The 55959-nt window shown below is 64.7% G+C and carries 56 protein-coding genes and 2 riboswitches (1 of these 58 only partly in view); of the genes, 35 read left to right on the top strand and 21 right to left on the bottom strand.

What is annotated here, in order from left to right:
• Window positions 1-105 precede the first annotated feature (105 nt).
• Complete coding sequence (locus G455_RS0100005; protein ID WP_028091785.1) at window positions 106-1053, bottom strand: GlxA family transcriptional regulator; 948 nt, start codon at window positions 1051-1053, stop codon at window positions 106-108.
• Window positions 1054-1173: 120 nt separating this feature from the next.
• Here G455_RS0100005 and G455_RS0100010 point away from each other — a divergent pair, with 120 nt between their 5' ends.
• The 16 genes from G455_RS0100010 to G455_RS0100085 all read left to right on the top strand — a co-directional run bounded on the left by G455_RS0100010 (window position 1174) and on the right by G455_RS0100085 (window position 17455).
• Window positions 1174-2424, top strand: coding sequence for a sarcosine oxidase subunit beta family protein (locus tag G455_RS0100010; RefSeq protein WP_028091786.1), 1251 nt, complete (start codon window positions 1174-1176; stop codon window positions 2422-2424).
• Window positions 2425-2433: 9 nt separating this feature from the next.
• Window positions 2434-2715: a sarcosine oxidase subunit delta gene (locus tag G455_RS0100015; protein WP_028091787.1), complete on the top strand. Its 282-nt coding sequence runs from the start codon at window positions 2434-2436 to the stop codon at window positions 2713-2715.
• The gene (locus G455_RS0100020; protein WP_028091788.1) at window positions 2712-5657 is read left to right on the top strand and encodes a sarcosine oxidase subunit alpha family protein; all 2946 of its coding nucleotides are present in this window, start codon (window positions 2712-2714) and stop codon (window positions 5655-5657) included. The genes G455_RS0100015 and G455_RS0100020 overlap by 4 nt, the downstream gene beginning before the upstream one ends.
• Window positions 5650-6207 carry a sarcosine oxidase subunit gamma gene (locus G455_RS0100025; RefSeq protein ID WP_028091789.1) on the top strand — a complete coding sequence of 186 codons (558 nt, stop codon included), beginning with the start codon at window positions 5650-5652 and terminating at the stop codon, window positions 6205-6207. Before G455_RS0100020 ends, G455_RS0100025 begins: the two co-directional genes overlap by 8 nt.
• Before the next feature lie 19 nt (window positions 6208-6226).
• Window positions 6227-7129, top strand: a complete 903-nt coding sequence (gene folD / locus G455_RS0100030; RefSeq protein ID WP_028091790.1) for a bifunctional methylenetetrahydrofolate dehydrogenase/methenyltetrahydrofolate cyclohydrolase FolD — start codon at window positions 6227-6229, stop codon at window positions 7127-7129.
• 75 nt (window positions 7130-7204) lie between these two features.
• Window positions 7205-8089, top strand: coding sequence for a formyltetrahydrofolate deformylase (gene purU, locus G455_RS0100035; RefSeq protein ID WP_028091791.1), 885 nt, complete (start codon window positions 7205-7207; stop codon window positions 8087-8089).
• A 202-nt stretch (window positions 8090-8291) separates the two neighbouring features.
• Window positions 8292-8954 (top strand): FadR/GntR family transcriptional regulator, encoded by a 663-nt coding sequence (locus G455_RS0100040; RefSeq protein ID WP_240474622.1) that lies wholly within the window; start codon window positions 8292-8294, stop codon window positions 8952-8954.
• Between the two features lie 394 nt (window positions 8955-9348).
• The gene (locus tag G455_RS0100045) at window positions 9349-10728 is read left to right on the top strand and encodes an ammonium transporter (protein WP_028091793.1); all 1380 of its coding nucleotides are present in this window, start codon (window positions 9349-9351) and stop codon (window positions 10726-10728) included.
• A 25-nt stretch (window positions 10729-10753) separates the two neighbouring features.
• Window positions 10754-10927 carry a hypothetical protein gene (locus G455_RS26295; protein WP_154664303.1) on the top strand — a complete coding sequence of 58 codons (174 nt, stop codon included), beginning with the start codon at window positions 10754-10756 and terminating at the stop codon, window positions 10925-10927.
• Window positions 10928-11011: 84 nt separating this feature from the next.
• Window positions 11012-12145 carry an aminomethyltransferase family protein gene (locus tag G455_RS0100055; protein ID WP_028091794.1) on the top strand — a complete coding sequence of 378 codons (1134 nt, stop codon included), beginning with the start codon at window positions 11012-11014 and terminating at the stop codon, window positions 12143-12145.
• 89 nt (window positions 12146-12234) lie between these two features.
• Complete coding sequence (locus G455_RS0100060; RefSeq protein ID WP_028091795.1) at window positions 12235-12837, top strand: dimethylamine monooxygenase subunit DmmA family protein; 603 nt, start codon at window positions 12235-12237, stop codon at window positions 12835-12837.
• Window positions 12834-13790, top strand: coding sequence for a PDR/VanB family oxidoreductase (locus G455_RS0100065; RefSeq protein ID WP_028091796.1), 957 nt, complete (start codon window positions 12834-12836; stop codon window positions 13788-13790). Before G455_RS0100060 ends, G455_RS0100065 begins: the two co-directional genes overlap by 4 nt.
• 12 nt (window positions 13791-13802) lie before the next feature.
• On the top strand, window positions 13803-14846 hold the full coding sequence (locus G455_RS0100070; protein WP_028091797.1) for a heme-dependent oxidative N-demethylase family protein: 1044 nt from the start codon (window positions 13803-13805) through the stop codon (window positions 14844-14846).
• A 3-nt stretch (window positions 14847-14849) separates the two neighbouring features.
• Window positions 14850-15179, top strand: a complete 330-nt coding sequence (locus G455_RS0100075; RefSeq protein ID WP_028091798.1) for a DMT family transporter — start codon at window positions 14850-14852, stop codon at window positions 15177-15179.
• 565 nt (window positions 15180-15744) lie between these two features.
• On the top strand, window positions 15745-16731 hold the full coding sequence (locus tag G455_RS0100080; protein ID WP_268246034.1) for a GSCFA domain-containing protein: 987 nt from the start codon (window positions 15745-15747) through the stop codon (window positions 16729-16731).
• A 25-nt stretch (window positions 16732-16756) separates the two neighbouring features.
• Complete coding sequence (locus G455_RS0100085; RefSeq protein WP_154664304.1) at window positions 16757-17455, top strand: hypothetical protein; 699 nt, start codon at window positions 16757-16759, stop codon at window positions 17453-17455.
• Window positions 17456-17511: 56 nt separating this feature from the next.
• Here the strand turns inward: G455_RS0100085 and G455_RS0100090 are convergent, their stop codons facing one another.
• Window positions 17512-18321: an IclR family transcriptional regulator gene (locus G455_RS0100090; RefSeq protein WP_028091801.1), complete on the bottom strand. Its 810-nt coding sequence runs from the start codon at window positions 18319-18321 to the stop codon at window positions 17512-17514.
• Between the two features lie 191 nt (window positions 18322-18512).
• Between G455_RS0100090 and G455_RS0100095 the strand changes: the two genes are divergently transcribed.
• The 7 genes from G455_RS0100095 (at window position 18513) to G455_RS0100125 (ending at window position 26898) form a co-directional block, all read left to right on the top strand.
• On the top strand, window positions 18513-20012 hold the full coding sequence (locus G455_RS0100095; RefSeq protein WP_205620449.1) for an ABC transporter substrate-binding protein: 1500 nt from the start codon (window positions 18513-18515) through the stop codon (window positions 20010-20012).
• Between the two features lie 105 nt (window positions 20013-20117).
• The gene (locus G455_RS0100100) at window positions 20118-21035 is read left to right on the top strand and encodes an ABC transporter permease (RefSeq protein ID WP_028091803.1); all 918 of its coding nucleotides are present in this window, start codon (window positions 20118-20120) and stop codon (window positions 21033-21035) included.
• A gap of 1 nt (window position 21036) precedes the next feature.
• On the top strand, window positions 21037-21936 hold the full coding sequence (locus G455_RS0100105) for an ABC transporter permease (RefSeq protein WP_028091804.1): 900 nt from the start codon (window positions 21037-21039) through the stop codon (window positions 21934-21936).
• A 4-nt stretch (window positions 21937-21940) separates the two neighbouring features.
• A complete protein-coding gene (locus tag G455_RS0100110; RefSeq protein WP_028091805.1) occupies window positions 21941-22942 on the top strand; it encodes an ABC transporter ATP-binding protein in 1002 nt (333 codons plus the stop codon).
• Window positions 22939-23919, top strand: coding sequence for an ABC transporter ATP-binding protein (locus tag G455_RS0100115; RefSeq protein ID WP_028091806.1), 981 nt, complete (start codon window positions 22939-22941; stop codon window positions 23917-23919). The genes G455_RS0100110 and G455_RS0100115 overlap by 4 nt, the downstream gene beginning before the upstream one ends.
• Before the next feature lie 4 nt (window positions 23920-23923).
• Entirely contained in the window at window positions 23924-25510 is a 1587-nt protein-coding gene (locus G455_RS0100120) for a gamma-glutamyltransferase (RefSeq protein WP_028091807.1), read from the top strand.
• On the top strand, window positions 25507-26898 hold the full coding sequence (locus G455_RS0100125; RefSeq protein WP_028091808.1) for a M20 family metallopeptidase: 1392 nt from the start codon (window positions 25507-25509) through the stop codon (window positions 26896-26898). The genes G455_RS0100120 and G455_RS0100125 overlap by 4 nt, the downstream gene beginning before the upstream one ends.
• A gap of 122 nt (window positions 26899-27020) precedes the next feature.
• On the opposite strand, the gene pdxY is transcribed toward G455_RS0100125, so the two are convergent.
• The 9 genes from pdxY to G455_RS26850 form a co-directional block, all read right to left on the bottom strand.
• Window positions 27021-27869 carry a pyridoxal kinase gene (gene pdxY, locus G455_RS0100130; RefSeq protein ID WP_028091809.1) on the bottom strand — a complete coding sequence of 283 codons (849 nt, stop codon included), beginning with the start codon at window positions 27867-27869 and terminating at the stop codon, window positions 27021-27023.
• A gap of 427 nt (window positions 27870-28296) precedes the next feature.
• Complete coding sequence (locus G455_RS0100135) at window positions 28297-29196, bottom strand: LysR substrate-binding domain-containing protein (RefSeq protein ID WP_035365863.1); 900 nt, start codon at window positions 29194-29196, stop codon at window positions 28297-28299.
• A 131-nt stretch (window positions 29197-29327) separates the two neighbouring features.
• Window positions 29328-29927, bottom strand: a complete 600-nt coding sequence (locus G455_RS22965) for a C40 family peptidase (protein ID WP_051312070.1) — start codon at window positions 29925-29927, stop codon at window positions 29328-29330.
• 289 nt (window positions 29928-30216) lie between these two features.
• Window positions 30217-31152, bottom strand: a complete 936-nt coding sequence (locus G455_RS0100145) for a serine hydrolase (protein ID WP_028091811.1) — start codon at window positions 31150-31152, stop codon at window positions 30217-30219.
• A 23-nt stretch (window positions 31153-31175) separates the two neighbouring features.
• Window positions 31176-32147, bottom strand: a complete 972-nt coding sequence (locus tag G455_RS0100150) for an ABC transporter ATP-binding protein (RefSeq protein WP_028091812.1) — start codon at window positions 32145-32147, stop codon at window positions 31176-31178.
• Window positions 32134-33129, bottom strand: a complete 996-nt coding sequence (locus G455_RS0100155) for an ABC transporter ATP-binding protein (protein ID WP_028091813.1) — start codon at window positions 33127-33129, stop codon at window positions 32134-32136. The genes G455_RS0100150 and G455_RS0100155 overlap by 14 nt, the downstream gene beginning before the upstream one ends.
• Window positions 33130-33132: 3 nt before the next feature.
• On the bottom strand, window positions 33133-33954 hold the full coding sequence (locus tag G455_RS0100160; RefSeq protein WP_028091814.1) for an ABC transporter permease: 822 nt from the start codon (window positions 33952-33954) through the stop codon (window positions 33133-33135).
• Window positions 33955-33958: 4 nt separating this feature from the next.
• Window positions 33959-34894 (bottom strand): ABC transporter permease, encoded by a 936-nt coding sequence (locus G455_RS0100165; RefSeq protein ID WP_028091815.1) that lies wholly within the window; start codon window positions 34892-34894, stop codon window positions 33959-33961.
• A gap of 64 nt (window positions 34895-34958) precedes the next feature.
• Window positions 34959-36476 carry an ABC transporter substrate-binding protein gene (locus tag G455_RS26850; RefSeq protein WP_028091816.1) on the bottom strand — a complete coding sequence of 506 codons (1518 nt, stop codon included), beginning with the start codon at window positions 36474-36476 and terminating at the stop codon, window positions 34959-34961.
• Between the two features lie 119 nt (window positions 36477-36595).
• Here G455_RS26850 and G455_RS0100175 point away from each other — a divergent pair, with 119 nt between their 5' ends.
• The 11 genes from G455_RS0100175 to G455_RS0100225 all read left to right on the top strand — a co-directional run bounded on the left by G455_RS0100175 (window position 36596) and on the right by G455_RS0100225 (window position 47287).
• Entirely contained in the window at window positions 36596-37468 is an 873-nt protein-coding gene (locus G455_RS0100175) for a LysR family transcriptional regulator (protein WP_028091817.1), read from the top strand.
• Window positions 37469-37671: 203 nt separating this feature from the next.
• Window positions 37672-38046, top strand: a complete 375-nt coding sequence (locus tag G455_RS0100180) for a hypothetical protein (RefSeq protein ID WP_035365864.1) — start codon at window positions 37672-37674, stop codon at window positions 38044-38046.
• Window positions 38047-38254: 208 nt separating this feature from the next.
• Window positions 38255-39550 carry an extracellular solute-binding protein gene (locus G455_RS0100185; RefSeq protein WP_028091819.1) on the top strand — a complete coding sequence of 432 codons (1296 nt, stop codon included), beginning with the start codon at window positions 38255-38257 and terminating at the stop codon, window positions 39548-39550.
• Between the two features lie 107 nt (window positions 39551-39657).
• Window positions 39658-40632, top strand: a complete 975-nt coding sequence (locus tag G455_RS0100190; protein WP_028091820.1) for an ABC transporter permease subunit — start codon at window positions 39658-39660, stop codon at window positions 40630-40632.
• 4 nt (window positions 40633-40636) lie between these two features.
• A complete protein-coding gene (gene ugpE, locus G455_RS0100195) occupies window positions 40637-41479 on the top strand; it encodes a sn-glycerol-3-phosphate ABC transporter permease UgpE (protein ID WP_028091821.1) in 843 nt (280 codons plus the stop codon).
• Window position 41480: 1 nt separating this feature from the next.
• Window positions 41481-42551: a sn-glycerol-3-phosphate import ATP-binding protein UgpC gene (locus G455_RS0100200; RefSeq protein WP_028091822.1), complete on the top strand. Its 1071-nt coding sequence runs from the start codon at window positions 41481-41483 to the stop codon at window positions 42549-42551.
• Entirely contained in the window at window positions 42548-43525 is a 978-nt protein-coding gene (locus G455_RS0100205) for an endonuclease/exonuclease/phosphatase family protein (protein WP_028091823.1), read from the top strand. Before G455_RS0100200 ends, G455_RS0100205 begins: the two co-directional genes overlap by 4 nt.
• A 119-nt stretch (window positions 43526-43644) precedes the next feature.
• Window positions 43645-43852, top strand: a riboswitch (cobalamin riboswitch).
• Between the two features lie 171 nt (window positions 43853-44023).
• Window positions 44024-45034 (top strand): ABC transporter substrate-binding protein, encoded by a 1011-nt coding sequence (locus tag G455_RS0100210; protein ID WP_028091824.1) that lies wholly within the window; start codon window positions 44024-44026, stop codon window positions 45032-45034.
• Window positions 45035-45114: 80 nt separating this feature from the next.
• A complete protein-coding gene (locus tag G455_RS0100215; RefSeq protein ID WP_051312071.1) occupies window positions 45115-46086 on the top strand; it encodes a FecCD family ABC transporter permease in 972 nt (323 codons plus the stop codon).
• Window positions 46083-46853: an ABC transporter ATP-binding protein gene (locus G455_RS0100220; protein WP_028091826.1), complete on the top strand. Its 771-nt coding sequence runs from the start codon at window positions 46083-46085 to the stop codon at window positions 46851-46853. Before G455_RS0100215 ends, G455_RS0100220 begins: the two co-directional genes overlap by 4 nt.
• Window positions 46853-47287 (top strand): pseudoazurin, encoded by a 435-nt coding sequence (locus G455_RS0100225; protein ID WP_028091827.1) that lies wholly within the window; start codon window positions 46853-46855, stop codon window positions 47285-47287. The genes G455_RS0100220 and G455_RS0100225 overlap by 1 nt, the downstream gene beginning before the upstream one ends.
• Before the next feature lie 25 nt (window positions 47288-47312).
• On the opposite strand, the gene cobF is transcribed toward G455_RS0100225, so the two are convergent.
• From cobF to G455_RS0100260, 7 genes are all read right to left on the bottom strand, one after another.
• A complete protein-coding gene (gene cobF, locus G455_RS0100230) occupies window positions 47313-48077 on the bottom strand; it encodes a precorrin-6A synthase (deacetylating) (RefSeq protein WP_028091828.1) in 765 nt (254 codons plus the stop codon).
• Window positions 48078-48139: 62 nt separating this feature from the next.
• Window positions 48140-48817 (bottom strand): energy-coupling factor ABC transporter permease, encoded by a 678-nt coding sequence (locus tag G455_RS0100235; RefSeq protein WP_028091829.1) that lies wholly within the window; start codon window positions 48815-48817, stop codon window positions 48140-48142.
• Between the two features lie 79 nt (window positions 48818-48896).
• Window positions 48897-49116: riboswitch (cobalamin riboswitch) on the bottom strand.
• A 17-nt stretch (window positions 49117-49133) separates the two neighbouring features.
• A complete protein-coding gene (cobA, locus tag G455_RS0100240; protein WP_028091830.1) occupies window positions 49134-49853 on the bottom strand; it encodes a uroporphyrinogen-III C-methyltransferase in 720 nt (239 codons plus the stop codon).
• Window positions 49850-51181 (bottom strand): cobyrinate a,c-diamide synthase, encoded by a 1332-nt coding sequence (locus G455_RS0100245; RefSeq protein ID WP_035365867.1) that lies wholly within the window; start codon window positions 51179-51181, stop codon window positions 49850-49852. The genes cobA and G455_RS0100245 overlap by 4 nt, the downstream gene beginning before the upstream one ends.
• Complete coding sequence (cobM, locus tag G455_RS0100250; protein ID WP_028091832.1) at window positions 51178-51963, bottom strand: precorrin-4 C(11)-methyltransferase; 786 nt, start codon at window positions 51961-51963, stop codon at window positions 51178-51180. The genes G455_RS0100245 and cobM overlap by 4 nt, the downstream gene beginning before the upstream one ends.
• Complete coding sequence (locus G455_RS0100255; RefSeq protein ID WP_028091833.1) at window positions 51960-52322, bottom strand: cobalamin biosynthesis protein; 363 nt, start codon at window positions 52320-52322, stop codon at window positions 51960-51962. The genes cobM and G455_RS0100255 overlap by 4 nt, the downstream gene beginning before the upstream one ends.
• A complete protein-coding gene (locus tag G455_RS0100260) occupies window positions 52319-53506 on the bottom strand; it encodes a bifunctional cobalt-precorrin-7 (C(5))-methyltransferase/cobalt-precorrin-6B (C(15))-methyltransferase (RefSeq protein WP_028091834.1) in 1188 nt (395 codons plus the stop codon). The genes G455_RS0100255 and G455_RS0100260 overlap by 4 nt, the downstream gene beginning before the upstream one ends.
• Between G455_RS0100260 and G455_RS0100265 the strand changes: the two genes are divergently transcribed.
• Window positions 53505-54254, top strand: coding sequence for a cobalt-precorrin-6A reductase (locus tag G455_RS0100265; protein ID WP_028091835.1), 750 nt, complete (start codon window positions 53505-53507; stop codon window positions 54252-54254). The two genes, G455_RS0100260 and G455_RS0100265, sit on opposite strands and share 2 nt — an antisense overlap.
• Here the strand turns inward: G455_RS0100265 and cobJ are convergent.
• The 3 genes in view from cobJ to G455_RS0100280 are tightly spaced (at most 2 nt apart) and all read right to left on the bottom strand, a layout consistent with a single transcriptional unit that may run on beyond the window.
• Window positions 54230-54967, bottom strand: coding sequence for a precorrin-3B C(17)-methyltransferase (gene cobJ, locus G455_RS0100270; protein ID WP_028091836.1), 738 nt, complete (start codon window positions 54965-54967; stop codon window positions 54230-54232). The genes G455_RS0100265 and cobJ overlap by 25 nt on opposite strands.
• Window positions 54964-55680, bottom strand: a complete 717-nt coding sequence (locus G455_RS0100275; RefSeq protein WP_028091837.1) for a precorrin-2 C(20)-methyltransferase — start codon at window positions 55678-55680, stop codon at window positions 54964-54966. The genes cobJ and G455_RS0100275 overlap by 4 nt, the downstream gene beginning before the upstream one ends.
• A gap of 2 nt (window positions 55681-55682) precedes the next feature.
• On the bottom strand, window positions 55683-55959 hold the 3' end of the coding sequence (locus tag G455_RS0100280) for a precorrin-8X methylmutase (protein WP_028091838.1). The gene runs 353 nt beyond the window's last position; 277 of the gene's 630 nt are visible here — the last part of the coding sequence; the start codon falls outside the window, past its right edge; its stop codon occupies window positions 55683-55685.

A 55959-nucleotide genomic window follows, 5' to 3' on the forward strand; every position in this document is an offset into this window, starting at 1 on the left:
GTCTCCCACTTCTCTAAATGGGAAAAGGACAACACACTCGATATATGACCCACAACACCCAAAACGCCTACCGCTGATCCCTGGCGGTGCTACGCAAGGCCCGGCTTATGCCGGGCCTTCGGGTTTTCGCAGGACCGAGGGGGCCGTGCCGAAGAGCTTGCGGAAGGCGTCGGAGAAATGCGCCTGCGAGGAAAATCCGGTCATCTGCGCAATTTCGGCCAGGGGGATACGCGTCGAGGAAATCAGATTTTTCCCGGTTTCCAGACGGATACGGCGATATTCTTCCATCACGGATCGTCCGGTGGCGGCGCGGAACTGACGCTGAAGCTGTCGCGTCGAGAGGCCGGAGAGCGCGGCGAGCTGATCCTGCCCCAGCGGGTCGGCGATATGGCTTTGCATCAATTCCAGCGCGGCTTCGACCGGGGCGGCCAGCACGCCATAGCGCCCGGTGAGCGAACTGCGTTGCGGCGCGTCGGCGCCGCGCACCTCGGTCTGGATGAACCAGTCCGAAATCCTCTGGGCGAAGCCGGTGCCGTGATCGCGGGCGATGATTGCATGCATCATGTCGAGCGGCGCAGAGCCCCCGGCGCAGGTATAGCGGTCGCGGTCGATCACGAACAACCGCCGTTCGAGCAGCCAGTCGCCGGGCAGGGTTTCGAAATCACCGTAATGATGCCAGTGAACGGTGAAACGCCGGTTTTCCAGCAGCCCCGCCTTGGCCAGGATCACCGCCCCGCCGGAGATGCCGCCAAGCGCCACGCCACTGCGATCGGCCTGTTGCAGCCAGGCAAAGAGGGCGGGGTCGTCGATCTGTGCGGGATCGCCGCCCGCCACCACGAAAATCAGGTCGAACCGCGGGAAAATCTCATGAAACGGGCGGGTGTCGAAGCGGCCCCCGACCGAGGATTTCGCCTGTGTTCCGGAGTTGGAAAGCAGCGTCACGTCATAGCGCTGCGTCGGGGAAAACAGATTCGCCGCGCGCAGGGGTTCGAGCGCCGAGGCGGTCGACAGAAGGGCGAATCCATCAAGCAGAAGGAAGGCGATTCTCTTCATTTGGCCGATCCGTTGGAAAATTGAAAATGGTGTCTCGTTTTCGAAAATATATGACTTGATTGTGGAGGAGCAAGAGAGCGTTCAGTGTTAGAAGGGCAGGGGCACGAAGGAGTGTACTGCATGAAATTCTCTGGGTTCAAAGTCGTGAAAGAGGCCCTGACTGGGCACAAGGGCTGGGCGCCTCTGTGGCGCAATCCGGCGCCGAAGGCCGAATATGACATCGTCATCGTGGGCGGTGGCGGGCATGGGCTGGCGACGGCGTTCTATCTGGCGAAGACCTTCGGAGAGCTGAAGGTCGCGGTGGTGGAAAAGGGCTGGATCGGCTCGGGCAATGCGGGACGGAACACGACGATCATCCGCTCCAACTATCTGCTGCCGGGCAACCAGCCGTTCTATGAGCTGTCGATGAAGCTTTGGGAGAACCTGGAGCAGGAAACCAATTTCAACTCGATGGTCAGCCAGCGCGGGATCATCAACCTGATCCATACTGACGGCCAGCGCGATGCCTATCGCCGGCGCGGCAATGCGATGATGATTTCCGGGGCGGGGGCGCGGCTGCTGTCGCGCGACGAAGTCAAGCAGATGCTGCCGTTCCTGAATTTCGACAACGCGCGCTTTCCGATCAAGGGCGGGCTGATGCAGCCGCGGGCCGGCACCGCGCGTCATGATGGCGTGGTCTGGGGCTATGCCCGTGGCGCCGACGCGCGCGGCGTCGACATCATCCAGAATTGCGAGGTCACCGGTTTCCGGATCGAGAATGGCAAGGTTCTCGGGGTCGAGACCTCGCGCGGGTTCATCGGGGCGAAAAAGGTCGGTGTCTCGGTCGCCGGTTCCTCGGGGCGGGTCATGGCCAAGGCCGGGATGCGGCTGCCGATCGAAAGCCATGTGTTGCAGGCCTTCGTGTCCGAGGGGCTGAAGCCGACCATCCCGGGGGTGATCACCTTCGGGGCGGGGCATTTCTATGTCAGCCAGTCCGACAAGGGCGGGCTGGTCTTCGGCGGCGATATTGACGGCTATAACTCCTATGCGCAGCGCGGCAACCTGCCGGTGGTCGAGGATGTGGTCGAGGGGGGCATGGCCTTGATGCCGATGATCGGCCGGGCGCGGCTGCTGCGTGGCTGGGGCGGTCTGGTGGACATGTCCATGGACGGCTCTCCGATCATCGACAAGACCGGGATCGAGGGGCTCTATTTCAACGGCGCTTGGAACTACGGCGGCTTCAAGGCAACGCCGGCGGCCGGATATTGCTTTGCCCATCTGCTTGCCACCGATCACCCGCACGAGGTGGCGACCGCCTTCCGTTTTGACCGCTTCGAGCGCGGTTATGTCATCGACGAAAAGGGCGTTGGCGCCCAACCCAACCTGCACTGAGGTGAAACCATGCTGATCCCTCATCCCCTTCTTGGCCTGCGCGACAGTCAGGAGTTCACCTATCTGGGCGATGCCGCGTTGATGCAGCGTCCTGATCCGGCGGCCGATGGCGCCGAGGCCGCATTCTGCGATTATGTCTTCCTGCGCGACAATCCGGCGGGTGTGCACCGAGAGCTGTGGTTCCACGAACAGGGTGATCGGTCCTGGCTGGTCGTTACCCGCGATACCACCACGCATGAAATTCTCGGGGCGGAACTGGCCTCGAACCTGAAACTGGGAGCCGCGCAATGACCCGTCTCGCAGGTGGTCTGATCGACCGCAGCCTGCCGTTGAATTTCACTTTCGACGGCAAGGCCTACACAGGCTTTCAGGGCGATACGCTGGCCTCGGCGCTGCTTGCCAATGGCGTGCAGCTCATGGGTCGCAGCTTCAAGTATCACCGTCCGCGCGGGGTGGTGGCGGCCGGCTCGGAAGAGCCCAACGCCCTGGTCGAACTGCGCAGCGGTGCACGTCAGGAGCCGAACACGCGGGCCACGGTGGCCGAGTTGTTCGATGGGCTTGCGGCGCGGTCGCAAAACCACATCGGGCCGCTTGATCGCGATTTTCTGGCGGTGAATGATCTGCTGTCGCCGTTCTTTGCCGCGGGTTTTTATTACAAGACCTTCATGTGGCCCAAGGCCTTCTGGGAAAAGCTTTATGAACCGGCGATCCGCAAGGCGGCGGGGCTGGGCAGCCTGTCGATGCTACCCGACCCGGATGCTTACGACAAAGGCTTCCTGCATTGCGATCTTCTGGTCGTGGGGGGCGGGGCTGCGGGGCTTGCCGCGGCTTTGACCGCCGGGCGCGCGGGCGCCGAGGTGATCCTGGCTGACGAGGATTTCGCCCTTGGCGGGCGGCTTCTGGCCGAGAGTGACCTGCTGGACGAAACCGAGGCCAGCGTCTGGATCGCGACCGTCCGGGCCGAGTTGGACAGCCTGCCGAATGTACGGATCATGACCCGGACCACGGTGTTCGGTGTTTACGATCACGGCATCTATGGCGCGGTGGAACGGGTGGCCGATCACCTGCCTACGCCGGGCGACAAGGTGCGCCAGACGCTCTGGCGGATCACCGCGAAACGGGCGGTTCTGGCCGCCGGCGCGACCGAACGGCATATTCCCTTCGCCGATAATGACCGCCCTGGTGTGATGCTGGCCGGCGCCATGCGTGCCTATGCCAACCGCTGGGCGGTGAGCCCGGTTAAACGCGAGGCCGATGCGATCGCGATCTTCACCAATGGCGACGATGGTCACCGCACGGCGATGGACCTGATCGCGAAAGGTGCGAAGGTGCTGGGCGTGATCGACGTGCGCCAGACCGCGCCGCGCTTCGGCGATTACGAAGTCTTCGCCGGCGCGACCGTGACCGGGACGAAGGGGCGTCTGGGCCTGAATGCGATCGAGATCACCCGCAATGGGCGGTCCGAGTGGCACCCGGTCGGGGCGCTTGGCGTCGCTGGGGGCTGGAATCCGAATGTGCATCTGGCCTCGCACCACCGCGGGCGCCCGGTGTGGAACGCGGATCTGTTGTCCTTCGTGCCCGGAGCGGACGGGCCGAAAGGCCTGATCCCGGCGGGGGCGGCCGTGGGGAAAGGCGGCACCGAAGAGGCGCTGGCCGATGGCATGAACGCGGCGATCACCGCGCTGGCCGGGATCGGTATCGTGGCGGCGGGAATTGCCTTGCCGAAGGCTGCGAATGCTGCGGCAGAGCAGGTTGCCTTCTGGCACGTGCCCGGCAAGAAACGCGCCTGGGTCGATTTCCAGAACGACGTCACCGTCAAGGATATCGCGCTGGCGCATAAGGAGAACATGCGACCGGTCGAGCATCTGAAGCGCTGGACCACGCTGGGCATGGCGACTGATCAGGGCAAGACCTCGAACATCTCTGCGCTGGCGGTGATGGCCGAACTGACCGGCAAGTCGATCCCCGAGACCGGCACCACGATCTTCCGCCCGCCCTATACCGGCGTGTCGCTGTCGGTGCTGGGTGGCGGCGATACCGGCACGACGTTCCGGCCGCGCCGGCTGACCCCGACCCACCATTGGGCCGAGGCGCAGGGCGCCGAATTCGTCGAGGTGGGCCAATGGATGCGGGCGCAGTATTTCCCGCAGGCGGGGGAGACCCATTGGCGCCAGACGGTCGATCGTGAGGTTCTGGCGGTGCGCTCCGGTGTCGGGCTGTGCGATGTGACCACGCTGGGCAAGGTCGATGTGCAGGGCAGGGACGCGGGCGAATTCCTCAACCGGCTCTACGCCAACATGATGGGGACGCTGAAGGTCGGCATGGTGCGCTATGGGCTCATGCTGCGCGAAGATGGGCACGCCTATGACGATGGCACTTGCGCGCGCATGGCCCAGGATCACTATGTGGTCACCACCACGACCGCGAATGCCGGGCTGGTCTATCGCCAGATGGAGTTTTTCCATCAATGCGTCTGGCCCGAGCTTGATGTGCAACTGATCTCGACCACCGACGCCTGGGCCCAGATCGCTGTGGCCGGGCCCAACGCGCGGGAGCTTCTGAGCCGGGTTGTCGACGATTTCGACCTGTCGAACGAGGCCTTTCCCTTCATGGCCTGTGCTGAACTGACCATCTGTCAGGGGCTGCGGGCGCGACTGTTCCGGATCTCCTTCTCGGGGGAACTGGCCTATGAGATCGCCGTGCCGGCCCGCTACGGACAGGCACTGATCGAACGGCTGATGCAGAAGGGGGCCGATCTGGGAGTGACGCCCTACGGCACTGAGGCGCTTGGCGTGTTGCGGATCGAAAAGGGCCATGCCGCCGGCTCCGAGCTCAACGGTCAGACCACGGCGCAGATGCTGGGGCTGGGCCGGATGGTCTCGCCCAAGAAGGACAGCATCGGCGCGGTGATGTCGCGGCGCGAGGGGCTGGCTGCCGATCGTCGCCGTCTGGTGGGGCTGAAGCCGCTCGATGCCGGGACCCAGATCATGGCAGGGTCGCATCTTTTCACCGCGGGCGCGGCGCAGACCATGGAGACGGATCAGGGTTGGGTGACGTCGTCGTGTTATTCGCCGCATCTGCAAAGCTATATCGCCCTCGGTTTCCTCGAGGCAGGCGATGCGCGGATGGGCGAGGTGCTGGTGGCGGCCAACCCGCTCGAAGGTCAAGAAATGAAGGTCGAAGTGGTCTCTCCCCATTTCGTCGATCCCGAAGGAGGACGTTTGCGTGACTGATCTCACCCCTGTAACCGCTTTGGGCGGTACGGTTCCGCGGTCCGAGGTATTCGGCGCGCTGAGCATCACCGAGAACGCGGGGCTCGCCCTTGCCTCGCTGTCCCTGCGTCAGGGGCAGCTGGCGCCGGCGCCCTTCGGCCTGGTGCTGCCGGATGTGTCGCAGACGGTCTCTACCGGAGGTTATGGCGCCTTCTGGACCGGACGGGACCAATGGATGATCGAGGCGGAGGGGCAGGGCGACAGCGATTTCGCCGCGCGGCTGAAGGCCGAGGTGCCCGAGGCCACGGTCACCGAACAGACCGACGGTTTCGCGGCGTTTGAAATCCAGTCCTCTGCCGGCGCGGCGCCGATCGAGGCGCTGATGCACAAGCTGGTGAATATCGACCCGAAGGCCCTGGGGGTGGGGCGGGCCACGCGCACCGGGCTTGAACATATGACGGTCTTCCTGATCCGTCGGGCCGATGACCGGCTGGCGGTGATCGGAATGCGCACATTGGCGGGATCGCTGTGGCACGCCTTGGCCGTGGCCGCCCGCCGGCTTGAGGCCTGAAGACGGGAGAGCTGAGAGAATGACTGCACGGATTATCGACGGGAAGGCTTTTGCCGCCACCGTCCGCGCCAAAGTGGCCACTCATGTGGCGCATCTGAAAGAGACGCAGGGGATCATCCCCGGCCTGGCCGTTGTGCTGGTGGGGGAGGACCCTGCCAGCCAGGTCTATGTCCGCAACAAGGGCAAGCAGACCGTCGAGGTCGGCATGAACTCCTATGAGCACAAGCTGCCGGCTGATACTTCGGAGGCTGAGCTTCTGGCGCTGATCGAGCGGTTGAACACCGATCCGGCGGTGCATGGCATTCTGGTGCAATTGCCGCTGCCGGACCATCTCGACAGCGATCTGGTGATCAATGCGATCGACCCGGCCAAGGATGTCGACGGGTTCCATATCTCGAACGTGGGTCTGCTGGGCACCGGGCAGAAAAGCATGGTGCCCTGCACGCCGCTGGGGTGTCTGATGATGCTGCGCGACCAGCTTGGCAGCCTGTCGGGGTTGAACGCGGTGGTGGTCGGCCGGTCGAATATCGTCGGCAAGCCGATGGCACAATTGCTGCTGCGCGACAGTTGCACGGTGACCATAGCGCATTCGCGCACCAAGGACATCGAAGAGGTCTGCCGCCGCGCCGATATCCTGGTCGCGGCCGTTGGCCGCCCCGAAATGATCAAGGGGAGCTGGGTGAAGCCAGGCGCAACGGTGATCGACGTGGGCATCAACCGGGTGGCGGCCCCCGACAAGGGCGCGGGCAAGACCCGGCTGGTCGGGGATGTCGAATTCGCCACCGCCTCGGAGGTCGCCGGAGCCATTACTCCGGTGCCGGGCGGTGTCGGGCCGATGACCATTGCCTGCCTGCTTGCCAATACGGTGACCGCCGCCTGCCGGGCCAATGGCCTGCCTGAGCCCGAAGGGCTCACCGCATAATCAACGACAAAAACAATAAAACACACCAACATCGAGGGCGCGCATCAGGGGAGCGCCTTTCATCTGGAGACAAAGATGACGAAATACTGCCTCACCGTGACCTGCGCCACAACGCGCGGGATCGTTGCCGCCATCGCCACCTTCCTTGCCGAGCACGGCTGCAATATCACCGACAGCTCGCAATATGATGATATGGACACCGGTCGGTTCTTCATGCGGGTGAGCTTTGAGGCGCAGGACGGGGCCGATCTGGCCACGCTCGAGGCGGAATTCGCGGCGATCGCGAAGGACTTCGGCATGACCTTCGCCTTCCACGATGAAAGCCGGAAGATGAAGGTGGTCATCATGGTGTCCCGTTTCGGGCATTGTCTGAACGATCTGCTCTATCGGGTCCGCATCGGGGCGCTGCCGGTCGAGATCGTGGCGGTGATCTCGAACCACATGGATTATCAAAAGGTTGTGGTGAATAACGATATTCCCTTCCACTGCATCCGGGTGACCAAGGAGAACAAACCTGAGGCCGAAGCCGCGATCATGAGGGTGGTCGAGGATGCCGGGGCCGAACTGGTCGTGCTGGCGCGCTACATGCAGATCCTGTCGGACGAGATGTGCCAGAAGATGTCTGGCCGGATCATCAACATACACCATTCCTTCCTGCCATCCTTCAAGGGCGCCAACCCTTACAAGCAGGCTTATGCCCGTGGCGTGAAGCTGATCGGCGCGACCTCGCATTACGTCACCGCCGATCTCGATGAAGGACCGATCATCGAACAGGACGTGGTGCGGATCACCCATGCGCAAAGCGCCGATGATTTCGTTTCGCTGGGCCGCGATGTGGAAAGCCAGGTGCTGGCCCGGGCGATCCACGCCCATGCCAACCACCGGGTGTTTCTGAACGATAACAAGACGGTGGTCTTCCCTGCTTCTCCCGGTTCCTATTCCAGCGAACGCATGGGCTAAGGCGCGGGGGCGCACAGCCCCAGGCATCACCTACAGACAGTTTTTCAAGAGGCGCGGAGCTTTCGCGCCTCTTTGTTTTGCTCGGGCTTCGGCCGCTGGACCAGTTGGGTGAAATTGGTCTAATAGCGGGAAAGTTCAAAGGATCGCCCCGTTGCCCAGTTTCGCCCCGCCCCCTGACAATGCCCCGCTTCCGGGGGCGACCGTGAAATATGTGATCGAGACGCTCAGCACGCGGATCGTGACGCAGGAATATGCCACCGAGGAACGCCTGCCGTCCGAACGGCAACTGGCACAGGATCTGGGCGTCGCCCGCAACACGGTACGCGAGGCGCTGGACCATCTGGAGACCCGCGGCCTGATCCGGCGGCGGGCCGGCTCCGGCTCCTTCGTGACCTATGATCCGGACGGGCAGGGGGAGGCGCTGTCTCCGGTGGCCGCCGAAACGGGGCCTTTGCAGTTGCAGGTGATGCGGGGCATTCTCGAACCGGAAATGGTTCGGCTTGCCGTCATCAACATGTCGCCGAAACAGATCGAGGCGCTGTCCGTGGTGTTGTCGAAGATGGAGACGATCCATGTCGACCCGACAGCCTTCGTCCGGCTGGAGGAGGAGTTCCACCGGCTGATCGCCGAGGGCACCGGCAACCCGCTTCTGGTCGCATGTTACAATCTGGTGCTTGATGCGCGGCGGCAATCGTTCCGCGCCGCCATGTACCGGCGCCACCTGACGCCGGCGCGGATCGCGATATATCAGCACGGCTATAACGGCCTGTTCAATGCCATTGCCGCGCGCGACATCGAAGAGGCCAGCGAATTCATGAAACTGGCTCTGATCGAGGATCAGCGGCTGCTGCTTCAGGAAGAGTGACGCCATAGATTGGCCCAACCAATTTTTCGCGGGACCTCATCGGTTTTTTTGACTGTTTGGTCACGGAAATAAGGCGAATCTCCCTCATTTTCCGGCATGACGCTGGTGTCCCGTAGGCGAGGCACCGGTTCGTTTCTGGTTCAGAGCAAACATCTGCACCGGGAAAAGGTTCATCTCGCGCCCAGAAATTGACCATCCGGCAGTGGATATATGGGCGTTTGACCTAAAAAACAGCGTGTCTTTGGTGAAAATAAATTCCTCACAGGAAAAAACTTTGACCGGTGGTGAGTGTTCCCGCTTTCATGATCCTACTGAGTGAGCCAGTTAAAATAATTGGTCCAAACCAAATCTGGCTTTGCATTCCAATCAAGTTCAACAAGACAGGGAGAACGACTTGGAACAGGATCTTGCGTCCTTGGCTGCCGCGGTCGCGGAGCTACAGGGAAACCATGCAGCCACCAACGGCACCTTTGCCGAGACTTTCTATTATCTGACGATCCCGATCATGGTGCTGATCCATGCCGGGTTCCTCGCTTATGAAATGGGGGCGTCGCGGTCGAAGAACGCGCTGGCCTCGGGCATCAAGAACATCCTCGCCTTCGCGATGATCGTGCCGTTCTTCTATTTCGTCGGTTGGTGGATTTACTGGGCCTTCCCGACGGGGCTCTCGCTGTCCGAGGGGCCGATGGGCACCTCGGGTCTGGCCTATGCCAACGAAGTCGCCCTGCCGTGGAGCCAGTTCATGGGGCCGAACCTCGACGATCGCGCCTCTGGTGTGTTCTGGGGGGCCTTCGTGCTGTTCGCGGCCACCACTGCCTCGATCCTTTCAGGCGGCGTGATCGAACGCATCAAGCTGACGGGCTTTGTCGTCCTGGCCATCGTGCTGGGCGCATTCGTCTGGATCCTGGCCGCCGCCTGGGGCTGGCATGCGGATGGCTGGCTGGTGACCAAGTTCGGCTATCATGACTTCGGGGCCGCCGGTGTCGTGCATATGATCGCCGGGTTCTTCTCGCTCGGGGTTCTGATCAACCTCGGGCCGCGGATCGGCAAGTTCAACGCCGACGGGTCTGCCAACCACATCCCGGGTCACTCCATGCCGATGACGCTGATCGGCCTGATGCTGATCATCGCCGGTTTCTGGGGTTTTCTCATGGGCTGCGTCATCGTTCCGGGTGAGGCCTGGTCCTGGGGGAACGACATCGAGGCGACGATCTACGGCACACCGATGACCCTGTCGGGCATGACCTTCAACACGCTGATGGGCTTTGCCGGCGGCATCATCGGGGCCTGGATGGTCACCCGGGATCCGTTCTGGATGATGTCCGGCGCTCTGGGCGGGATCATCTCCTGCGCGGCCGGGCTCGACCTGTGGTATCCGCCGATGGCCTTCGTGATCGGCTTTATCGGGGCCTGCGCCATGCCCTTTGTGGCCTCCTTCATCGAACGCCGTGGCATCGACGATGCGGTCGGCGCCTTCGCGGTGCACGGGTTCCTGGGCCTGTGGGGGCTGATCTCGGTCGGCATCGCCGCCCAGGGCTATCCGGCGCTGTTCGGTGAGGATGTCATCGAGACCTCCTTTACCGGTCAGCTTGTCGGGGCCGTGGTCATGGGCCTTTTGGGGTTTGTCCCCGGCTACGGGATTTCCCTCATCCTCAAGATCACGGGCCAGCTCCGTGTTCCGAAAGAGGCGGAAATCCTTGGTCTCGATGCGGTCAAAGTGCCCGCCGAGGCCTATCCCGAAGCGCTTCACCCCTCGGTCAGCCCGGCTGAGTGATCCCTAAACAAGGAGGACTATCAAGATGGAAGCACCTTTCGAAGCAACCACCTGGAACGGCATCACCGGCGCGGTCTACGCGGGCTATGGCTCGGTCGAAGGTCTCTGGCTGTTCGTCTGCCTCGCCTTGGTCGTGGTCGCGATCGTGTTCGGCTGGCGTCACGAGGAACATGCCTACAAGGCCACGGAAAAGACCTGACGCGCTTTCCCCAAGACCCGGCGGCGCTACTGCCGCCGGGTCGTAACACCGAGACTGTGAAATACCACCTGAAGGACCAAAGATATGATCGCATCATGGAGATTCTCCGCACTGGCGGACCGGCACCGCGCCCTGGGATCCGGCCTGGAGGACTGGAGCGGCATGGGCACCGCCTGGAGCTATGACAAGGATCAGACGGAGGAATATCTGGCGATCCGCACCAAGGCGGGCGTGATGGATGTCTCGGGGCTGAAGAAAGTCCATATCTCCGGCCCGCATGCGCAATACGTGATCGACAAGGCCACCACGCGCAATATCGAAAAGCTGAAGCCCGGCCGTTCCACCTATGCCACCATGCTGAACGACGCGGGGAAATTCGTCGACGACTGCGTGATCTACCGCATGGGGCCGCACAGCTTCATGGTGGTGCATGGCTCTGGCGCGGGGCATGAACAGCTTTCCAAGTATGCGGCTGGCCGCAACGTCGTGATGATGTTCGATGACGATCTGCACGATATTTCCCTGCAGGGGCCGCTGGCGGTCGACTATCTGGAAAAGCACGTGCCCGGCATCCGCGACGTGGTTTATTTCAGCCATATCCAGACCACGCTTTTCGGCAAGCCGGTGATGATTTCCCGCACGGGCTATACCGGAGAACGGGGTTACGAGATTTTCTGCCGCCGTCAGGATGCGGTCGAAATCTGGGACACCATCGTCGCCGAGGGCGCCGAGATGGGCATCATCCCGACCCGCTTTACCACGCTCGACTGGCTGCGCGCCGAGAGCTACCTGCTGTTCTTCCCCTATGACAACTCGGAGATGTACCCCTTCGAGGGAGAGGCCCATGGTGACACGCTGTGGGAGTTGGGGCTCGAATTCACGGTGTCGCCGGGCAAGACCGGTTTCCGCGGCGCCGAGGAACATTACCGGCTGAAGGGTAAGGAACGCTTCAAGATTTACGGGGTGAAACTCGAAGGTACCACCCCGGCCGCCGAAGGGGCGCCCTTGCTCAAGGATGGCAAGGAGGTGGGTGTCGTGACCATCGGCATGTACTCGGTCCTCAACGAGCATAACGTCGGTATCGCCCGCATGCCGGTCGACTGCGCCGTGGAGGGCGCCGAGCTGACCGTCAAGAACCCGGATGGCGAGATCAAGGCCGTTGCCCATCCGATGCCCTTCTACGACGTCGACAAGAAGCGCCGCACCGCCAAGGGGTAAGAGCCGCAAAGGCCATCCCATCCCCAGACTTGTGAGGCGGGGGCCGCTCCGGTCCCGCCTCCTGAGCCCAACAGGATCTGCGTAATCGAATGCCCAATACTGAATTTTCCCCCTCCATCGACAGCCGGCCAACCTATGCGGGGCTGATCTCGCAAGGCGCCGCTCCGGCGATCATGGTCGCCGATGAGGCCGGTGCGGGCGCACTGGTCGATCTTGCCGCCACGGATGCCTCTGTCATGAAGCATGCCCATGTCGTGCTCGTTGCGAAATCCGCCGGCGTGGCCGGACAGCTCAAGGGGCTGGCACCCGTTGCCGTGCACGCAGCCCCGGATTTCGATGCCGCCACGCCATTGGTGACCAAACTTCTGGCCGAGGCGCGCATGGGGACGCAGCTTTATCTGGCGGGCTCCGAAGGGCTGATCGGCCATGTCTCTGCGCTGGCCTTCGCCGTCGGATTGCCGCTTGATGAGATCCAGGCAGAGCATCGCGGGTCCATCGCGCGCCGGATGCAATGCGTGCATTGCAAGGGCATCACCGAGGAGGTGACCACCGATCCCTTCGTCTGTTCCCATTGCGGGCTGACGCTGTTCGTGCGGGATCATTTCTCGCGCCGTCTGGGCGTGTTTCAGGGCGTTTGCGTCGATGCGGAAACGCCGGGTGTCGTGCCCGAGGCCGTGGAGATCCGCGCATGAAACTTGCTCTGAAGGTTACTGAGATCGAACAGCTTTCTCCGCTCGTCAAACGGTTCCGTTTCGAGGACCCGGCCGGCATGGCGCTGCCGGTGTTCTCCGGAGGTGCGCATCTTACGGTAGAGATGTCGGAACGCACCGAGGCGGGGGAGATCATCCGGCGCAATTCCTATTCGCTGATCTCCGATCCCTACGATGGCGGTGGCTACGAGATCGCCGTGCGCCGCGAAGACAAGGGGCGAGGGGGCTCGCTCTATATGCACACGAAGGTTGCGGAAGGGGATGAGATTACGGTTTCCGTCCCTTCGAACCTGTTTCAACTCGACCTGCGGGCGAGGAAACATGTGCTGATCGGCGGCGGTATCGGCATCACCCCTTTTCTTTCGCAACTCAAGCAACTCGACATGGAGCAGAGGCCCTACGAACTGCATTACGCCGCCCGGTCGCGTGATGAGGCGGCGGGCTTGAAACTGCTTCCGCAGGCGGCGCATGTCCATGTGCATATCTCGGAAGAGGGATCGCGCATGGATTTGGGCGCGGTGCTCGACGGGCAGCCCTTGGGCACGCATGTCTACACCTGCGGTCCCGGTGGGCTGATCGCGGCGGTGGCAGATCAGGCGGCGCGTCTGGGTTGGCCGAAAGCCTCGGTCCATTCCGAGGCCTTCACCGCGCCGCCGCCGGGGGAGCCTTTCGATGTGGTCATCGCCTCGACCGGCCAGAGCATTCATGTGAAGGCGGATCAGAGCCTTCTGGAGGCTCTGGAAGCCGCCAGGGTGGAGGTTGAGTATTCCTGCCGTGGCGGCGCCTGCGGGCGCTGCCACACCAAGGTGACCGCCTGCGACGGCCGCATCCTGCACAATGATCACTGGCTGTCGGACGACGAGCGCGCCGCGCAACAAGACATCATGCCCTGCATGTCGCGTTTCAAGGGTGCGCGGCTTGAACTGGACCTGTGAGGAGATTGTCCCATGACCATGCACTTCAATGACGAAACCTTCCGGGGCGATTACACCTATCACAATTCCCCGGAGGCGATCCGGCGTTTCCCGTTCCCGTTCGATCAGGACAGTTACATGTACTCGGTCAATATCGAGCAGCACCCGGGTGGGCCGAAGGGGACGCCGTTCGAGAAGACGTTCGACGTGGACGAGCATTACGTTTCCGAGATGGCGGACCGCGAGATCACGCTGGCCGAAGACCCGCTGCGCTGTCAGTCGCTGCCGCATATGGAGCTTGCGGGCTGGGATTTGCTTGAGCTCATCATGGTGTCGAAGGCGCGGGATTATCCCGAGCTGTTCACGCTCCACCGAGATGGCAATGATTGGCACTGGATCAACAGGCCTCTGGGGATCGAGAAGAAATTCACCTTCCTTGATCCGGCCACACTGCCTTGTGGCCCGATGGAATATATTACCCGCCAGACCCAGGGCGATTTTGCCCTGCTGCACGAGCGCGACAATAACCTCTGGATGGACGCGGGCATGATCACCTCGCAGGCCGACTGGTCGCTGGATTTCGATGTCGGCATGAATTTCTTCGAATGGCACGCGCCGGTGCCTAAGGCCCGCAAGATGGGCGTCTTCGACAAGGCGCTGAAATTCCTTCTGGCGGTGGGGCAGGGGCAGCATTATCGCCGATTGAACTGGACCATGACGGTGAACCCGCGGCTCGACACCTCTCCGGAGAACTACCACAAATGGGGGCCGGAAAAGCGGACCGTGACGCCGGAGAATGTCGGGCAGAAGCAATTCCTGCGGGTCGAGCTTCAGACGTTCTTCCGCCTGCCGCGGTCGAATGCGCTGGCCTTTCCGATCCGCTGCTATCTTGCCAATCTCGAAGATCTGGTCAGCCAGCCGAAATGGGGCCGCAGGTTGCACCGCGTGCTGCGTGACATCGACCCGGCGCTGGCGGATTACAAGGGCTTTGCGGTGAACCAGAAGATGATCGTGGAGTATCTGTCTCAGTTCGACGATGGTGCGCCGACCTCGCCGGGCATCTTCGCGGACGCATAGGGTATGGCGTGGATTCTTCTGGGCATCGCGGGGCTTCTCGAAATCGTCTGGGCAAGCGCGATGAAATCCTCGAACGGGTTCACCCTGTTTTGGCCGAGCGTGGTGACTGTGGTCGCCATGCTGGCCTCTTTCGGGTTGCTGTCCGTGGCCATGCGCAGCCTGCCCCTGGGCACCTCTTACATGATCTGGGTCGGGATCGGGGCGGTAGGTGCCTTTGTCGCCGGGATTGTCCTGCATGGCGAGGCGGTCAATCCATTGCGCATCGCGGCGGCGGGGCTGATCATCGTCGGTATGGCGCTGATGAAACTGTCCTCGCAGGGCACTGGGGCATAGCCGTCCGTCCCTGTCGCGCGGCAGGGACGGTCGATCTCTTTTCCCGGGGCGTGGAATGCGCCTGTCTCGCAGTCGTCGGAGTTTGATCCTCCGGACCGTGGGAACCCGCCCGCCTGCGGGCTGTCCTGCCCATGTTTTGGCCTTCGGAGTGCCATTTTGGCAAAACTCTGGCATTGGCGCCATTCTTTCTTGCAGGCCGTTATGTGCCTGAAATTCAAAGCATAAGGAAAGCGCTGAATGTGTCTTGTTATTCCATGTTCCGCGGGGGCACGGACGACGGATGCATATTTTATAGACGAAAAATACTCTCTTGGGTTGTGTAACTTAGATGTTTGATCCTATTTTCGTGTGACTCTGAATGTTTTGCATATTGTCATATGTGGGTTTGTTGAATTTTTGAGATGCTCTTGCGGGAGGCTGCAAAGGTATCGTTAAAAATGCAAGATGCCTGAAATGAAGATGCACAGATGTTTATTTTTAGCGAGACGATATGGCCAACCCCTATCAAGACCTGCCTTCGAAAGCATTCTGGCGCACCGGCGTTGCAAATGTTCATCCTTTTGAAATGAAGGGGCTTTGGACGCCAAAGTTCCAAATAACCTCGGATACCAGAGTCGCCACGGCAGGAAGCTGTTTTGCGCAGCATATCAGCGCTGCAATGCAGGGTCGGGGCTACACTTGGCTCGACAGTGAACCGGCGCCGGTCTGCATGAGCAAGAAGGTCAGAAAATCCTATAATTACGAGGTGTTTTCCTTTCGGACGGGAAACATCTATACGCCCGCGTTGCTGAGGCAATGGGTGTTCTGGGCCTTGGGGCTCGAGGCGCCATCTTCCGAGGTGATGGAGACCGATGGTCGCTTTTTCGACCCCTATCGCCCGGCGATCGAACCCGGAGGATATGCCTGTGCCGAAGAGGTGTTGCTGGCGCGGGAGACCACGCTGGCCTGCATAAGGGCCGCGCTGATCGAGATGGACCTCTTTGTCTTCACCCTCGGCTTGACCGAGGGATGGATCAACACGACGGATGGCACCGTCTATCCGGTCTGTCCCGGCACCATCGCGGGCCAGTTCGACGCGGATCTGCACGCCTTTCGGAACTTCTCCTACGATGAGACGCTGCAGGCCATGCAGCAGGCCTTCGAGGCCATCAAGGAGGTCAATCCGAATGTGAAATTCCTGCTGACGGTTTCTCCTGTTCCGCTGACGGCGACGGCCTCGGGCGATCACGTCCTGGTTTCGACCACCTATTCGAAATCGGTGCTCAGGGCGGTGGCGGGAGCCTTGTCGTCCATGCGGGAGGATACCGATTATTTCCCCTCGTATGAGGTGATTTCGGGCGCGCCCTATCGCGCCATGTTCTTCGACCCAAATCTGAGAACGGTGACCCCAAAGGGAGTTGAGCACGTCATGAGCCATTTCTTTGCCGGTGTCGGAATGCAGCAGGAGACACCTGTCGATCCGATCCGCAAGGGCGCGCCGAAAAAGGTCGAGACCGTCGGAGACGATCTGGTCTGTGAAGAAGCCGTGATGGAGGCCTGGAATGCCAATTGATGCCTTTCTCTTGGGAGATTCCCACATGGCTGCGCTGAAAAAGGGCGCGGATCAGATCGGCCTCGATGTCGTGGGAACTCCGATCATGCCCGGAAATATGATGAACCGGAACGGTCTTAGGTTCCATGTCACGAAAGGAGTTCAGTTCCATCCGATCCCCGGATGGTCGCGAAAGCCAAGCGTGGCAGAATGCGAGAAAAGGTTTTACGCCTCTCTCTCCAAGGTCGGGGCGGCGAGCTTGGGGGATATTGACGTTCCGGTGATTTCGAATCTCGGTTGCCGGCCGTTCACGACGGTGGAACAGTTGCGCGGTTATTCTTTCGACCCGTCTGCAGGGGAGCTGTTTATATCGCGCTCTGCGGTGGAAAAGATCATATTCGAGCGTATGGGGGATATGTTGAAGATCGCGGAATGGGTCTGCAAAAGGGTCCCGAAATTCTGTCTGGTCTTCCCTCCCGTCGCAAAGGGATCGTCCCGCGAGATGTGGAGCTTTTTTGAGGATCGCGTGTTCAGCGTTGCCAGGGAGTTCGGAGCGATAACCTATTCAACGGTCGAATGGGGCTGTCTGCCTGCGGCCGATGGAGGGTTGAAGCCTGAGTACCAGGTGGGCATGCTGAGCAACGGCGTGGACGATCAAACGCATGGGAATACGGCTTTCGGCGCGGTCGCGATCCAGGACTGCCTGTCGTTGCTGCGCGCGGCGCCGGCGTCTCTGGCGTCCTGAAACAGGCAATGCCCCTCTGTCCGGTGGCGATGGTCGACACGGAAGGGGGGGGGGCCTTATGTGCGGGCGTCCTGGCTGTCTGGCGCCGGGGATATGCTGTTTGCGGCGTCTTGCAGGTAGGGCAGGATCTCCGCGCGGATCCGATCCTCGGGCCAGCTATAGGACGAGACCGAACATTGCACCGCGGCAAAGGCCTGCTGACCCGGGATGCGGACCGGGGCCGCGATGGTGGTTTCGTTCAGGATCATCTCGTGATGCGAGATGACATAACCCAGGTCTACCGCCTGGGTGACCATCTCGGCGATCCGATCACGGTCCAGAGTGGTGCGTGATGTATAGGGGTGCAGGGGCCAGGTCCGCAGCGCCGTCTCGCGTTCTTCCCGGGAGAAGGTCGACAGCATGACCCGTCCGGCCGAAGTCGACAGCGCCGGCAGGCGGCGTCCGGCGATGCTGGCCGCGAATTGGGTGCGTTTGCAGGGCAGGCGGCTGACATAAATGATGTGATCGTTCGACAGCTCGGCCAGATTCACCGTCTCGCCGATATGTTGCGACAATTCGATCAGTCGCGGCATCGCGCGGGCCACCAGCGTATCCGACCAGCAATAGGCATAGGCCAGTTGCAACCAGGCGTGCGATGGGCTGTAGCGGCGGGTGCGCGGGTCTTTTTCCAGCATGCCTTCAAGGTGCAGCGTATTGGCGAAGCGCTGCGTGGCGCTCTTGTCGAGCCCGGTGCGCGCCGCCAGTTCGGACAGCGAAAGCTGGGTGTGAGATTCGTCGAAAGCACGCAGCAGGCGCAACCCCTTGGCCAGGGCGCCGACATAGAGCGTGTTCTGCTTTTCGGATTTGGGCTCGTCTTGGGCAGCCATTAGGTTTGTCGCCTTCTGTCCGAAGCGTCTGACGTTACCTCTTGACGCATGGTCGAAGGACTCCTTTAATGGATCATATCGTGATCGAACGTATCATAGTATAATAACAATTATGGCGCGCCTGCAACTGCCAACTGGATTGGGCGCTCAGACTGTCAGGGGGAATCATGACGCATTCTGTTTCTTTGAAGATGACCATCGCGGCGCTGGCGCTTTCGGTGGCTGCCGGCGAGGCCATGGCCGACAAGGCCAGCGGTACGCTTTATGCCGGTTTCACCAAAGAGCTGGAGAACGTCGACAGCTACTTCAACTCGTCGCGCGAAGGCGTGGTCATGCAGCGCGCGATCTGGGACGGTCTGATCTATCGCGATCCGATCACCAACGAATACAAGGGCAACCTGGCCGAATCCTGGACCTGGGTGGATGACACCACGCTGGAGTTCAAGCTGCGCCAGGGCATCACCTTCCATAATGGTGAGCCGTTCAATGCCGACGATGTGGTCTATACCGTCAACTTCGTCGCCGACGAGAGCAATGGCGTGAAGACCCAGCGCAACGTGAACTGGATGAAGTCGGCCGAGAAGATCGACGACTATACCGTGCGCATCTATCTGAAAGAGAAATTCCCCGCCGCGATCGAATTCCTCTCGGGGCCGGTGTCGATCTATCCCAACGAATATTATGCCGAAGTCGGCCCCTCGGGCATGGGGCTGAAGCCGGTGGGGACCGGTCCCTACAAGGCGGTCGAGGTCGTTCCGGGCCAGCATTTCGTGCTGGAGAAGAACGAGAATTACCACGATAGCCCCAAGGGGCAGCCGAGTATCGAAAAGGTCGATATCCGCACCATTCCGGATGTGAATACCCAGATCGCCGAACTGTTCTCGGGCTCGCTCGATCTGATCTGGCAGGTGCCCGCCGACCAGGCGCAGAAGCTTGAGCAGATGGGCCAGTTCACCGTCGCCAATGAATCGACCATGCGGGTCGGCTATATCTCGATGGATGCTGCCGGTCGGTCCTCGATGGATCCGAACCCCTTCACCGATGTGCGGGTGCGCAAGGCGGTCAACTATGCGATCGACCGTCAGGCCATCGTCGACAACCTGCTGAAGGGCAAGTCGATTCTGGTGAATACCCCCTGTTTCCCTAGCCAGTTCGGCTGTGTGCAGGATGTCACCGTCTATGACTACAACCCTGAAAAGGCCAAGGCGCTGCTGGCCGAGGCTGGCTATCCCGACGGGTTCGAAACCGATCTCTATGCCTATCGCAACCGCGATTATGCCGAGGCAGTGATCAGCTTCCTGGGTGAGGTCGGGATCAAGGTGAACCTCAAGTACATGCAGTATTCCGCCATTCGCGAGCTGAACATGAAGGGCGAGGTTCCGTTCAACTTCTCGACCTGGGGCAGCTATTCGATCAACGACGCCTCGGCCATGGTCAGCCAGTTCTTCAAGCTGGGCAGCCTGGACGACGCGCGCGATGAAGGGGTGGCTGCGGATCTCGCAACCGCCGATACCTCGACCGATCCGGCCACGCGGATCGAATATTACACCAAGGCGCTGCAGCGGATCACCGATCAGGCCTATTGGGTGCCGCTGTTCAGCTATAACACCAACTATGTGTTCAAGACGGATGTCGATTACACCCCGACGCCGGACGAGGTGCTGCGCTTTACCACCATGTCGTGGAAGTAATCCGCCACTGAAATACCCTCCGGCGCCCGCTTGCGCGCCGGAGGTCTCCCATGGCCGTGCCCACCCAGGGCGCGCTGCCACAGGTTATCTAAGGGTCATCCGAACGTGTTCCAATTCATTCTGAAACGGCTGGGGCTGGCCATTCTGGTTGCCTTCACCGTGTCGTTCATCAGCTTTTCGCTGCTGTTCCTGGCGGGGGACCCCGCCGCGGCGCTGGCCGGCGAAACCGCCAGCGGCGAGGATATCGAAGCCCTGCGCCATCTCTACGGGTTCGACCGGCCGATGATGGTGCAATATGGCGACTGGCTGTTCTCGGCGCTGCGCGGCGATTTCGGCGAGAGCTATTATTTCAAGCTGCCGGTCGCCGGGCTGATCTTTGACCGGCTGTCGATCACCATGACGCTGGGGGTTTGCGGCATCGCCTTCGCGCTGCTGACCGCCGTGCCGCTGGGTGTCGCCGCCGCGATCCGGCCCAATTCGCTGATCGACCGGATCGCGTTGTTCCTGTCTGTCGCGGGGCAGGCGCTGCCGAGCTTCTGGTTCGGGCTGATCCTGGTGGTGGTCTTTTCGATCAAACTGGGCTGGTTGCCGCCTTCGGGCACCGCGACCTGGCGGCACTTCATCATGCCGACCATCGTGCTGGGCTATTACGCGATGCCTGCCATCATGCGTCTGACCCGGGCCGGTATGCTTGAGGTTCTGTCCTCCGATTACATCCGCACCGCGCGGGCCAAGGGCGCGCCGGAAATGCGGGTGATGTTCAAGCACGCGCTGCGCAACGCCATCATTCCGGTGGTCAGCCTGGCCGCCGTTCAGATGGGTTTCATGCTGGGGGGCTCGATCGTGGTTGAATCGATCTTTGCGCTGCATGGCGCGGGCTATCTCGCCTGGGAGAGCATCGGGCGCAACGATCTGCCGACGGTGCAGGCGCTGATCCTGATCTTCGCGATGTTCTACATCGTCTTCACCTTCCTGGCCGACGTGCTGAATGCCTGGCTCGACCCGCGGATGAGGAGCAGCTGAGATGAGTGACGCTATGACTGATCCGCTTCTGGCCGAAATCGTCGGGCCGACGCCCGGGCAGCTTTTGCGCCGGCGTATCTTCGGGCACCAGGGACTTCTGATCGGTGGCACCGTGGTGGCGCTGCTGGTTCTTGTGGCGATCTTCGCGCCGCTGCTGGCGCCGCATGATCCCTATGCCCAAAGCCTGATGGCCCGGATGAAGCCGCCGGTCTTCCTGGGCGGCACCTGGGAGCATCCGCTGGGCACCGATCACCTGGGCCGCGATTACCTGTCCCGCCTGATCTATGGTGCCCGTGTGTCGCTGATGATCGGCCTGGTCGCCGCGGTGATCTCCGGGCTGATCGGCTCGGTGATGGGGATTTGTGCCGGCTACTTCGGTGGCAAGGTCGACGCAGTGGTGACCTTTCTGATCAACGTTCGTCTGGCGATGCCGGTGGTGCTGGTTGCGCTGGCCGTGGTTGCCATCCTCGGCGGATCACTGACCGTGATGGTATCGGTCCTGGGGCTGCTTCTGTGGGACCGTTTCGCGGTGGTGCTGCGCGCCTCGACCCGACAGGTGCGCGAACGCGAATATGTCGCTGCCGCCAAGTCCATCGGTGCCTCGACCCCGCGGATCCTGCTGGCCGAGATCCTGCCGAACATCGTCAACAACCTGATCGTCGTGGTCACGCTGGAGATGGCTCATGCGATCCTCCTGGAAGCGGCGCTGAGCTTTCTGGGCCTTGGTGTGCAACCGCCGACGCCAAGCTGGGGGCTGATGGTCTCCGAGGGCAAGAACATGATGCTGTTCGAGCCCTGGCTGGTGATGATCCCCGGCACGGTGCTGTTCGTGCTGGTTCTGGGCATCAACCTGATGGGCGACGGGCTGCGCGACGTGGCCGCCCCCGAGAACAGGAGCTGATCCGATGGCAGACAGGCTTTTGACAGTTCGCGATCTGGTGATCGACATTCCCGTCGGTGGCGGCACGCTGCATGCGGTGCGCGGCATCGACTTCGAGCTAGACCGGGGCGAGGTGCTGTGCATCGTCGGTGAAAGCGGGTCGGGCAAATCGCTGACCTCGCTGGCGCTGATGGGGCTTCTGGGCAAGCGGATCAAGCCCAGGGCAACGCAGATGGACTTCGACGGCACCGCGCTGCTGAGCGCGTCGAAGAAGACCATGCGCAGCCTGCGCGGCGCGCGCATGTCGATGATCTTCCAGGAACCGATGACCTCGCTCAACCCGGCCTATACCATCGGCGATCAGTTGATGGAGGCGATGCTGTTGCACCGCGATGTGCCGCGCGCTGAGGCGCGGGCACGGGCGGTCGAGCTGCTGGAAAAGGTCGGCATCACCGCCGCCGAAAGCCGGCTCGGGCAATATCCGCACCAGCTTTCTGGCGGGTTGCGGCAACGGGTGATGATCGCCATGGCGCTGATGTGCGGGCCCGAGCTGATCATCGCCGATGAACCCACCACCGCGCTCGACGTGACGATCCAGGCGCAGATCCTGCGGCTGCTGGTCGATCTGGTGCGCGAGATGGGCATGGCGATGATCCTGATCACCCACGATCTGGGCGTGGTCGCCCGGGTCGCGGACAAGGTCGCGGTGATGTATGCCGGCGAGCTGGTCGAGACCGGCCCAGCGAAAGAGATCTTCGAGGCGCCGATGCACCCCTATACCCGCGGGCTGCTGCGCTGCATCCCGCTGCCGGGCAAGACCAAACGCGGCAGTGAGCTGGGCACCATCCCGGGCATCGTGCCGTCGTTGGTGGGGCGGGTATCGGGCTGTGTCTTCCGCACCCGCTGCACCTTTGCGACCGAGGCTTGCCGGGGCGATATCCCGCGCCACCTGCGGGGTCCGCAGGCCTTCCGCTGCGTGCTGGACGACGGCGGGCTTTCCCAAGAAAAACAAGAGGTGCAGGCATGACCGCTCCGGTTCTGGAACTGCGCAACGTCGTCAAGACCTATAGCGTGAAACAGGGGCTTATGGGGCGCCCGAAGCCCCTGACCGCAGTCAAGGACGTGAGCCTGAGCCTTGGTCGCAGCGAGGTGCTTGGGCTGGTGGGGGAATCCGGCTGTGGCAAGTCGACGCTCGCCAAGATCCTGCTGGGGCTCGAGGCGCCGACCTCGGGCGAGGTGCTGGTCGATGGTGAGGCCTTGGGGGCGCAGGACCGCCTCAAGCTGGCCCGCCGCATCCAGCCGATCTTTCAGGATCCCTATTCCTCGCTCAATCCGCGCAAGAGCATTGCCGATATCATCTCTCTGCCGTTGCGGGTGCATGGCATCGGGGACGCCGCCAGCCAGAAGCAGGCCGTGCGGGAGATCCTCGATGTGGTCGGTCTGCCGTCGCGGGTGATGAACACCTATCCCAGCCAGATGTCGGGCGGTCAGCGGCAGCGCGTCGCCATCGCCCGGGCGCTGATCATGAAGCCCGAGATCGTCATCTGTGACGAGCCGACCTCGGCGCTCGACGTGTCGGTGCAGTCGCAGATCCTCAATCTGCTGGGCGAGCTGCGGCGCGAATTCGGGCTGACCTATCTGTTCATCTCGCACAACCTCGCCGTGGTCGAACATCTCGCCACCCGGGTGGCGGTGATGTATCTGGGCCGGATCGTGGAAGAGGCCGAAACCGGCGATCTCTTCGACAATCCGCGCCATCCCTACAGCCGCGCACTGCTGAAATCGGTGCTGACCCCGGAACCGGGGCTGGGCGTGCCGGATACCCAACTGGGCATGGCCTATCCCAACCCGATCAACCCGCCCTCGGGCTGCGCCTTCCATCCGCGCTGTCCGCTGGCGACGGAACTGTGCAAGACCAGGGCGCCGCGCCCGGTGCCGCAGGATGGCGGCTTTGTGGAATGCCATCTTTACGACCGTGAAACCGAAATGTTCGAACAGGCCTGATCTGATGAAATCCTCGCTCTCGCGTACCCAGACCGTTGCCAAGACGGTGATTGAAACCAAGGGGGGCGTGGTGGCGTCCCAGCACAGCCTCGCGGCGCAGGCCGGCGCGGCCGTGCTTGCCGAAGGGGGAGATGCGGTCGATGCGGCAGTGGCCGCCTCCTTCGTGCTGGGGGTTCTCGAACCCTGGATGAGCGGCCCGGCCGGCGGTGGCGCGATGATGCTGTGGCGTGCGGACAAGGGTGAGGCAATCGCGCTGAACTATGGCATGCGCTCGCCCAAGGGGCTCAAGGTCTCGGATTATCCGCTGTCGGGCAAGGGCAAGGCCGGGGATCTCTTCCCCTGGGAGGAGGTGGTCGACAACCGCAACGTTCAGGGCGCCAGCGCCGTGGCGGTGCCGGGTGTGGTTGACGGGCTGGGCCAGGCGCATGCCCGCTGGGGCAAGATGCCCTGGGCCGATCTGCTGGCCCCGGCCATCGCGCACGCCAAGGAAGGCATGCTGGTCGATTGGTACGCGGCGCTGATCATTGCCTCGACCACGCGGGAACTGGCCAAGGACCCGGACGCGGCGGCGATGTTCCTGGAAGACGGCCAATGGCCCAGCATCGGCGCCTGGACCGCGCTGGCGGAAAAGCGGATCGACCAGTCGAAGATGGCCGCGACGCTGGAAGAGATCGCCCGTGGTGGTGCCCGCGCGCTCTATGACGGTGATCTGGGCGCGGCGCTGGCCAAGGACGTGCAGGACAAGGGCGGCAGTCTCAGCCATGACGATCTGCGGGCCTATGGCGCGACCTTCCACCCAGCGCTGAGCTTTGCCTATCGCGATGCGATGATCCACGCGGTGCCCGGGCTGACCGCCGGTCCGACATTGAAACATGCGCTGAGCCTGGCGGCAGAGACGCCGCTGTCGGGCAGTGCCACCCCGGATGGCGAGGCCTATGCCGCCTGGGCGCGCGGTCTGAAATCGGCCTATGCCAGCCGGCTCTCCGGCATGGGGGACACTGGCGAAAGCACAAGCGCACCGGGGTGCACCACCCATTTCTCGGTGGTCGACAAGGACGGCAACATGGTGGCGATGACCCAGACGCTGCTGTCGATCTTCGGCAGCCGGGTGGTCTCGCCCTCGACCGGGCTGCTCTTGAACAACGGTATCATGTGGTTCGACCCGGAGCAGGGCAAACCCAATTCGCTGGGCCCAGACAAGGCCTGTCTGATGAACGTCTGCCCGGTGCTGGGCGAGACTGGTGAGACCCGCTTCGCCTTCGGTGCCAGCGGCGGGCGCAAGATCGTCTCGGCGGTGGCGCAATTGGCCGGGTTCGTCACCGATTACGGCATGGACGTCGGTCAGGCCTTCCACAGCCCGCGGATCGACGTTTCGGGCGGTGAGACGCTGGTGGCGGATGAGACGCTTTCGGCGGACATCCTCGCCCGGCTGGCCGAGGAGAACGAGGTGCAGACCACCAAGCGCACAGTTTTCCCCTATGCCTTCGCTTGCCCGGCGGGGGTGATGCGGCGCGGCGGTCTGAACTCCGGCTGTACTGAAATCATGTCGCCCTGGGGCGATGCGATTACCGAGGAGGAGATGGCCCAATGACCCGCGACGACGCGATCGGCACCATTCACGCCTATTTCGACGAAGGCCGGTTCCAGACCGAACTGGCAGAATTGGTGGCCTATCCGACCGAAAGCCAGAACCCCGAGGCCGCGCCCGAGCTGGGCCGCTATCTCGAGGCGGCGATGAAACCGCGCCTGACCGCGATGGGCTTTGATTGCGAGACGTTCGACAATCCGGTCGAAGGCGCCGGCCCTTTCCTGATCGCCGAGCGGCACGAGGGCGACGATCTGCCCACAGTGCTGATCTATGGCCATGGCGATGTGATCCGCGCCCAGGAAGGCATGTGGCGCGAGGGGCTTGGCCCCTTCACCCTGGTGGAGGAGGGAGACCGGCTCTATGGCCGGGGGACTGCTGACAACAAGGGCCAGCATCTGATCAATATCGCCGCCCTCGATGCGGTGCTCGAAGTGCGCGGCAAGCTGGGATTCAACACCCGCATCGTGATCGAGACGGGGGAGGAGACCGGCTCTCCCGGCCTGCGCGAATTCTTCGCCGAGCAGAAGCCGCGGCTTGCGGCCGATGTGCTGATCGCCTCGGACGGGCCGCGGTTGCAGCCCGATACGCCGACGATGTTCATGGGCGCCCGCGGTGGCTCCACCTTCGATCTGGTGGTCGATCTGCGGCAAGGCGCGCATCACTCGGGCAACTGGGGCGGGCTTCTGGCCGATCCGGCGATGATCCTGGCGCAGGCGCTGTCGGTGATCACCGACGCGCGCGGCCAGATCAAAGTGCCGGAATGGCGCCCCGACAGCCTGACGCCGAAGATCCGCGCGGCCCTCAGCGATCTGCCGCTGAAGATGGACGAGGGCCCCAGCATCGACGCGGATTGGGGAGAGGAAAGCCTGAGCCCGGCGGAACGCGTTTTCGGCTGGAACAGCTTCGCCGTGCTGGCGATGAAAAGCGGTGTGCCCGAGGCGCCGGTGAACGCGATTTCATCCTATGCCAAGGCCACCTGCCAGCTCCGCTTTGTGGTGGGCACCGATCCCGATCAGATCGTGCCGGCGCTGCGCCGCCACCTCGATGCTCATGGTTTCGGTCAGGTGCAGATCGTGCCGCACGAACGTGGCTCCTTCCCGGCGACGCGGCTCGACCCGGATCACCCCTGGGCCGCCTTCGTGCGGACGTCGTTGGAGCAGAGCGCCGGCAAGCCGCCGCATGTGCTGCCGAACCTGGCCGGGTCGCTGCCGAACGATTGCTTTACCGATATCCTCGGCCTGCCGACGGTCTGGGTGCCGCATTCCTATCGCGCCTGTTCCCAGCACGCGCCGAATGAACATGTGCTCAAGCCGATCTGCCGCGACGCGCTCGGTTGCATGGCAGGGCTGTTCTGGGACATCGGAGAAACCGGCGGCCCGGCGCGGGGCTGACGACAAAGGTGGCGTTTCGACCCGGCGAAGCGCCGCCTCTGTAGGCGCGTTTCCCTCGTGCCTGCTGTGGCGGCCCGTGAACGCAACGCCAGGGGGCCGCGCAGACGGCAAGGGCGGGCCCTCTACGCGGCGCCGAGGTTCAGTAGCGCGCGGCGGAATTCGGGATCGCTCAGCACCACTTCACCGGCCCCGAGCTCCTGGGCATGGCTCAGCGCGCGGGAGGTGAGGTCCTGGGCGGTTTCGACCGCGCGCGGCAGGCTCAGCCCGCGCCCCAGACCGGCCAGGATCAGCCCGGCAAAGAGATCCCCGGTTCCTGAGAGGGCGACGGGCAGATGCACGGTTGGATGCCGGCTGACCCCTTCGGGGCCGAGAACGACGCTTTCGATATATCCGGGGGCGGTATCCTCCAGCGCGCAGCCGGTGGCGATCAGCCGGGACGCGGGGGCGATGTGCAACAGTTCTTTCGCCGTCCTGATGTCGTCGAGAGATCTGATATCGCGTCCGGTCAGCCAGGTCAGTTCGAACGGGTTCGGCGTGGCGAGATCGGCCATCGGCAGCAGCCGGTCGCGCATTACGTCGGCAATGGCTTCGGGCACGTAAAGGCCAGGCCCGGCGTCGCCCATCACCGGATCGCAGAGATAGGTGAGCTTCGGGTTGGCAGCTTTCGCCTCGGCCACGAAATCGGCCACCATTTCCGCCACGTCGAGCGAGCCGATATACCCTGTCAGGATGAAATTCGCCCGCTCTGGCAGGCCGCGTTCGCGGGCGCCTTGCAGCAGATCGGAAAAGAACTCCGGCGGCAGGGCGCGGCCGCGCAGGGTGGGGTAATCGGGGGTGTTCGAAAACACCACCGTCGGGATCGCTGCGACCTCAAGCCCGGTCGCCTGCATCGGGAACAGCGCGGCGGAATTGCCAACGTGGCCGAAAACCACCTGGCTCTGGATCGAAATGACGAATGGGGGGCGGGTCATGCGGGGGCGTCCAGTCCTTTGCTTCAGCGCGCGACCGGGTGGCCGTCCCTGCGCCGGTCTTGGTCTGCGGATCGGGCACGGCGATGCCTGCAAGTGCGCGCAGGGCTATTTCGTCCAGATAGAGCGCATGGCAGAGCCGGCGCAAGCGCCAATCCCGTGTGCCGCGGGGAAGAAGATGAGGGCGCGATCGTTGTCGCCAGGTTTGTCCAGCCCGATCGGGGGGCTTCAAATGTGTCGCCGCCGGCGCTGGGGAGATTGGTGCGTCACACCAGAAGCACCAGATCGCCGCGGATCACAACGGCGATGGTCGCGGCAGTCGAGCGGTCGGAGAGGAGAGGGCGCTGGGGGGCTGCATTGCGGCCTCTGGCCCCGGCTGGGGCGGGAAAACGCTTTCGCAGCTCGCGGAATGGCAGCCTGGGCGACAGGCTCAACGCATGGCTGCGATGATGCGGGCCTCTGGGGTCGCGGCCAACCTGGTCAGGGTTTCCTGTCGCAGGACTTCGGCCAGCTCTTCGGCAAGGGGAGAGAGGCCGGGCGCGCGCAGCAGGCGCAGTTCGATGTCAGGCAGGTCCGGCAGGCCGAGCTGTTTTCCGACACAGGTGATATCCTCCGGCAGGCCGTATCCGGTGCGCACCGCGATCCCCAGGCCGCTGCGGACTGCCGCCCAGACGGCGGGCAGGCTCGGGGTGGTCAGCGCTGCGCGCCAGCGGGTCTGGCTGTTGTCCAATGCGCCGAGCGTCGCCTGGCGGAACAGGCAGGGGTGGTTGAACAGCACCAGCGGCACCAGATCGCGCGGCGGGGTGTGTTCGAGGTGTCTGGTCGCAAGCCAGCGCATCGGCAGTTCGCACAGGGCTTCGCCCTCGGCCGGGCTGCCGGGGCGAAAAAAGGCGATGGCGGCATCCAGACGTCCGGCCCGGACCTCTTCTGCGATGCCGTGGTTCTCGCCGGCGCACACATCGACATGCACAGTTTGGCGGATCCGTTCGAAGGAGGTCAGCGTGGCCGGCATCACGTCATCGAAAAAGTCCTGGGGCAGGCCAAGGCGTACCGAAGCGGTAATCGCCGCAGCACCGACAGACAGGGCGGCCTCGTCGTTCAGGGCGATGATCCGCCGGGCATAGCCGATGAAGGATTCACCTGCCTCGGTCGGGACCAGCCCGCGGCCCTGACGGGTGAACAGCGGCGTGCCGGCCTGATGTTCCAGCTTTTTCAGCTGCATGCTGACGGCGGATTGCGACCGGCCGAGCTGAATTGCGGCACGGGCAAAACTGCCCAGATCGGTTGCGACCACGATGGCGCGCAGAGCGTCGATGTCAAAGCTTGCCATTGCTTTTGAGTCCCTGAAGTCGAAGGTATGACTTATTCGGTATCACAAATGGTTTTGCCCTGGCGACCCGGTTGGTGCCACGCCATGGTCTGGTCGCCACCATTGCCTCAGGGGCGGCGGGGAACAGGTGCTCATGGATAGACGCGCCGAAGCTCGGGCGCTGCCATGATCGAGGCGGTGGTCAGGATCGCGATATCGTCGATGATGGTCCAGCATTCGTCCCGCGTCACGATATAGCGGCAATAGGGATGGTCCTGCCAGTGGTCCAGAAAGACCGCTTTCAGCGCAGGGGCATCTGCAGCGAGCGCGGCCAGCCGGGTCGGCTTGCCCAATGTCGCACCGGCTCCGAGCGCGGCGAGAAAGACCAGTTCGGCGCTGTAATATTCGGTGCCACCCGGGAGCCTGAACGGGTCGGCGGGGTGCCCATAGGCGACCAGAAGCGCATTGTAGGAAAGCGGGCTGTCGGCCTGTCCCCAGTCTGCGGCGTGGGCGAGCCGATAGACGACATAGTCTTGAGCGCCCAACCCCGAGACGAATTTGTCGAGCGCCGCTTCGATCACTCCGTCGGATGGATCGACATAAACCACACGGGGCCCGCCGCTGCTGGCGCGCAGGATGGCTGCCGATCCGAAGCGTGCCCCGGTGGCGGCGGCGATCCGATCATCGAATGGATCGAGCCCCGAGCGGAAGATGATATCGCCGGCGTGCCAATTCCAGGCGGCTTCGGACATCGCGCCTTGCGACGCGGGGGCCACCTCCTGCGTCGCAAGGCGCGGCCAGTGCGGCGAGCGTCAGCGCCAAGGGACGGAACCGTCGCGCTTTGAAAGGGGGAGAAGTGTGATCGCATGTCAGGGAGATCCGGTGCGTGTCGTCGTGGCTCCTTAGCTAACCCGTGCGAACGGATGCGTCGACCTTGGGAGTAGCCAGCATGGGCCCAGGGCGTGGCGGTCCCGCCTGTGGCCCTTGCGGTGGCCGCAGGTCGGTGTACCGGACAGACAAAACGCCCGTGATCCGGGCGCACTATTCGCAGTGACTGACCGCGCGTGTCCCGATGAGATGGCCGCAAAGGATGCGGGCCATTTCGGGGAAGATTTCCGGGTGATCCTCGCAGATACCCTTGCCCTGGGTCATCAGCGACAGGATCACCGGGGCCTCTCCGGGCAAGGCGATGCGGATCAGGTCGTGCTTGTAATAGGAGGCGCGGGCGTCGCCGGTCCAGGAATTGCGCCCGGCCTTGCTCCAGATCGTTGCAGCCTCCGGCACGCCGCCACCCAGATAGTCGCTGACCTGGAAATGTGGCTGCCTGGCCTTGTCGCTCTGTCGATCGCGCAGCAGGATCTCCTGCGCCCGGGCGCGGGCTTCGGCGCCCAGCGGCAGGTCGCCGGCGAAGAGTTCATGGAACATCCGGGCGGCCGTCAGCGGGGTCAGCACGTTGAGATAGCTGCTGTCGGCGCCGGCATATTGCGCCTCTCGGCCATAGCGGGTGTCGTCCATCAGCTTCTGGGTGATGTTGCAGCCCTGCCATTCCGGCCAGCCCAGTGCGGCGAAGAAACGGTTCAGCCCCTCGCGCCGCTCGCGCCAGAGCGCGAAGTCCTCGGGCTCAAGCCGGGTGTCGCCAGTGGTGCCGGTCACCAGATCAATGATGTAATTGGTCGCGGTGTTCGACGACCAGGCGATCATGTCGTGCATCGCACGGTCGAGATCGTGATGCGGCGCGACTCGGCCCGCCTCCAGCGCGTTCAGCACATGGACCAGGTGGAACACCTTGACCACGCTGCAGGGATAGCAATGCCAATCGCCGTTGCGGGCATAGCCGACGGGCGTGTCCCCGGTGTCGCGCAGCGCCACCAGACCGAAGCGGTCCTCGGTCAGCCCCTGGGGGGCGAAGCGGCTGAGGATCTCCTCGGCGGCCGCGTCGCAGCGGCGGGTCCAGTCGGGATCTGTGGTGAAGAACATAGAATTACTTTCGCTGATGCGGGTTAGTGTGACTGCGGTGCGGGCGCGGCCAGATGGCAGCGCACCTGAGCCACAGGGCCAGCGGGGCGCAGGGCCTGCGGCAGATCGCAGGCGGGCAGGGCCTGCGGGCAGCGCGGGGCGAAGCGGCAGCCCGCTCGGACCTCGAAGGGATCGGGGATCTCTCCCCGGATCGGTGCCGAGGTTTCGCGGGCGTGGCGCACGTCGGGCACCGCCGAGATCAGCGCCCGGGTATAGGGATGCAGCGGCGTGGCGAAGAGTTCCTCGCTCGGTTGCAGCTCGACGATCTCGCCCAGATACATCACCGCCACCCGGTTGCAGAGATAGCGGACCACGTTCATGTCATGCGAGATGAAGAGGATGGTCAGCCCCTTGTCGCGGTTGAGCCTGCGCAACAGGTTGATGATCTGCGCCTGCACCGAGGCGTCGAGCGCCGAGACCGGTTCATCGGCCACCAGGATCTCCGGGCGCGGGCACAGCGCGCGGGCAATCGACACGCGCTGACGCTGCCCGCCGGACAGCGCGTTTGGATATTTCGCCGCCGTCTCCTGTGGCAGGCCGACCTCGTCCAGCGCGCGGGCGACCTCGGCGCGGCGTTCGGCGCGCGAGAGCTGCGGGTGGTAATGCGCCACCACCTCCTCCAACTGGGCGCCGAGCGTCATCCGCGGGTCGAGCGAGGAATAGGGATCCTGAAACACCATCTGCAGCCGGCCCTTGGGATCGGGGCCCTGCAAAGGCGCGCCGTCGAATAGCACGCGGCCCTCGTTGCTGGGCTGCAAGCCGATGCCGATCCGCGCCAGCGTGCTCTTGCCGCAGCCGGATTCGCCGACGATGCCCAGCACCTCCCCCCGGGAGAGCGTCAGATCCACACCGCGCACTGCCTGCAGCTGGGGCGCCGGGCGGCGGGCCAAAGTGTCGATCAGCCCGCGTTTCATCGTAAAGCGGCGGGCGACGCCCTGGAATTCAAGCAATGGCATCGGGCACCTCCGTCAGGATGCAGGCGTCAAGGTGGTCTGCCGAGACCCCGGAGCGGGGCTTCAGCACGGGGGCGGCGCCCTGGGCACAGCACGGCCGCGCGACGCGGCAGCGGGGGGCGAAGCGGCAGCCGGAGGGCGGTGTGATCAGGCTGGGCGGGCTGCCCTCGATCGGGGTCAGATCGCGATCGCGCGACACCTGCCCCGGCAGCGCGTCAAGCAGCGCCCGCGTATAGGGATGTGAAGGGTGATCGAGCACCTGGCGCACCGATCCGGTCTCGACCACGCGGCCGGCATACATCACCGCCATACGGTCGCAGATCTGTGACACCACACCCAGATCATGGGTGATGAAAATGATCGAGGTGCCGGTGCCGTCACGCCGTTCCTTCAGCAGGCGCAGGATCTGGTCTTGCACCGTGACGTCGAGCGCGGTGGTGGGTTCGTCGGCGATGATCAGCCGGGGTTGCAGCGCCAGCGCCATGGCGATCACCACCCGCTGCCGCAGCCCGCCCGACAGTTCATGCGGGAAGGCGTCGAGCCGCCGCTCGGGCGAGGTGATATGGACATCGCGCAGCAATTGCAGCGCGGCCTCGCGCGCCTCAGTGCGGCTGACCTTGCGGTGCCGGCGGATCACCTCGGCCACCTGCTTGCCGATCCGCATGGTCGGGTTCAGCGCGGTCAGCGGATCCTGGAAGATAAAGGCCACCTCGCGGCCGCGCACCCGGGCCAGATCGCTCTCGCGCATTTGCGCCAGATCGCCGGTGCCCTCGAGGATGACCTCGCCGCCAACGATGCGGGCGGTGGCCCCGGCGAACAGCCGCAGGATCGACCGGCAGGTCGCCGATTTGCCGCAGCCGGATTCGCCGACGATGCCGAAGATTTCGCCCGGGTTCACATCGAAGCTGACCCCGTCGACCGCCCGGGCGATGCCGGCGGGACCGCGGAATTCGGTCTGCAGATTGCGAATGCTCAGAATGCTCATGGCTTATCCCTTCGGTTTCAGCGCGACCGATAGGCCTTCGCCCAAAAGCGAGAAGGCGATGCCGATCCAGACGATGGCGAGGCCGGGAAACAACGTCATCCAGGGGGCCTCGCGCATGTAGTCGATGCTCTCGACGATCAGGAGACCCCATTCCGGCGCCGGCGGTTGTACCCCCAGCCCGAAGAAGGACAGCGCCGCCACCGCCTGCACCGTCAGCACCACGTCGGACATCGAATAGACCAGCGCGGGGGTGACCGCATTGGGCAGGATGTGGCGCAGCATGATGCGGGGTTTGCCGAAGCGCAGCACCCGGGTCGCCTCGATGAATTCGAGCCGGCCGATCAGCAGCGTCTCGCCGCGCACGATGCGGGCATAGCCGATCCAGTTGACCAGGAAGAAGGCGATATAGAGATTGGCCTCGCTCGGGCCCAGGACGCCGACGATGGCCAGCACCAGCACATAGAAGGGAAAGGCCCAGACGATATCGGTCAGCCGCATCAGCGCCGCATCGACGCGGCCGCCGAAAAAGCCCGAGACCAGCCCGATCAGCACCCCGAAGGCCATCGGCCCGAAGACGCAGATCAGCGCCAGCCGCAGGTCATAGACGGCGCCGGCCATCACCCGGGTGAAGATGTCGCGGCCGAAATTGTCGGTGCCGAACCAATGCGCGGCCGAGGGCGGCTGCAGGGCATTGCCGAAGTCCAGCGCGAAGGGGTCATAGGGTGACAGCAGCGGGGTCAACAGGGTTGCCAGCAGGGTGGCAAGCAGCATCAGCAGGGCGAGCGCGCCGGCCGGGCTGCGCAGCAGATCTTTCAGAACTTGCATGGGGTCACTCCAGCCGCACGCGCGGGTCGGCCAGCGCATAGAGGATGTCGGTGATCAGGTTCACGATCACCACCATGATGGCGAAGAAGACCGTAAGTCCGCGGATCACCGGCAGGTCGCGCGACACGATGGCGTCGATCAGCAGGCTGCCGAGCCCGGGAACCGAGAAGATCTTTTCGACCACGACGGTGCCGCCGATGATCCAGCTCACCCGCACGCCGATGATCGAGATGGTCGAGATCAGGCTGTTGGGCATCACATGGCGCAGGAAAATCTCGTGCCGGCGCAGGCCCTTGGCACGGGCGGTATCGACGTAATCGGCCTTCATCGTGTCGATCAGCGCGGCGCGCAGCGTCTGCTGGATCAGCGCGGCGGTCGACAGCCCGACTACCAGCGAGGGCAGAAACAGCCGATAGAGGTTCTCGGCCAGCCCCTCGCCGACGCCGCCGGTCGGAAACCAGCCCAGCCGCAGCGACAGCCAGAGGATCAGCACATAGCTGAGCCAGAAGGGCGGCACCGCGATCAGCGCCACGAAGATCTGGCGGATGGCGTGATCGGCGGGGCGGCCCCGCCTCAGCGCCGCGAGGCTGGCGAAGGGCAGGGCGATCACCAGGGCGATCAGGGTCGAAAGCGCGACGATCCCCAGGGTGAAGGGCAGCCGTTCGGCCACCAGCGTGATCACCTCTTTCTTGTGGAAGATCGACACGCCGAAGCTACCGGTCAGGCAATCGCGCAGGAAAAGGAGGTATTGCTGCCAGACCGGCAGGTCGAGGCCCCAGAGCCGGCGCATCTCGGCCAGCTCCTCGGCGCTGGCCCGGGTGCCCATGGCGCGCTCGGCGGCATCGCCAGGCATCACCTGCAACAGCAGGAAGCCGATCAGCGTGATGCCGATCAGCACCGGCACCAGCATCAGCAGACGTTTGAAAATGACCTGTATCATCAGTGGTTCGGGGCCTTTCTGGGGAACCCGCCCGGGCCGGTCGGCCCGGGCGGGTTCGGATCGGTTACTTGTCGAGGGTCACGTCTTCGAGACGGAAGTTCGAAGTCGGCAGAACCTCGAACCCCTTGACGTAATCCCGCTGCGCCCAGGCGGTCGCCGGGTGGAACAGGAAGACGAAGGGGGCGCCGTCATGCAGGCGCTGCACCATCTCCTTGAACATCGCCTCGCGCTCCGGCCCGTTCACCGTCTTGCGCTCGTCGGCGTAAAGTTCGTTCAGCCGCTCGTCCTTCCACTGGGTGTGATAGGCATTTGCGCGCTCGGGGTTCACTGCGACAAAGCCGATGATCTGATCGGGGTCGATGGTGTCCGAGGTGGTGTAGGAAACCGCCATGTCGTAATTGCCGGCCTTGGTGGTCTGCCACTGGGTGCCGCTTTCCAGCATCTGCACCTTCAGCTTAACGCCGACCTGCTGCAGCATCGCCTGCAGCGCGATGGCGGCGTTGCGGCTGGTGGCCTTGCCGGAATCGACCGCCAGCTCGGCCTCGAACCCGTCGGGATAGCCTGCCTCGGCCAGCAGCGCCTTGGCCTTGGCCGGATCATAGGGATAGGGCGCGAGGCCGGGATCGGCGTATTTCATCACCGGCATGGCCGAGGCCGCCGGCTTGCCGCGCCCATAGAGCACGCCCTTGACCAGTGCCTCCTTGTCGACCGCATAGTTCAGCGCCTGGCGCACCCGCAGATCGCCGAAGGGGGCCCGCGTGGTGTTCATCAGCACGAAATCGGCGCGATAGGGGATCACCTCGCCGGTGGTGATGCCGGCTTCCTTCGCCAGAGTGTCGAGCTGGTTCAGCGGCGGATCGAGCGCGACATCGACCTCACCGGCCTCGAGCTTGATCGCCCGGGCCGAGGGTTCGGTCACCACGCTGAGCACGGCTTCGTCCACCGCCGGCTTGCCGGCCTGCCAGTAATAGGGGTTCTTGTCGAGCGTGATGCTGGCGCCGCGGGTCCAGTCCTTGAGCACGAAGGGGCCGGAGCCGACGGGCGCGTCGAAGAAGGCATCGCCTTTTTCTTCCAGAAGTTTCTTCGGCAGGATCGCTGCGGCGAAGAGCGCGAGGTTGTTGAAGGCCGGGGTGAAGGGCTTGTCCAGCGTCATCACGATCTCACGGTCGTTGACGATCTCGAAACCGGTGATCGGGTTGAAGAAGCGGCCCCAGCCCGAGGCCTTGGAGCCGGCGCGCTCGATCGAATATTGCACGTCCTCGGCGGTGACCGGGCTGCCGTCCGAGAATTTGGCGTCGCGCAGCTTGAAGGTCAGGGTCAGCCCATCGTCGGAAACGGTCCAGCTTTCCGCTAGACCGGGCTCCAGCCCGGTGCCGGATTTGTCGGGCCGGATCAGCGTGTCGTAGATCAGGAGCTGGGTCCAGATGGAGCCGTTGTCGCTGGTGGCGATCGGGTCGAGGCTGACCGGATCGTAGCCCATGGCGACGCGAAGGGTTTCGGCCCAGCTTGCCGGGGCGGCCAGGCTGGAGACGGCCACGGCTGTCGCCAGAAGCAGAGAGCGGAACTTGAGTTTCGGTATCATTGTTTTGGTTGTCCTCACCTGTGGGGCCGCGGTCTTCAGCGGAATGCGTCCTCCAGGTTAGACAGCCTCATATCATTCGTATAATAATAAATAGACGTGTTATTACTAATGGGCTGATAATGAATCTGCGCGAGATGGAGCTGTTCGGAACCCTGATGCGGGTGGGGACGACAACTGAAACCGCCCGGTTGCTGGGGATTTCCCAGCCCGGTGTCTCTGCCCAGCTCAAGCGGCTGGAAAGCCGGCTGGGGTTGTCGCTGTTCCACCGCACCGGCAACCGGTTGGAGCCGACGCGCGAGGCCAATGAGATCTTTGCCATGGCGGCGCCGATCTTCAGCGCTCATGCCGATATCCGTGCCAAGCTGCCCGAACTGCGCAACCTGGCGTCGCGCCCGGTGTCGGTCTCGGCTACGCCGGCGCTGGTCGAGGGGTTTCTGGGCCCGGTGCTGATCCGTGCCGGGTTCCAGAACTGGAAGAAACGGCTGAACCTCAGGGTGCATTCGCCGGAGGACGACCTGCGACGTGGCGATGCCGATATCGGCATCCAGATGGCGTTGCCCCCAAAGGCAGAGTTTCAGGCCTATACCGTCGGGCGCAGCAATCTGGTGGCGATCATGCGCGAGGCGCATCCGCTGGCGCGGCAGGAGAGGCTGTTCTGCGCCGCCATCGCCGAACATCCGCTGGTCTGCTATAACGCCGACTGGTCCCCGATGGGGGCAACCATCCGTGCTGCCTTCGTGGCGCAGGGGCTGGTTTATGATCCGGTCTGCACGGTGCCCTTCTGCGCCAATGTCTGCGACATGGTGCGGGCCTGTGGCGGGGTGGGGATCGTCGATTCGCTGACGGTGCGCGATTATGCCATGCAGGGGCTGGTGGCCCGGCCGATCGTCGATATCGCCGAAATCAAGATCATCGCCTTTCATCGCCGCAACGAACCCTTGCGGGCGCCGATCCAGGATTTCCTGTCCACGTTGCGCGGCGAGGCCAATTAGACCGTCGGGCCCGCAGGGTGGCATCCGCGCGCCCGCGCCGTCCGGGCTGGTGATGCGGATTGCACTAGGGATTTCATCGGGGATTGCACAGGGGCTTGCAGTGTGAACGCCTTTGTGGAGAAGTGCTTTTGCAGTATGATTGCCGCGGGGTGTGGTCAAAGCGCCCTGCACGAGAACGAATTCAATTTCCGAAAGGGTCAAGTATGCTCAGAATCAAAGCTCTCGCTGTCATCCCTCTTCTTTGCATGCTGCCAGCGTGCGAGAATTCCGGAGCGAATTATACGCCGGTCATCGACGGTTCCGTGGGGCCGAATTATTCCAACGATCTCGCATATTGCCAGGCCCTCGCGTCGCAGCAAGGCACCTTCTCGAACAATACGGCGGCCACTGCCGCGACCGGTGCCGTAATCGCCGGCGGCACCACGGCGGTGCTCAACAACAAGGGCACCAACGTTCGGGATGCGACCCTCGTCGGTGCCGCGGCCGGGGTTGCCGCAGGCGCGCTGCAGCAGCAGCAGAACAAGGAAGCCATCATCAAGAACTGCATGCGTGGCAGGGGCTATCGTGTCGTCGGCTGACGGCCGGACCCGATCCTGACCACCAGTCGGACAAACACCCGATGTTTCGCGCCCGGAGGAGTGATCCTTCGGGCGCTTTGCGTTCGGAGAGCCGTGTCGACCGACGCGGGGCATTGGACGTCATTAAATGGTCATCTCACTGATACGAAACTGTTGCTTCTGACACGTAGCCGTCGCGCCGACACGAACTCCTGAAAGGATTAGGGACATGTTCAAGACCGCGACAGCAGCCATCGCGCTTGCACTGACCGCCTCTACCGCTTTCGCGGCCACCGATATCACCTGGTGGCACGGTATGGGTGGACGTAACGGTGAGGTCATCAACGAGATCTCGCAGAAGTTCAACGCATCGCAGGATCAGTGCAAGCTGACCCCGATCTCGAAGGGCACCTATGAGGAAGCTCTGTCGTCGGGCATCGCCGCCTTCCGCTCGGGCGAACAGCCGAACATCCTGCAGGTCTTCGATGCCGGTGCGGCCACCATCATCGCCGCCAAGGGTGCGACCATCCCGGCCGAGGATCTGATCAAGGGCGCGGGCGAAAAGTTCAACCGCGAAGATTTCATCGCCGGCGTGCGTAACTTCTATGCCGACAGCGACGGCAAGTTCATCGGCATGCCGTTCAACTCTTCGGCGCCGATCATGTATCTGAACACCGAAGCCTTCGAGAAGGCCGGGGTCGAGCCGCCGAAGACCTGGGAAGATTTCGAAAAGATCGCGCCCAAGCTGAAAGAGGCCGGCTATCTGCCGATGACCGCCTCGCAGTTGACCTGGATGATGGTCGAGAACTTCAAGTCCCGCAACAACCAGCAATTCGCCACCAACAACAACGGCTATGATGGCATCAAGGGCACTGAACTGGTCGCCAACGACGCCAATCAGGTGATGATGTTCGAAAAGCTCAAGGAATGGGCGGATCAGGGCCTTTACGGGTTTTACGGTGCCGGCTGGGCCGACAACCTGAAGCCCTTCGAAGAAGGCAAGGCGGCGATGTGGATCGGCTCCTCGGGGTCCTTCGGCGGTTTGCAGAAATCGGCTAAGTTCCCCTTCGGTGCGGTCTTCATGCCCTATTGGGGCTCGATCGAAGGCGCTGGCACCCAGAGCTTCATCGGCGGCGCCGCGCTTTTCGCGATGGCTGGCAAGCCCAAGGCGGAAAACGACTGTACCGCCAAGTTCTTCACCTTCCTGACCGCGCCGGAAACCCAGGTCTACTGGCATGAGAACACCGGTTACGTGCCGGTGACAGAGGCCGCTTACGAACTGGCCAAGTCGCAGGGCTATTATGACGAGAAACCGGTCGCCGAGGTCGGTATCCAGCAGCTCATGCTGCCGGGCGGCGAATGGACCAAGGGCTATCGGATGGGTTTCTATCCGCAGATCCGTTCGGTCATGGAACGCGAGTTCAACCGCATCTTTTCGGGCGAAGTCTCGGTCAAGGACGCCTTTGACACCATCGAGAGCGAAGGCAACGCCCTGTTGGCGCGTTTCGCCAAGACCGCAGGCTGAGCCTCAGGCAGACGGCATTCACGGGGTTTCGGGTTTTTGCCCGGAACCCTTTCGCAATTTGCGGGCCGCGTCTGCGGCTCGCTCCCCCTCCGGACAGGAGACAACCGGTGACCGACACCCCCCTCAGCGCCCAGGGACCAACCGCCCCCTCGTTCCTCCACCGTCTGCGTGACTGGTGGTCCGGCGAAACCGCCAACCCGGTCAAGCGCGTACAGTTCGGCCATGGCCTCACGCCCTGGCTGTTCGTGCTGCCGCAACTCGCCGTGGTGGTAATCTTCTTCTACTGGCCCTCGGCGCAGGCGGTGACCTCGTCCTTCTATATCGAGGACCCCTTCGGCTTCGGCTCCACCTTCGTGGGGATGGAGAATTACGCCGACGCGCTCGGCAGCAAGGAATACCTCTCGACCGCCTGGTTCACCGCCTTCTTCTGCGTGGTGGTGACGGCGCTGGCGCTGGGCATCGGGCTCTTGCTGGCGGTCAAGGCCGACAAGGTGATCCGCGGGGCGGAGAGCTACAAGACGCTGCTGATCTCGGTCTATGCGATCGCGCCGCCGGTGGCGGGGCTGATCGGCATGATGTTCTTCGACATGCACATGGGTCCCTTCACCCGGCTCTTCGCCTTCTTTGGACACGAGTTGCGGGTGGGGGTGGATTACTGGGATACCACCATCGCGCTGATCACCATCTCGGTCTGGAAGCAGATCCCCTATAACTTCATCTTCTTTCTCTCCGGGCTGCAATCGGTCCCTGTCTCGGTCCGCGAGGCAGCGCTGATCGACGCGCGCTCCGGTTGGCGGCGGTTCAAGGATGTGACCCTGCCGCTGCTGGCGCCGACGGCTTTCTTCCTGCTGATCATCAACATCACCTATACGATGTTCGACACCTTCCCGATCATCGACGTGATCGTGAAGGACAAGCCCGCCAACAACCCGATGACGCTGGTCTACAAGGTCTATCTGGACGGCTTCAAAGGCAACGACATCGGCGGGTCGTCGGCGCAATCGGTGATCCTTATGGTGGTGGTGGCGGCGCTGACGGTGCTGCAGTTCCGCTTTCTCGAACGCCGCGTGCATTACGGGTGAGGCCATGCAAAAGATCAAACCCTTCGACCATCTGATCCTGATCCTCGGCACGCTGTTTCTGTGTGTGCCGGTGCTGATGGCGCTGATGTCCTCGACCCACACCGCGGTCGATATCCATTCCAACGGGTTGTTCATCACGCCCGGATCGAACGGCTATGCCACCTATGAAAAGGTGCTGACTCATCGCGGCGGTTTCACCGGCGATGTCACCGGTCTGTTGATGCTGAAAAACTCGCTGATCATGGGCTTCGGCTTTGCGATCGGCAAGATCGTGCTGTCGATGATGGCGGCCTATGCGCTGGTCTATTTCCGGTTCCGTTTCGCAACGGTGCTGTTCTGGATGATCTTCGCCACGCTCCTGTTGCCGTTGGAGGTGCGCATCATGCCCTCCTATCAGGTGATGAGCCAGTTGCACCTGCTGAACAGCTATACCGGGCTGATCGTGCCGCTGTTGGCCTCGGCCACCGGCACGTTCTTCTTCCGCCAGTTCTTCAAATCGGTGCCGGACGAATTGCTCGAGGCCGCCCGTATCGACGGGGCAGGGCCTTGGAAATTCTTCATCGACGTGCTGGTGCCGCTGTCGAAGACGATGATGGCTGCGATCTTCATCATCATGTTCATCTACGGCTGGAACCAGTATCTCTGGCCGCTGCTGATGACCACGGACGAGAGTTTCTACACCCTCATGCGTGGCATCAAGTCGATCCTGCAGGTTTGGGTCGGCAGCCAGATCCCCGATTATAACGAAGCCTTCGCCCTTGCGGTGCTGGCCATGGTCCCGCCCGTCGCCGTGGTGGTGATCTTCCAGCGCATGTTCATCAAGGGCCTGACAGAAAGCGACAAGTGACATGGCAGAGCTTACTCTCAACGCGGTCGGCAAGACCTATTCGGGCGGCGTCAAGGCGGTGTCGGGCGTCGATATCCAGATCTCCGACGGCGAATTCATCGTGCTGGTGGGGCCGTCGGGCTGCGGCAAGTCCACGCTTCTGCGCATGGTCGCGGGGCTTGAGACGGTGACCGATGGCGAAATCCACATCGGCTCGCGGCTGGTCAACCAGCTCGACCCGGCGGAACGCGATATCGCCATGGTGTTCCAGAACTATGCGCTCTATCCGCATATGACGGTGCGCGACAACATGGCATACGGGCTGAAGAACCGTCGCACCCCCAAGGCCGAGATCGAGACCCGCGTGGCCGAGGCGGCGCGGATGCTGGAGCTGGGCCAATACCTCGACCGCAAGCCGCGGGCGCTTTCGGGCGGGCAGCGGCAGCGGGTCGCCATGGGGCGCGCCATCGTGCGCCAGCCGGCGGCCTTCCTGTTCGACGAACCGCTGTCCAACCTCGACGCCAAGCTGCGGGTGTCGATGCGGATGGAGATCCGCAAGCTGCAACAACGTCTGGGCACCACCTCGCTCTACGTGACCCACGACCAGCTCGAGGCGATGACGCTGGCTGATCGGCTGGTGGTGCTGAACGGCGGTCGGGTCGAACAGATCGGCGCGCCGCTCGAAGTCTATCGCAAGCCGGCCTCGACCTTCGTGGCGGCCTTCATCGGCTCTCCGGCGATGAGCCTGCTGGACGCCACTGTCGAAGGTGGCCGGCTGATGCTGGAGGGTCATGTGTTGGCCGAGGTCGATCACAAGGCAGGGCCGGTGACGTTGGGGCTTAGGGCCGAGGATTTGCGTCTGGTCGCCCGTGGCGGCGTGCCGATGCGGGTCGAATATATCGAGGAGCTCGGCGCCCACCGGGTGGTTCACGGCATGGTTGGCGACCAATCGCTTGCCGTCGTCGATCAGGGGGCGGAAGCGCCGGGCGATCTGATCCATATCGCCGCCGATCCAGCCCGTCTGCATTTGTTCGACGCGGCGACCGGTCAGCGGATCGACGTGCGCAGCCGGGTGGGGGAATTCGCCCGATGATCCGCGACACCACCCCGGCGCTGCCGGTGCCGGGCGCCGATGATCTGGCGATCCGTGACCTCCCGCGTCAGATCGGGGTGCATGATGCCCATATGGCGCGGGTTCCCGGCATGAACCTGATCGAGATCGGCGGGACTGGCGGCTCGGCGCCCTTGCCCCTGCCGGTCACGGTCGGGGCCTGGAACCTTGAACGCTGTCTCTTTCCAGAGGCGGCGGCGGCGAAGATGCGCGACTGCGACGTCATTCTGGTCTCCGAGATGGACAACGGCATGGCGCGGAGCAAGCAGCGCAACACCACCCGCGACATGGCGGTGGGCCTCGGCATGTCCTATGCCTATGCGGTCGAGTTTCTGGAACTTGGCCTCGGCTCCCCCATCGAACTGCAGTTCTGCGACGACGATCGCAATGCGCTGGGCTATCACGGCAACGGGCTGATGGCGAAGACTACGCTCGGCGCCCCCTTCGCCCTGCGTCTGTGGGGAGAGCGGCAGTGGTTTTCGGATGCCGAACAGCCGCGTCTGGGTGAGAGGATCGCCGTCGGTGCCACGGTCGAAACCGAGGCCGGCCCGTTTCTGGCCATCTCCACCCACCTGGAAAGCGCCTGCGGGCCGGAGCATCGCGAACGGCAGGTCGCCGGGCTGATCGCTGCGATCGACGCGGAATTTCCCGGCCTGCCGGTGCTGATCGGAGGCGATCTGAATACCGGCAACCACAACGAAGGCGATTGGCGGGCCGAGGGGCTGTTCGACCTGGCGCGTGCCGCCGGTTTCACCGTGCATGGCGGGGCAGAGGATCAGCCCACCACGCGGCCCAGCCTGATCACCCGCTGGCCCGAGCGTGCCATGAAGCTCGACTGGTTCCTGGCGCGCGGGTTGCGGCTGAGCGAGACCGAGATTCGTCCGTCACCGGACCCGGACGGGCGGCCGCTGTCGGATCACGATGCCATTGTTACACGGATTGTCGGGCTGGCGTGACGCGTCCCTGTCCGGCGCCCGGGCGGGTGCCGTACCCGAAACGGTCTCCTCAGGCCACCGGGGAGGCGGCCTTGCGGTCGCGCGCGGTTGGCAAAGCTGTTGTCACCGCCGGGGCGGTTGCCTAGAACGTCAGTGTCGGTTTCCGAATGGAATCAAAAGGGAATCCGCCACCGCTGTTGTTTCTTGCGCAGCGGTGAACCGGAACTGCCCCCGCAACTGTAGGCGGTGAGCAGGCTGCGAATACGCCACTGTGGCCCTGTGCCATGGGAAGGCCGCTGCCTGCACAGACCCGCCAGTCAGGAGACCTGCCGACACTGTCTGTAACGCGGCCCGGGCGGGGTGTCCGGGGAGGTGTCGAATGAGCTTTGTCCTGCGGTGTCTCCTGGCACCGGCCCTTGCCAGACCAAATGCGCCCGCCGTCTCGGCCCGGGTGTGGTTCAGCCGGTGGATCGGCCTTTCCGTCCTGTCTCTGGTCGCTTCATCAACCGGAGACCATAGATGTATCCCAAATCCCTGATCGCAGTGGCCATCGCGGCGCTGTCTGTCGCTCTGCCGGCGGGGGCCGGCACGACCTATCCGTTGCAGTTGGAAAACTGCGGCGTGGAGTTGAACTTTGATCACGCACCGGACAGTGCGGTTACCGTCGGCCAGGCCGCGACCGAGATCCTCTATGCGCTGGACCTGGGCGATCGCGTCAAGGGCACCTCGGTCTGGTTCACCAAGGTGCTGCCGGAATTCGAGACGGTGAACGAAGCGGTGGAGCGTCTGGCCGACAACGACCCCAGCTTTGAGAGTGTCGTGGCCAAGCGGCCGGGTCTGGTGGCGGTGCAATATGAATGGCACGTCGGCCCGCAGGGCATCGTCGCCACCCGCGACCAATTCGCCGATCTGGGCATTCCCACCTATATCCTGCCCGCCGATTGCATCGGCAAGGACAATACCTCAGGCTCCGACGGCACCCGGACCCAGCTCTATTCGATGGAGAGCCTTTATCTGGGGATCGTCGAACTGGCGCAGATCTTCGATGTGGGTGAGCGGGGCGAGGAGGTCGTGGCCGATCTGCGTGGACGTGAGGCGGCGGCAATCGCCAAGGCGCGGGGGCTCGGGCTCAAGGATACCTCGGCAGTGTTCTGGTTCTCCTCCGCCGAGATGGATATCGACCCCTATGTCGCCGGCCAGGGCGGCGCGCCGGCCTATATGATGAAGGCGCTGGGTCTGCGCAACGTGGTCGAAAGCAACGAGGAATGGCCGACCGTCAGCTGGGAGACCATCGCCCGGGCCAATCCTTCGGTGATCGTGGTGGCGCGGATGGATCGCCGCCGGTTCGAGGCCGACGATGTCGAAAAGAAGCTGGCCTTCCTGCGCAGCGATCCGGTTACCAGCCAGATGGAGGCGGTGAAGCACGACCGGATCGTCATCCTTGACGCCCATGCGATGGATCCGTCGATCCGCAATATCTCGGCGCTTGAGGCGCTGGCTGCGGCGCTGCCGGGGCTGAGCGGTCAGTGAGCCTCGTCGTCTCGACACCCGGCGCTTCAGCGCGTCCCTTGGCCCGCTCCGTGATCTTCTGGGGCGGGGCGGGGGCCGTGATGCTGATGCTGGCGATCTTCGCCGGCGTCGTGATCGGCGAGACGCCGCTGCCGTTATCGACGGTGGCGGCGGTCTTCGCCAACGTCCTTTGGGACGCGGGCCATGCGGTCGATCCGATCGACGCGGGTATCGTCTGGAGCTATCGGCTGCCACGCAGCCTGGTGGCGGCGGGCTGCGGCGCCGGGCTGGCGCTGTCGGGGGTGGTGCTGCAGGCCCTGGTGCGCAACGCGTTGGCCGACCCCTATCTGCTGGGCGTTTCGGCCGGGGCCGGGGCGGGGGCCGTGGCGGTCACCATCCTGGGTCTGGGCGGCGGCGCGCTGGGGCTATCGGCGGGGGCGTTTTCCGGCGCCACGCTGGCCTTCGTTCTGGTGGCGCTGCTGGCGCGGGCGGCGGGTGGCGGATCGGCGCAACTGGTGCTGGCCGGGATCGCGGGGTCGCAATTGTTCAATGCGCTGACCTCTTTCTTCATCGCCAAATCCGCCAATGCCGAACAGGCGCGCGGCATCATGTTCTGGCTGCTTGGCAACCTCTCCGGGGTGCGCTGGCCGGATGTGTCGCTGGCCGCGCCGACGGCGGTTCTGGGCTTCGTGATCTGCCTCTGGTTCGCCCGGGCGATGGATGCCTTTTCCTTCGGTGCCGGTTCCGCCGCAGCGCTTGGCGTGCCGGTGCGGCGGGTGCAGGCGGTGCTGATCGGGGTCACCACCCTGATGACCGCCACCATGGTCAGCCTGGTTGGGTCGATCGGCTTTGTCGGGCTGGTGATCCCCCATGCGATGCGCATGGTGGTCGGGCCGCGTCACGCCCGGCTGGTGCCGGCGGCAGCCCTGGCCGGCGCCGTCTTTCTGATCGGGGCCGATATCGTGTCACGCCTGCTGATTCCGGGGCAGGTGGTGCCGATCGGCGTTGTCACCGCCCTGGTCGGGGCGCCGGGGTTTGCCCTGATCCTTCTGCGCAACAGGAGGCGGCTATGAGGCTTGCGGCACGGGGGCTGGGCTGGAGCGCGGGCGCGCCCATCGTCGAAGACGTCTCGCTCACCATCGAACCGGGAGAGACCTTCGGCCTGGTCGGGCCGAACGGGTCGGGGAAATCGACCCTGCTGCGGATGATGGCGGGGTTGATCCCCCGCACCCGGGGCACGGTGCATCTGGGCGGCCGCCCGCTGTCACGTCTGTCCCGCCGCGAGGTGGCGCAGCGGATCGCTTTTGTCGAGCAGATCGCCGACACCTCCGAGGCGCTGAGCGTGCGCGATGTGGTCGAGCTGGGACGCACCCCCTGGCTGTCGGCGTTGGCACCGTTTTCACCCAGCGATGGCATGATCGTCGACGAGGCGCTGCAGGCGGTGGGCATGGCCGGCTTGGCGTCACGACGCTGGGCGACGCTTTCCGGCGGCGAACGTCAGCGGGTGCAGATCGCCCGGGCACTGGCGCAGCGCCCCCGGGTTCTGATCCTGGACGAACCGACCAATCATCTGGATATCCATCACCAGCTTTCGCTGTTGCGTCTGGTCAGCCGGCTGCCGGTCACCGTGGTGCTGGCGCTGCACGATCTCAACCAGGCGATGGGCTGCGACCGGCTGGGGGTGATGCAGGAGGGCCGGATGGTTGCTTGCGGCAGGCCTGTCGAAGTGCTGACGCCGGAGCGTCTGGCTGCGATCTTCCGGGTCGGCGCCACGCCGCTGTGCGACCCGGTCGATCAGACCACTATCTTTCGTTATCATTGTCTAGAGGAGGGAGCTTGATGAAGCCCTTTGCCCTTTGCCTTGCCCTGTTGGCGGGCAGTCCCGCGCTGGCCGAAATCCATGAGGTGCGGATGTTCAACCGTAACGACCACGGCGCCATGATCTATGAGCCCGACTTTCTGCGGGTGGCTCCCGGTGACAGCGTGCGGTTCATTCCCGAACAATCCAGTCACAACGCCGCCACCATCGACGGCATGATCCCCGCGGGCGCCAGCCCGTTCAAAAGCAAGATCAATCAGGATTTCACCGTTACCCTGACCGAGCCCGGGCGCTATGGCATCAAATGCTCACCGCATTTCGCCATGGGCATGGTGATGTGGATCGAGGTGGGCGAGGGCGCGCCCGGTGGCCTGTCCAGCGATCTTCCCGCCGATCTACCCAAGCGCGCCCGGGCGCGATTCGAACAGATCCTGGCGGCGCATCGGGAGGATTGACCGCCAAGCACGCGGGACCGCGGCCTCAAGCCGGGGCCCGCCGCCGCATCAGATAGATATCCATGATCCAGCCGTGATCGGCGCGGGCGCGGGCGCGGGTTGCGGCGATCCGTGGTGCGATTTCCGCCAAGGGGCCGGACAGGCGGAGCTCCTCGGCCATGCCGGCATAGGCCGACCACCAGATCTCGATCCCCTCGGGCTCCAACACGTCAAAGGCGCAGCCCGCGTCCAGCATGACCACGACGGTCTCGGCCCCCTCGGGCCAGCCGTGATCGCGCAGCCGTCGCCCGGTGGTGATGGTGACAGGCGCGCCGATCCGGTTCAGCGGGATCGCGTGACCTGCGGTCAGCGCCTGGATCGAGGTGATGCCGGGGATGACCTGAAGGGCGAGGGGAAGCGCTGCCGTCACCCGCTCGGCGATCCGAAGCGTGCTGTCATAAAGCGAGGGATCGCCCCAGACCAGAAACCCCACCTTGCCGGCGCCCCGAGGCAGGCCTGCGCGGATCTCGGCCGCCCAGACGCGGGCGATGGCATCATGCCAGTCGTCGACACCGGCGCGGTAATCGGGATTGGCGGTATCGCGTTTCGGTAGGTCGAACTCGCGCAACTGCGGGGTGTCACCGGTGATCACCTCCTGACAGATGCGGCGGCGCAGCCCGGCCAGATCGTCCTTGCCCGGGCCCTTGCGCGGGATCAGGATCAGGTCGGTGGCCCGTATCGCCTCGGTGGCCTCCCGGGTCAGGTGCTTGGGGTTGCCGGTACCGATACCGATCAGGAAAAGCTCGATCATGGACGCTCTCGGAAAGGGGCGCGACCCCGGTATCGGGGCCGCGCGGAAGGAGGGAGGGGCGATCAGCGCGCGTCGTAAAGGCGCGGCGTCACCATCGGGCTGCCGCGCAGCCCGTGCAGAGCCTTGGCTGCGGCCAGTACTGCCAGATCGGCCAGCGGCTCGACCAGGATGACCAGCATATAGGCGCCGCCGAAAGTGGCGATAGAGGCGATATTCGCGGCTCCGAATCCCTGGCCGTAGAAGGCCCAGAAGGCGACCCAGGCCACCACGCCGCCCTGATAGGCGGTCGAGAGCGCCAGCGCCTGACGGTATTTCAGATCGACATAGGGGGTATGGGGCGCGATGATCTTATGCGCCAGCGCCTGCACCGCGAAAAGCGGCACCAGCAGCGTGGTCATGTTCATGCCGTATTGCGGAAGGTCGAAGGGGGCGAAGAACACGCCCTGGATCAAGAGACCCAGCGCCAGACCCAGGGCCGCGGGCGCCGCCCCGAAGATCAGGAACAGGGTCGAGCCGAGGATGAAATGCACCTCGGACACGCCGACGGGGTAATGCGGCAGGATTTCGAAGAAGGTGAAGACCAGTGCCGTGGTCGCCACGCTGCGCAGCGCCAGCGAGGCCGCGCCGCTTTCGCGCAGACTGTCGATCGCGGTCTTGGCGGTATAGGTGGCCGCACCGGCGGCGGTGGCATAGCTGAGGAAAATCTTGGCTCCGGCAACGAGCCCGGGTTCGATATGCATGTCGTTTGTCTCCTTACCCGTCTCACCCGACGGGATTTCTGAGGGAAGGCCGGCTGGGGGCCGGTCTGTGAGATCGCCACTTGGGCGTCGCGGGACGGCAGGTCTCCTGACTTGCGGGTCGTGGCGCGGCTCCGGGCCTTCCCGGCCCCTTGGGGCCAGTGGCGTGTTCCGGGCAGGCTCGCCGCTTTACAGTTGCGGGGGCAGTCGCGGATCGGGAGCCTTCGGGGGCCCCATACCGTGTTCCCTTTTCATCGGGCGGGCTGTGACGCGCGCGCGACACCGTCCTGTTTCAGGCTTCAGAACTGTTGTTGAGCTGTCAATCCTCCTCTGCCAATGGACCGAAGAGAATGAGGGCGGGGGCATCGCCCGGGGCGCTTTGGTCCGCCGCCAGCCCGGCGAGGCTGTGGCGGCTGAGCCGTTCGGCAGGGGTCGAGACGCCTTCGGCCAGCAGCGCCGGTGTATCTGCCGGCAGGCCGACCGCGATCAGCCGCTCTGCAAGGCCCGCGAAGGTGCGCCGGCCCATGTAAAGCGCGGTGATCGCACCGGGATCGGCCAGCGCCGCCATGTTCAGCCCTTCGGGCAGGGCGCCGGTGACGTCATGGCCGGTGACGAATTGCAGCCGCCGCGCGGTCTGGCGCCGGGTCAGCGGGATGCCAGCGGCGGCGGCGGCGGCCGAGGCGGCGGTCACGCCCGGGATCACCTCATGGTCGATGCCGGCGGCACGCAGCGCGGTCAGCTCTTCCTCCAGCCGGCCGAAGATACCGGCATCGCCGGATTTCAGCCGCACCACCCGGGCGCCGGTGCGGGCGTAATCGACCAGCAGGCGGCTGACGTGATCCTGCCGGGGCGACGGGCGACCGGCGCGCTTGCCGACGCCGACCAGATCGGCGCCAGCGCGCGCGTGTTCCAGGATCGGCCCGGCGGAGAGATCATCATAGAGAACCGCATCGGCGCGTCTGAGCCGATCGACCGCCTTCAGGGTCAGAAGCTCCGGATCGCCGGGGCCGGAGGAGACGAAGCTGACGAAACCGCTCATGCCGTGGCCTCCGCGATCAGGTGAAAGAAGGTGCCGGTGGCCAGGCCCCGGCGCGATCCGGTTTCCGCCACCTCGGCGCCATTGGCGTCGGTGACGCGGGCCAGCGGCGCATCGGGCTGATCGAGGATGGTGGAATAGTGGAACTCGTGCCCGCGCAGGCGGGCGCCCGCGCCGTGGCCCGGCAGCGGGGCGGCAAGCTCCGCCAGGCGATAGCCCAGATGCATCCGCCGCTTTTCATAGGAGGTGACAAGGCCAAGGAGCCCGGCCATCTGGTGGCGCGCCCCGTCCTTGTCGATCAGCGCCGCGCCCATCGCCATATAGCCACCGCATTCGCCATGCACCGGCCGGGTCTGGCCAAAGGCGCGTAGACCGGTGCGGAACCGCTCCGCCGCGGCAAGCTGGCCCGCGTAAAGCTCAGGGTATCCGCCCGGCAGCCAGCAGAGATCGGCAGAGGTATCGGGCGCCTGATCGGCCAGCGGCGAGAATGGCAGTATCTCTGCCCCGGCCTCGCGCCAGCTTTCCAGTAGATGCGGGTAGACGAAGGAAAAGGCCGCATCGCGGGCCAGGGCGATCCGCTGCGCGGGGGGCATTGGCGAGGCGCTGGCGGCACCGGTGGTGGTGGTGCCATGGGCAGCGGCCAGCAGCCGCGGCAGGTCGACATGGTCCGTGATGGCGCGGGCAGCGCGGTCCAGCAGATCGTCGATCTCGCCGTGTTCCTCCGCCTGGACCAGACCCAGATGCCGCTCTGGCACCTCGACCGCCGCCTGACGCGGCAGCGCGCCCAGAACGGGAAGGCCCGCGGCCGCCATCCCGACCCGCACCAGCGCCTCGTGCCGGGGGCTCGCCACCCGGTTCAGCACCACGCCCGCCAGTGTCACATCCGGGCGGAGGCGGGCGAAGCCCAGGGCGGTCGCCGCCGCCGATTGCGCCTGGCCCGAGACGTCGATCACCAGCACCACCGGCCAGCCCATCGTGGCGGCGATATCGGCGCTGGCGCCGTTGCCGGCCTCGCCGGGGCGGGCGACGCCATCGAACAGGCCCATGGAGCCTTCGGCCAGGATCAGATCGGCGCCGGCGGCGCGCGCCACCAGCCCGGCCATCATCCCCGGCGTCATCGCCCAACTGTCGAGGTTGAAGGACGCCCGGCCACAGGCGGCACGGTGAAACCCGGGGTCGATGTAATCCGGCCCGCTCTTGAACGGCTGCACGACGCGCCCCTGCTGGCTGAGCGCGCGCAACAGCCCCAGCATCAGCGTGGTCTTGCCTGTGCCCGAGGCCGGGGCGGAGATCATCAGTCCCGGGGGGAGGGGCGCAGATCTTCGCGTCATTCCGTGCCCTCCGGGAAGCGGGGGGCGGCGCCGACCGGGCGGAACCGTCGGTCGTAATCGCCGGCATAAAGCCGGCTTTCCCCGAACTCCTCGGCCCCGAGCGCCGGGCCCACCAGGATCAGCGCGGTGCGCCCGCGTTCGCCTTCCGTCGCGGCCTCCAGCGTGGAAAGCGTCGCCTTGACCACCCGCTGATCCGGCCAGCTCGCCCGCCAGACCACCGCCGCCGGGCAGTCGGGGCCGTAATGCGGCGTCAATTCCGCCACCACCCGCTCCAGCACATGGACAGAGAGGTGAATGGCCAGCGTCGCGCCGGTGGCTGCGAAATTCACCAGCGTCTCGCGCTCCGGCATGGCCGAGGCGCGGCCCGATGTCCGGGTCAGCACCAGCGATTGCGCCACGCCCGGCAGGGTCAGCTCCGCCCCCAGGGTGGCGGCGGCGGCGGCGAAGGCGGGCACGCCCGGGGTGACGTCATAGGGGATGCCCATGGCGCGCAGGCGGCGCAGCTGTTCGCCCATCGCCGACCAGACCGACAGATCGCCCGAATGCAGCCGCGCCACGTCCTGGCCTGCGGCATCGGCGGCGGCGATCTCTGCCATGATCTCGTCCAGCGACAGCGGGGCGGTGTTCACGATGCGGGCGCCTTCGGGGCAATGTTGCAACAGCGCCTCTGGCACCAGCGATCCGGCATAGAGGCAGACGGGGCAGGCGGCGATCAGGTCGCGGCCGCGGAGCGTGATCAGGTCGGGCGCGCCGGGGCCGGCGCCGATGAAATGAACGGTCATGTCTTTGGTCCTTCTGCGATTGCGGCGGTGGCCATGCCGCAGGGGGAAATCACGCGCGGCGCGATGAGCCGGGCGCCGGGGCCAGCGGCGGCCAGCGCCGCAGCCTCGGCCAGCGATCCGGTGCCGAAACGCGTGATCTGGTTGGGGGATTGGGTAAGGGTGATCTGCGATCCAAGCGCTGCCTCTGTCACCGGCAGCACCGGCAGGCCACGCTCGGCCGCCAGCACGCGGAGCTGTGACGCATCGGCCTTGCGGTCGAGCGTGGCGAGCGCCTGGGCATCGCCGCCGGCAAGATCGAGCGCGGCACGCAGGGCGGCGACGGGGGCGCCGGCGCGAAAGCCGATCCCGGCGACCCTCATCGGATGACGCTCCATTGGGTGACCGGGCGGGCGCGGGTCCAGCCGCGCATCCGGCCCAGCGGCGCGGCCTCTGACAGCTCCACCCGGATCAGGCTGCCGCCTTGTTGCCCGTGCCACTGGGTCAACAGCGCCTCGGTCTCCAGCGTCACCGCATTGGCAACCAGCCGGGTGCCGGGGCGGAGTGTCGTCCACAGGGGCTCGAGCAGCGCTTGCGATCCACCGCCGCCGACAAAGACGCAGTCGGGGGCGGGCAGGGCGGCGAGCGCCTCGGGGGCCGCGCCCTCGATCACCTCGATCCGGTGCGACAGGCCGAAGCTTTCGGCATTGGCGCGAATGGTGGCGGCGCGGTCGGCGCGCGGCTCGATGGCGATCGCCCGTGCGCCCGGTGCCGCCAGAGCCCATTCAACCGAGATCGAGCCGGAGCCGCCGCCGATGTCCCAGAGCAGTTCCCCCGGACGCGGCGCCAGCGCCGATAGCGTCAGCGCCCGCACCGGTCGCTTGGTGATCTGCCCGTCATGGGCAAAACGGTCGTCCGCCAAGCCGCTGGCGCGCGGCAGGCCGGGGCCGCCGGCGGCCTGGATGGCCATGGCGACGGGGGTGGCGATATCGGTCAGATCGAAGGCGTCGGCGCGGGCGTGACGGATCCGTTCGCGCGGGCCGCCCAAGGCCTCCATCACCCACAGGTCCGAGGCGCCGAAGTCTTGCGTCTCCAGCCAGCAGGCCAGTTCCGCCGGGGCCGATCCATCGCGCAGCAGGCAGATCGCCCGCATCCCCGGCGCCAGCCCGGGGCGCAACCGCGTGAAGGGGCCGGCATGCAGGCCGAGGCACAGCACCTCCTCCAGCCGCCAGCCAAGTCGCGCGGCGGCGAGCGAAAAGGTGGAAGGCGCCGGAAAGGCGCGCCATTCATCCGGTGCAAGATGCGCCGCCAGACTGCCGCCGGCGCCATGCCAGAAGGGATCGCCCGAGGCCAGCACCGCCACCCGCTGGCCCCGCAGCGCCAGCACCGGCGCGACCGAGAAGGGCACCGGCCAGTCCCGACCACGATCCCCCGCACCGACCAGCGCCAGATGCCGGGGGCCGCCGAAGATCACCTCTGCCGCCGCCAGCGCTTCGCCGCTTGCGGTCGTAAGCCCGCTCAGTCCATCTTCGCCGAGACCGATGATACTGACCCAGGGCTCAGACATGACACGCATCCTTCTTCTCGGCGGCACGACCGAGGCCAGCCAGCTTGCCCGCGCATTGGCCGAGGCCGGGGTGGAGGCGATCTTTTCCTATGCCGGGCGCACGGCGCAGCCGGTGGAACAGCCGTTGCCGACCCGGGTGGGCGGCTTCGGCGGGGTGGCGGGGTTGGAGAGTTTCCTGCGGGAGGAGGGGATCACCCATGTGGTGGATGCCACCCATCCCTTCGCCGCCGGGATGAGCCGCAACGCGGCAGAGGCCTGCGATGCGGCGAATATCCCGCTCTGCGCGCTGGAACGCACGCCCTGGCAGGCCAGGCCGGGGGACGACTGGTGTCATGTTCCCGACATCCCCGCAGCCGTCGCCGCCCTGCCGGAGGCGCCGGCCAGGGTCTTCCTCGCCATCGGTAAGCAGACGCTCGACGCCTTCGCGGTCAAGCCGCAGCACCACTACCTGTTGCGGCTGGTCGATCCGCCCGAAGCACCGCTGCCCTTGCCCGATACGGCGGTGGAGATTGCGCGCGGCCCCTTCACCCTCGACGGCGATCTGGCGCTGTTGCGCCAGCATGCGATCGACCGGATCGTCGCCAAGAACGCGGGCGGGACAGGGGCGCGGGCCAAGCTCGACGCCGCGCGGGCGCTGGGGCTGCGGGTGATCCTGATCGACCGGCCCGAGGTGCCGGCGCGGCAGGTCTTCGCGACAGTGGCCGAGGTGATGGACTGGCTGTCTCATTCCGCGCGCCTCGGGGTATAGACGAAGCGACCGACGCGGCGGGTGTCGGCATTGCCGAGGATCACCATGGTTCGCATGTCGGCCATCTCTGCCGTCGCCTCGGCCAGCGTCACCGTTCTCAGCACCTCGCCGGGTTTGGTCACGTCGCGGGCAAAGCTGATCAGCCGGTCGCCGCCGCATTCCTCGCGCAGGATCTCCAGCGCGCGGGCGAACTGGTGGGGCCGGGATGTCGAGCGCGGGTTATAGAACCCCATGGCAAAGCCCGCCTGCGCCGCCAGCCGCAGCCGTTGTTCGATCAGCGCCCAGGGCTTGAGGTTGTCGGAAAGATTGATGGCGCAGAAATCATGCCCCAGCGGCGCCCCCAGCCGGGCGGCGGCGGCGAGCATGGCGGTGATCCCGGGCAGGATGCGGATATCGAGCGTCAGCCAATCCCGGGGCCCGGCCTCCAGCGCCTCGAAGAGGGCGGAGGCCATGGCGAAGACCCCGGGGTCGCCAGAGGAGACGACGACCACCCGCCGCCCTTCGGCCGCCAGCCGCAACGCATGGGTGGCGCGGTCCAGTTCCACCCGGTTGTCGGAGGGATGGAGGGTGAGCCCATCGCGCGGCGTGACACGGGCGACATAAGGAATATAGCCGATCACATCGGTGGCCTGATCCAGGCTCGCCTGAACCTCGGGCGTCACCAGCGCGTCATCGCCGGGGCCCAGACCCGCAACCGCGATCCAGCCGCTCATGGCCGCCGCCCCTGGCCGTGCACCAGGGCGATCGAGAAATAGGGCACCGGCCCCTCGACCTCTTCCAGCCGGCGCACCGATTGCCCGGGCATGGTGCCGCGTTCGACCAGCCAGGCGTCAGACAGCCGCCCGGCACGCTTGAGCGCGCGGCGCAGTTTCGGCAGGTTTCGGCCGATCTTCATCACCACCAGCGCGTCGGTATCGGCGGCGCGGCGGGTCAGATCGTCCTCGGGCAGGGTGGCCGCCAGCACCGTCAGCACATCGTCGCCCCAGGTGATCGGCTGGCCCGAGGCGGTCCAGCAGCCCGACATGCCGGTGATGCCCGGCACGATCTCGACCTCGGCCCGCCCCTCAAGGCGGGACTGCAGATGCATGAAGGAGCCGTAGAAGAACGGATCGCCCTCGCACAGCACCACCACGTCCTCGGCCTGCGCCAGATCGGCCAGCCGTGCCGCCCAATCGTCGTAGAAGGCGGCGAGCAGGCGGTTGTACTCCGGATCGCTCACCGGGATTTCGGTGGTGACGGGATATTCCATCGCCAGTTCATGGACGTCGTCGCACAGCATCCCCTCGACGATCTGGCGCGCCTGACCGGCACGGCCGGCCTTGCGGAAAAACGCCACCTGCCGGGCGGAGGAGATCAGCCGATAGGCGCGCAGGCTCATCAGATCGGGGTCGCCGGGGCCGAGGCCCACGCAGATCACACGGCCCATCGTCATTCCTTTCGGCTGGCAAGCGCGTTGACGGCGGCGACGGTGATGGCCGATCCGCCGAGCCGTCCGCGCACGATCAGGGCGGGGGCGGGCAGATCGGCCATCAGCGCCGCCTTGGATTCGGCGGCACCGACGAAGCCCACCGGGCAGCCGATGATCGCGGCGGGACGCGGGCAGGCGGGATCCTCCAGCATGTTCAAGAGGTGAAAGAGCGCGGTCGGCGCATTGCCGATCGCCACCACGGCGCCGGCCAGATGCGGCCGCCACAGCTCAAGTGCG

The sequence above is a fragment of the Pseudodonghicola xiamenensis DSM 18339 genome (assembly GCF_000429365.1).
GTDB classification, from domain to species: domain Bacteria; phylum Pseudomonadota; class Alphaproteobacteria; order Rhodobacterales; family Rhodobacteraceae; genus Pseudodonghicola; species Pseudodonghicola xiamenensis.

Excerpts from the sequence above, each read along its gene's own strand:
- G455_RS0100005 (WP_028091785.1), bottom strand. The coding sequence starts at position 1,053 with ATGAAGAGAATCGCCTTCCTTCTGCTTGATGGATTCGCCCTTCTGTCG.
- G455_RS0100010 (WP_028091786.1), top strand. The coding sequence starts at position 1,174 with ATGAAATTCTCTGGGTTCAAAGTCGTGAAAGAGGCCCTGACTGGGCAC.
- G455_RS0100015 (WP_028091787.1), top strand. The coding sequence starts at position 2,434 with ATGCTGATCCCTCATCCCCTTCTTGGCCTGCGCGACAGTCAGGAGTTC.
- G455_RS0100020 (WP_028091788.1), top strand. The coding sequence starts at position 2,712 with ATGACCCGTCTCGCAGGTGGTCTGATCGACCGCAGCCTGCCGTTGAAT.
- folD (WP_028091790.1), top strand. The coding sequence starts at position 6,227 with ATGACTGCACGGATTATCGACGGGAAGGCTTTTGCCGCCACCGTCCGC.
- purU (WP_028091791.1), top strand. The coding sequence starts at position 7,205 with ATGACGAAATACTGCCTCACCGTGACCTGCGCCACAACGCGCGGGATC.
- G455_RS26295 (WP_154664303.1), top strand. The coding sequence starts at position 10,754 with ATGGAAGCACCTTTCGAAGCAACCACCTGGAACGGCATCACCGGCGCG.
- G455_RS0100055 (WP_028091794.1), top strand. The coding sequence starts at position 11,012 with ATGATCGCATCATGGAGATTCTCCGCACTGGCGGACCGGCACCGCGCC.
- G455_RS0100060 (WP_028091795.1), top strand. The coding sequence starts at position 12,235 with ATGCCCAATACTGAATTTTCCCCCTCCATCGACAGCCGGCCAACCTAT.
- G455_RS0100065 (WP_028091796.1), top strand. The coding sequence starts at position 12,834 with ATGAAACTTGCTCTGAAGGTTACTGAGATCGAACAGCTTTCTCCGCTC.
- G455_RS0100070 (WP_028091797.1), top strand. The coding sequence starts at position 13,803 with ATGACCATGCACTTCAATGACGAAACCTTCCGGGGCGATTACACCTAT.
- G455_RS0100075 (WP_028091798.1), top strand. The coding sequence starts at position 14,850 with ATGGCGTGGATTCTTCTGGGCATCGCGGGGCTTCTCGAAATCGTCTGG.
- G455_RS0100080 (WP_268246034.1), top strand. The coding sequence starts at position 15,745 with ATGAAGGGGCTTTGGACGCCAAAGTTCCAAATAACCTCGGATACCAGA.
- G455_RS0100085 (WP_154664304.1), top strand. The coding sequence starts at position 16,757 with ATGGCTGCGCTGAAAAAGGGCGCGGATCAGATCGGCCTCGATGTCGTG.
- G455_RS0100090 (WP_028091801.1), bottom strand. The coding sequence starts at position 18,321 with ATGGCTGCCCAAGACGAGCCCAAATCCGAAAAGCAGAACACGCTCTAT.
- G455_RS0100095 (WP_205620449.1), top strand. The coding sequence starts at position 18,513 with ATGACCATCGCGGCGCTGGCGCTTTCGGTGGCTGCCGGCGAGGCCATG.
- G455_RS0100105 (WP_028091804.1), top strand. The coding sequence starts at position 21,037 with ATGAGTGACGCTATGACTGATCCGCTTCTGGCCGAAATCGTCGGGCCG.
- G455_RS0100110 (WP_028091805.1), top strand. The coding sequence starts at position 21,941 with ATGGCAGACAGGCTTTTGACAGTTCGCGATCTGGTGATCGACATTCCC.
- G455_RS0100115 (WP_028091806.1), top strand. The coding sequence starts at position 22,939 with ATGACCGCTCCGGTTCTGGAACTGCGCAACGTCGTCAAGACCTATAGC.
- G455_RS0100120 (WP_028091807.1), top strand. The coding sequence starts at position 23,924 with ATGAAATCCTCGCTCTCGCGTACCCAGACCGTTGCCAAGACGGTGATT.
- G455_RS0100125 (WP_028091808.1), top strand. The coding sequence starts at position 25,507 with ATGACCCGCGACGACGCGATCGGCACCATTCACGCCTATTTCGACGAA.
- pdxY (WP_028091809.1), bottom strand. The coding sequence starts at position 27,869 with ATGACCCGCCCCCCATTCGTCATTTCGATCCAGAGCCAGGTGGTTTTC.
- G455_RS0100135 (WP_035365863.1), bottom strand. The coding sequence starts at position 29,196 with ATGGCAAGCTTTGACATCGACGCTCTGCGCGCCATCGTGGTCGCAACC.
- G455_RS22965 (WP_051312070.1), bottom strand. The coding sequence starts at position 29,927 with ATGTCCGAAGCCGCCTGGAATTGGCACGCCGGCGATATCATCTTCCGC.
- G455_RS0100145 (WP_028091811.1), bottom strand. The coding sequence starts at position 31,152 with ATGTTCTTCACCACAGATCCCGACTGGACCCGCCGCTGCGACGCGGCC.
- G455_RS0100150 (WP_028091812.1), bottom strand. The coding sequence starts at position 32,147 with ATGCCATTGCTTGAATTCCAGGGCGTCGCCCGCCGCTTTACGATGAAA.
- G455_RS0100155 (WP_028091813.1), bottom strand. The coding sequence starts at position 33,129 with ATGAGCATTCTGAGCATTCGCAATCTGCAGACCGAATTCCGCGGTCCC.
- G455_RS0100160 (WP_028091814.1), bottom strand. The coding sequence starts at position 33,954 with ATGCAAGTTCTGAAAGATCTGCTGCGCAGCCCGGCCGGCGCGCTCGCC.
- G455_RS0100165 (WP_028091815.1), bottom strand. The coding sequence starts at position 34,894 with ATGATACAGGTCATTTTCAAACGTCTGCTGATGCTGGTGCCGGTGCTG.
- G455_RS26850 (WP_028091816.1), bottom strand. The coding sequence starts at position 36,476 with ATGATACCGAAACTCAAGTTCCGCTCTCTGCTTCTGGCGACAGCCGTG.
- G455_RS0100175 (WP_028091817.1), top strand. The coding sequence starts at position 36,596 with ATGAATCTGCGCGAGATGGAGCTGTTCGGAACCCTGATGCGGGTGGGG.
- G455_RS0100180 (WP_035365864.1), top strand. The coding sequence starts at position 37,672 with ATGCTCAGAATCAAAGCTCTCGCTGTCATCCCTCTTCTTTGCATGCTG.
- G455_RS0100185 (WP_028091819.1), top strand. The coding sequence starts at position 38,255 with ATGTTCAAGACCGCGACAGCAGCCATCGCGCTTGCACTGACCGCCTCT.
- ugpE (WP_028091821.1), top strand. The coding sequence starts at position 40,637 with ATGCAAAAGATCAAACCCTTCGACCATCTGATCCTGATCCTCGGCACG.
- G455_RS0100200 (WP_028091822.1), top strand. The coding sequence starts at position 41,481 with ATGGCAGAGCTTACTCTCAACGCGGTCGGCAAGACCTATTCGGGCGGC.
- G455_RS0100205 (WP_028091823.1), top strand. The coding sequence starts at position 42,548 with ATGATCCGCGACACCACCCCGGCGCTGCCGGTGCCGGGCGCCGATGAT.
- G455_RS0100210 (WP_028091824.1), top strand. The coding sequence starts at position 44,024 with ATGTATCCCAAATCCCTGATCGCAGTGGCCATCGCGGCGCTGTCTGTC.
- G455_RS0100215 (WP_051312071.1), top strand. The coding sequence starts at position 45,115 with ATGCTGATGCTGGCGATCTTCGCCGGCGTCGTGATCGGCGAGACGCCG.
- G455_RS0100220 (WP_028091826.1), top strand. The coding sequence starts at position 46,083 with ATGAGGCTTGCGGCACGGGGGCTGGGCTGGAGCGCGGGCGCGCCCATC.
- G455_RS0100225 (WP_028091827.1), top strand. The coding sequence starts at position 46,853 with ATGAAGCCCTTTGCCCTTTGCCTTGCCCTGTTGGCGGGCAGTCCCGCG.
- cobF (WP_028091828.1), bottom strand. The coding sequence starts at position 48,077 with ATGATCGAGCTTTTCCTGATCGGTATCGGTACCGGCAACCCCAAGCAC.
- G455_RS0100235 (WP_028091829.1), bottom strand. The coding sequence starts at position 48,817 with ATGCATATCGAACCCGGGCTCGTTGCCGGAGCCAAGATTTTCCTCAGC.
- cobA (WP_028091830.1), bottom strand. The coding sequence starts at position 49,853 with ATGAGCGGTTTCGTCAGCTTCGTCTCCTCCGGCCCCGGCGATCCGGAG.
- G455_RS0100245 (WP_035365867.1), bottom strand. The coding sequence starts at position 51,181 with ATGACGCGAAGATCTGCGCCCCTCCCCCCGGGACTGATGATCTCCGCC.
- cobM (WP_028091832.1), bottom strand. The coding sequence starts at position 51,963 with ATGACCGTTCATTTCATCGGCGCCGGCCCCGGCGCGCCCGACCTGATC.
- G455_RS0100255 (WP_028091833.1), bottom strand. The coding sequence starts at position 52,322 with ATGAGGGTCGCCGGGATCGGCTTTCGCGCCGGCGCCCCCGTCGCCGCC.
- G455_RS0100265 (WP_028091835.1), top strand. The coding sequence starts at position 53,505 with ATGACACGCATCCTTCTTCTCGGCGGCACGACCGAGGCCAGCCAGCTT.
- G455_RS0100260 (WP_028091834.1), bottom strand. The coding sequence starts at position 53,506 with ATGTCTGAGCCCTGGGTCAGTATCATCGGTCTCGGCGAAGATGGACTG.
- cobJ (WP_028091836.1), bottom strand. The coding sequence starts at position 54,967 with ATGAGCGGCTGGATCGCGGTTGCGGGTCTGGGCCCCGGCGATGACGCG.
- G455_RS0100275 (WP_028091837.1), bottom strand. The coding sequence starts at position 55,680 with ATGGGCCGTGTGATCTGCGTGGGCCTCGGCCCCGGCGACCCCGATCTG.